We start from the raw sequence: 56,818 nt of genomic DNA on the forward strand, positions 1-56,818 counted from the left end.
TCGGACAGCGTCGACTGCGCTTGGCAATGACCCACATCGCCTGCGCATCCTCTCCTCGCCGACAAACCGATATAGCGATCCTGGCCATTCCAAATGAACGCGCACCACACTAAGCCTCTCGGCGGGCCCGGCGGAACGGCATCAGACTCCATAGAATCGCAGGCAGCAGATAGCCGATAAAGAATCCCAGAAAGGCATGCGCCCCGCCGCTGATCGACAGCGGTACGGCGGGTTGGAAATCCTGAAGCGTGTTGCGCGCGATCGCGGGATCCAAATGGAAGGCGTCTTCCACCAGGATCATGTACCAGGGCGCGCCCCGCAATCTGTCCAGGGCGTCGATCAACCAGGTTTGCCGGGCCAGGGTTTGGACCATCGCTTCCCCTTCGCCGGAGATGACCGGGTCCGGATTGTTCCGGAAATGCCGGACATAGTCGTAGCGTTCCATACCGGCCTTGGCGGCGCGGTCGTCCAGGGCGGCGATCTGTTCCCGTACCTCGTCCAACGCCCCGCCCAGCCGTTGCAGATATTGCTGATGATAGGCCGGGAACTGCGACATCAGGATGGCGCAGGTCAGTGCGAAAATAAGATGTAGGGACCGTACCATGTTGTTATTCGCCCGCATCGGTGTCCGATGCGGGCGATCATAAGGTGATTTGCGGCGACATTACATCACCCGCGCGGAAAAACTTGGATGACGCGCCGGGTCAGGTCTTCAAGCTCTGCGACAGGAAGCTGGTCGTCCTCTCCCAGGACAGGGCCGCGTCTTCCTGATCGTATCGGGCGCTGGTCGGGTTCGCGAAGGCGTGATCCGCGTCATAGCGATAAACCGTCAGGCTTTTCCCCGCTTCCGCCATCTGGGTCACGAATCCGTCGACCATCGCGGTATTGATGAACTTGTCCTGGGTTGCGAAATGGCCCAGGACGGGACCTTTCAGGCTAGCCAGTTCCGCGGCGCTTTTGTCCACCCGGCCGTAATAGATGACCGTCGCATCCACCGGTTCCGCCAGCGAGGCATTCAACGACCAACCGCCGCCGAAGCACCAGCCGCAGGTGCCGATCTTGCCTGTCGATCCGTCATGACCGCGCAGCCAGTCGATCCACAGGCTGCAGGTTTCCAGCGCTTTGCCGGGGTTTGCGCCCACCTTGCCGGTCAGGGCCTTCGCCCCGTCCGGCGTCGTCGCAACCTCACCCCCCATCAGATCGATGGCCAGGGCGATATGGCCCTGGGCTGCGAATTCCGCCGCCACGGCCTTGATTTGATCGTTCAGGCCCCACCATTCGTGGATCAGCATGACTGCCGGGGCGGGCGTTTGCGCCGGCATGGCCAGGGCGGCGCGGACCTTGCTGCCGTCGGACAGGGTGGATCCAACGGTCTGCAACCCATCCGCCGCCGCCTTGGCGCGTTTTGGATCGGCCAGAACCGCGGCCAGGGGCGAAACGCCCAGTCCCGCCCCGGCGCCGCCAATGCTTTTGATTACGGTGCGTCGTGCCAACATATCCCAATCTCCCAGCCTGTGAATGGTCGGTTGTGGTATTCGAGGGGTGAAGAATGGCCGCTAATCCGCATGGGCGTCTAGAGTGAATCCGCCCAAATCGACAATCCATCCCGCGCCCACCCAATGACCCAACAATTCGGCGGCGCGCGCCGCGACAAGGGAGGCGTCCAGATGGTCCGCGATCCGGTCGCAGAGATTGGAAAAATCGCCACCGTCCGTGAGGGCGGACAGACCGTCCGCCTCGTCGTCGGCGAGCGGCCGATGCTGAACGGTCAAACTTTCCGCATCCCGCCAAACCGCCCAGCCGCTGGTCTTTTCCAAGGCCGTCGGCGCGTTGTCGGGGTCTCTTTCCTCGGCCGCCGCTTTTCGGAAGTCGACCAGATCGTGGCCCAGCGTCAGCAGTCTCAAAGACGGATGAAAGGCGAAGGTCAGACCCGGCCAGGCATCCGGGGGGACGGTCGCGAAAACCTCCGGCGGTAGCGCGTCCGCATCCGCCGCGTCGAAGGCGAAACTCAAGGCCCATTCATAGGCCGCCATATCGACGAGAACCGGATGGCGTCGCCCGATATCGGTCGCCCCCAGCCAATCGGTGAAGTGCCGCCCCAGCCAACGTGCGTTCCGGTGCGTGGAAGGATGGTCGGCAAGATAGACATCGACCGTTGCCTCGAAGCGATCCGGCCCGAGCAGCGCCGCGACGCCGGGAAACTCCCCGGCCATGATCTCGCGCAGACGCGCGCCATAGGCATTGCGATAGACCGGCAGAAAGGCGCCGCCGCGCGCCAGATACGGTGCCAATGCCGCATCCCCTTCCAAAAGATGGCGTTGGAACAGGGTTTGTAGGTTGGCCAGCGTCGTCATGCGGCGCGTTCTTTCGGTGCGGCGTGTAATACCCCCCGTTGCAGGCGGCGTGCGGTTTGCAGCTCCGCGACCAGGATGTCGAAGGCCGGGATCTTGCCGTCGCGTTCGATCATCGTCGGCACCGTGCCGAATCGTTCGACGGCCTTGCCATATAGGGTCCAGACGACCCCGGTGACCGGCGCGTCATGGGTATCGACGATATGGTCGCCGTTGTTTTCGTGCCCGGCGAGGTGGATTTGCTTGATGCGGTCGGCGGGCAGACCGTCCAGATAGGCGACGGCGTCGAAATCATGGTTCACGGACGAGACATAGACATTGTTCACGTCCAGCAGCAGGTCGCAATCCGCCTGCCGGGTCAGTTCGGACAGGTAATCCCATTCCGACATCTCATCGCAGTCGAAGGCGACATAGCTGGATGGATTTTCCAGGGCGATCCGGCGACCCAGAATGTCCTGCACTTGGCGGACTCGTCCGGCGACGTGTTTCAGGCTTTCTTCCGTCAGGGGAACCGGCAGAAGATCGTGCATGTTCAAACCATGCGCCCCGGTCCAACACAGATGGTCGGACAGGACCGGCGGGTTTAAGAGATCGGCAAGTGTCTTAAGGCGATGCAGATAATCCATATCCAAAGGATCGGACGAGCCGATGGACAGGGAAACACCGTGCATGGCGACCGGATAGCGTTCGCGTACACGCATCAAGTTGCGGCGGGGCAGACCGCCCGCTTCGAAGAAATTCTCCGAGATGATCTCGAACCAATCGACATCCGGGTGCGGGCCAGTCCGGGCGTCCAGGATATCCGCATAATGCGGAACGCGCAGGCCCAGGCCGAATCCGGCGAAGGGCGTCTGCGCATTGCCGAAAGGGGAGGCCGGATCGCCGGCCTCCCGCTTTGCCGAAGCCGTCATCGGCTTACTCGACGACCGTGCCGCCCTGCGACATGCAATCGTCGGCGCTCGCCGCCGGCAGCCAGCCGTGGCCCTTGCACTCGTTCAGGCCCTTGCAGGAATTCGTGGCGGAGGCGCAGGCGCTGGTGCCTTTGCAGGTGTTGATGCCGGAGCATTTCACTTCGCTGGCCTTCGCGGCGGTCGGTGCGACGGAAACCGTCGAACCGGCGATGAACAGCGCGGCGGCGGCGGATGCGAGGGTAACGCCGATGGCTTTCTTTTGAACGGACATGGTAGGGCTTCTCCACTGTAATCTGTGTCTGTTGCGACGGGATCGAACCCGTTCGGCCGGTCACGAGCGACCGACGACGCAGAGTGTAGCGGCGCCTTTCAAAGCCGCGAGTCACAAGGCCGTCGCAGGCTTTCACAAACCAGTGAGATTGCCGCGAGCGGATTTGCTCGCTGTCGTCGTCCTTACCGTGTGCCGAAAATACGGTCGCCGGCATCGCCCAGACCGGGGACGATATAGGCCTTTTCGTTCAGCTTTTCGTCCAGGGCGGCGGTGTAGATGGCGATGCCCGGATAGGCGTCGGTCAGGACCTTCACCCCTTCCGGCGCGGCGACCAGCGCGAGGAAGCGGATATTCTGTTCCTCCACGCCGTTGTCGATCAGCACCTTCACCGCATGGGCCGCCGAATTGCCGGTCGCCAGCATCGGGTCGCACAGGATGAACAAGCGCCCGCCCGGTTCCGGCAGGTTCACGTAATATTCGCAGGGCTGTTTCGTTTCCGGATCGCGGTACAGGCCGATATGGCCGATCCGCGCGGACGGCATCAATTCGATCAATCCGTCCACCATGCCGATCCCGGCACGCAGGATCGGGACGATCGCCGGTTTGCGTCCGGCCAGCACCGGGGCGCGCATCTTTTGCAGGGGCGTTTCGATTTCCACTTCGGTCAGGGGCACGTTGCGGGTGATTTCGTAACCCATCAACAGCGCGATTTCCTTCAGCAACGCGCGGAAGGATACCGTCGGCGTGTCCTGCCGCCGCAGCCAAGTCAACTTATGCTGCACCAGCGGATGGTCGACGATATGCAGGCTGGGGAAATCTTTGTGGACCATCATGCGGCGGGGCTCCTATGGGCAGTCGCGCCCGGTCGCATATCCGAACCGTTGGCGCGGATGCGGCGGGCAGCGGGTGAACGGCGATCTCGCAGGGCCGCAGGATAGTGCGGGCAGGGGCCGTGAACAATGACCTAATCGCGCAAAGGGCGGCGATTCTGGCGGCAATGGGGCGGATCGGCTATACTTCCCGTCCCACGGGCGGTCCCGGATTTCCTGGCCTTCCGGGGCGAATCGGCAATGCTGCCATTATTAGGTCGACCCATAAGGGTGAAACACCCGCGATTGACGGCGAAACGAGAACCGGATGAGTGACGATACCGACCGCGGCGCGGCCAGCGCGCCCGCCAATACGAACGCGCCGAAGGTAGCCCGGTTTCCGGGTGGGGACCGGCGTGCCCGGGCCACGGTGCCGGAAGACGTCCAGGAGGTTCTCAAGAAAGCGCGGCGGCGGTCGCGTCTTGTCGGCTGGGGGGCGGCGGTACTGACCGCGCTATGGGTCGCCGGGGCGACCCGCTATTTCCAGGAAATCGGCGGCTTGGCGCTGCTCGATCTTCTGTTGCCTCAGGAACTGGCCTCTCTTGCCGCCGGGGCGACCTTCCCGCTGATCCTGCTCTGGGTCTTCGCGCTGTATGTAAGAGGGTCGGAGGAAGTCAGCCTGCATACCGAAACTCTGCGGCGGCAGCTCGAACTGCTGACCTATCCGGCGGAGGAAGGGGAAGCCCGCGTCCGGCGCGTGTCCGATCTGCTGCGCAAGCAGGCGGATCAATTGTCCCAGGTCGGCGATGTCGCGGTGGCGAATCTGACCGAACTGGCCGATGCGCTGCGGGACACGACGGGGGCGCTGGAATCGGCGGCGCACAGGGCGGAAGACCGCGCCGGGGATATGCGCAAGGGCCTGTCGGCGCAGGCGGAACGGCTGGAAACCCTGGCGGAACGTCTGGAACGCCATCGCCGGGATCTGGAAGGATCGGTGGAGATACAGACCGATACCCTGATGCGCGCGGCGACGAATGTGTTGGAGACAACGGATTCGGTCACGGCATCGCTGAAGATTCAGGCCTCGGACACGGTTGCGGCCTCTGAACGCGCGGCGGCGGAAATTCGCGATATGTCGGGCCTGTTTCAGGATTACACGGAACAATTGGACAGGGCGGCGCAATCCGCCGAACAGCGCAGCATCTCTGCCCGCGAAACTTTGGATCACAGCGTTCGTTCGCTGGACGACGCGGCGGACAATGCCCGCGACAGCGCCGCCGATATCGCGCGCAGCCTGAAGGACGAGGTCGACCGTATCGGCCAACGGCTGAAGGATGCCTTCGAACAGCAGACCAAGAGCTTCACCGATTTCACCGACCGCAGCGAATCCCGCATCGGCCGGTTGTCCGACGTCTTGACCCGGCAGGCGGGCCTGTTGGAGGAGGCTGTCGCGCAATCCATGTCGCGCCTGGACGAGGCGATGGCCGAAAGCCTGAACCGCGCGACCGACAGGGTCGACGCCATCGCAGACACGGCGGATGTCGCGGCGGACGGGTTCTCGCAGAAACTGGGCAGCGCTGTCGCGGAAGGACGCGATGCGTTGACCGCCGCGCTGGCCCGGTCGGGGGAGCAGGTCGAGGAAATCGCCCTGGCACTGCGTCAGCAATCGAACGATTTGGTCCGCGCCGCCGACGGCGTCACGACGCAATCGGATACGGTGCGCGCGACGGTCACGCGTCAGGTCGAAGATCTGGCGGCGTTGCACGCGACCCTGGTCGAACGGTCGGGGGAGGTGGATGCCGAGGCCGACCGTCATCGCAAGGGGATCGCTGCGACGGCGGAACAGGCGGTGGAACAGGTCCGGTCGATGGGAACCGCGCTGTCCGAGCAGGCGACGGAGATTTCCAAGGCAAGCGATCTTGCCGCGTCCCGTGCAGAGGCGATCCGCGCGTCGTTGCGCCAACAAGCGGCGGAGTTGAATGCCGCCTCCGACCATGCCAGCAATCAGGCCCGCGAGATCGAAACCCTACTGGCCGCGCGCCTGACCGCGATCAAGGAAGCCATGGCGGAAGGCGTGACGACCCTGGACGAAACCTTCGATCCGGCCATCGCCCAAACCCGTGGCATGGCGGAAATGCTGAAACGCCAGAGCCAGTCCTTGCGAGAAGCGGCGGATTGGTCCGCGGACCACGCCCGGACCCTGGGGGAGGTGCTGACCTCCAACAGCGCGGCGTTGCGTGAGGCGGCGGATCGCGCCACCGGCCAAATCCGCGAAATCCGCCACGGATTGCAGCACGAAACTGCCGAATTGAACAAAATCACGGACAAGGCATCGGCAGGCGCCCAGGCGATCCGCGAAGGCCTCGCCGCCGATGCGGAAGCCCTGCGTTATCTGGCGCTTCAACTCGCCGAGCAGCGCCAAGCCATCGAAACGAGTGCCGAAAGCCAGACCGAAACGCTTCTGGCGGCGAGCCAGGAAGCGACCGAACGCGGCGGTCAGATCGACGCGGCCCTGCGCGCACGGGTCGAGGAAATGCGGAGCCTGACGGACGAAGTGTCCCGGCGCCTGACGGAGGCCGGCGGCATCTTCCGGGGCGAAGCAGGCGAAATGCGTCAGGCGACCCAGACGGCGCTGGCTCTGCTGGAAGAGGTTGGTCGTCACTTCCATGAACAGTCCGAAAAGCTGACCAGCGCCTCCGTTCAGGCCGGGATGCAGATTTCCGACAACCGCGAAGGGTTGAAGCTGCAAGCCGAAAGCCTCGTCGCGGCGGCGGATGCCTCCGCCCGGTCGTTGCAGCTGATATCGGATGCCTTCGCGCAGCAGGCGGAAGGTGTGGACGAACGCACCGAACTGACGGCGGAACGGGTTCGGGCGCTGATCGAAATGCTGCGCACGCAGTCGGGCGATATCGCGGCGGCGGGCGATCTGGCCAACCAGCAATTGGCCTTGGTCGGCCGAACGTTGAGCGACCAGGTCTCTTCCCTGGAACGGGCGGCGGGCGCATCCAAGGGGCAATTGAAGGAATTGGTCGAAACCTTGTCGGACCGTACGCAGCAGATGCTGAAGGCGGTGGACGAGTCGGAAACCCGGTCGAACCGCGCGGCGGAAAAATTCCAGGGTCAGGTCGAACGCCTGACAGAGGCCTCGCAGCGGGCAGAAGAACAGGCGAAGGCCATCCATCAGCGCGAGGACGAACAGCGGCGCGACCTGTTCCTGCGCACCGCGCGTTATATCGTCGAGGAGCTGAATTCGATTTCCATCGACCTGACGCGGGTCCTGCAAGGCGAGGTGCCGGAGGCCGATTGGCGGCGCTATGTGAAGGGCGACCGCACGGTGTTCACCCGCAACCTGCTGCGCACCCGTCAGACATCCATCGTCAAGACGATCAGCGACAAGATCCGCCACGATACCGAGGCGCGGAAACACGTGCTGCGCTATATCGATCAGTTCGATCGGCTTCTGGGCGATTCCGAAGAGACCGATCCGGAACACTTGATCCATTCGACCTTCGTCACGTCGGATGTCGGGAAACTTTATATTCTTCTTTGCCGCGCGACCGGTAAGGAGGAATAAGGAACTCATCTCCGTATTGATAAATGCTCCTCCCTGGATGACTTGTCCCGGTTTTCGGCCGAGGGTGAGTTTTTCGCTGATTTCAAAGTTCTCGAAAATGAACTTTAGAATTTAATTGCGTTTTTCACTGTTTCTGGTTGAATATGTTTGATGCCTCAAATGGTTGAGGGCGTCACAATGCGATTTACAGCATAGGTAGTGGGCAGTGGGGGCTGTCCGAAGGTTTCGTGGGGGACCCCGAGTGACGACCAAACCGCCATCCCGTCCCGACGCCTCGACGTTGGTCAGCAATGCGCTGACGGCAGCGGGCGATCTTGCCTATTGCTGGAACCTGCAAGCCGACGATATCGCCTGGATAGGCGATTCCAAATCGATGCTGGGCGGCGGCAGTTTTGACGATGTCGATACCGGCGAGAGTTTCGGTGAGCGGATCAATCCGGAAGACCTCGCCCGCCGCTTGCAAGTTCTGAATCGGCACCTCGCCACCGGCAAACCCTATGACTGCGAATACCGTATCCGCCGCAAGGACGGGGCTTTCTGCTGGGTCCATGATCGGGGCGGCGCGGTCTATGACGAGATGGGGGCCCCGGCCTATTTCTACGGGACGCTGCGTGTCGTTACCGGCCGGAAGCAGCAGGAAAGCCTGCTGGAACATCGGGCGAATTACGACGATTTGACCGGGCATTTGAATAAGGTGCGCCTGCGGGAAGCGCTGCAGAACGCGCTGTCCTATAACGAACGCTACAAGGTTTCAGGCGGTTATCTGGCCATCGGGATCGACAAATTGTCGATGATCAACGACGGCTATGGGCATGAAACGGCGGATGCGGTGATCGTCGGCGTCGGCCAGCGGGTCGAACGCTGCCTGCGTGTGACCGACGTGATCGGACGCATCGGCGGCGACCGGTTCGGCTGCGTCCTGTCCCATTGCGATGAGCACGGGCTGCAGATCACGGCGGAAAAGATTTTGGACAGTTTCCGGTCTTCGCCGATCGAAACGCCTAGCGGGCCGGTCCATATCACGGTGTCGGTCGGCGGCACGCCCATTCCCGGCTTTACGCGGACAGCGCTGGACGCCATGACCGGGGCCGAAAGCGCCCTGGCCGAAGCGAAAGCCATGGGCCGCAATTGCTACGTTCTCTATCGTGTGACGGAAGAGCAGCGTCAGCGGCAGCGCACGAATATCTCCGTCGGTGAAAAAGTCCTGAAGGCGCTGGACGAAGGGCGCATCGTGCTGGCCTATCAGCCGGTCGTCGACGCCACGACGCAGAAGATCAGCTATTACGAAACGCTGATCCGGATGATCGACCCGGACGGCAAGATCGTGCCTGCCGGCCAGTTCATACCGATCGTTGAGAAGCTGGGCATGATCCGGCCGCTGGACTTGCGTGCCCTGGAACTCGCCGTGGGCGATCTGACGGTTCAATCCGCCGTCCATCTAGCGGTCAACGTATCCAGTCTGACGGTGACCGATCCCGCGTGGCTGCGCACCTTGATGAGCCTGATCAAGGGCCGTCCCGATGTCGCCAAGCGCCTGACGATCGAGATCACGGAAACCGCGGCGCTGGAAGATTTCGACGTGACGTCGCGTTTCGTCAGCACGGTGCGCGACCTGGGCTGCAAGGTGGCGCTGGACGATTTTGGGTCCGGCTATACGTCCTTCCGGCATATGAAGTCGCTGACCGTCGATGTCGTGAAGATCGACGGCGCCTTTGTGAAGGACGTGGCGACGAACCGCGAAAATCAGATGTTCATTCGGACCTTGCTGGGGTTGGCCGACGGTTTCGGGCTACAGACGGTCGCGGAATGCATCGAGACCGAAGAAGAGGCCGAAATCCTGACGCGCGAAGGCGCGGATTTCCTGCAAGGCTGGTATTTCGGGAAGCCGATCGTCGACCCGGTCTGGAAGGACGGCACGATCGTCCCGGATGGCGAGGCCGATCCCCCTAATACGGATGGAAAAGACGACAAAACCATGTCCGGCGCTGCCGGTGGAACGGTCGTGCATTTCCTGTCCCGCGGCCAGAAAAAGCCTTAGGGCTTTCAATCCAAGTTTTCGGGTAAGCGATTGGGGTGGGCTGCGTGTCAGCCCTTGCTGCCGCGCATGGCCTTGATCTGCTTCTGCATTTCTTCAAGTTGCCGTTCCAGCGCCTCGACCTTGTCTTCACCACCGCCGGAGGCTGTGCTTTCCGAGGTGTCCGACGCTTTACCGGGGACGGGTTTTTCGCCCTCGCCCGCGAAGGGGGAGAACATCTGCATGGCACGTTCGAACATGGCCATGTTCTGCTTGCCCAGCTCTTCCAACGGACCGAAGGGGAAGACTGTGCCGAACGTACCCTGCACGTATTCCCGCATCTTTTCCTGATTGTCGGTGAAGGACCGGATCGACATGTCCAGATACTTCGGCAGCATCATGCTGTGCATATTGTCGCCGTAGAAACCGATCAGGCTGCGCAGGAAGCTGACGGGCAGCAGATTCTGTCCGTTCTTCGCTTCTTCCTCGACGATGATCTGGGTCAGGACCGCGCGGGTGATATCCTCACCCGTCTTGGCGTCGAAGACAGCGAAATCGATGCCTTCGCGCACCATCTGCGACAGGTGGTCCAGGGTAACGTAGCTGCTCGTCGCCGTGTTGTAGAGGCGCCGATTCGCGTATTTTTTGATCGTGATCGGCTGGGCGGTGCTGGCCTCGCCGGTTTTCGCTTCCTCCGGAGCCACCGACTCCGTTTTCCCGTTCGCAGGTTTTTCCTGGCTCATTCTCTTTTACCTCTTCGATCCGCGTGATCGGGTCCGCAAGGATTGAAATCGTATCGACAAAGGGCGCGGATCGCACTGCGGAAAGGAAGTGTGCACCCGTCGGCGCTGCAGTGCAATAGACCTGTTCGCGATGCGGTGGTCGCGTTATAGTTCCGGACATCATGACCAAGAACAACGACAATACCGGGCCTACTGGCGGTGGTGACGGCTCCGGAAACGACCATGGCGACGATCCGGCGGAACTCGCCCGTCGCTTTGTCGATCTTTGGCAATCCCAAATTTCGGCAATGGGAAGCGATCCCGACCTGACGCGCAGCATGGAAGAATCCGTGCGCGCCTGGCAGAATTTTACTTCCAGCCTGATGGCGGGTCAGGGGCCGAACGCGTCCCCCATGGACGGCGTTATGCAGGCGATGGCAGCTTGGGGACAGCATGACGCAGGCGCACAGCACCAGAAATCGGATCGGCCCAAGACCGCTGCCGGTGCATCTGATGGCGGCGAGCGGATTTTACATGAGCTCGATCGCCGCCTCGCTCGCATTGAGGAGCGGCTCGCTCGTCTGGAATCCCGACCTTCGGGCGGAAGCGGAAAAACTGACGGCGGCGTTGGAAAATCTGCCTCCCGGAAAACCGCAGCAAAAAAAGCCGCAACAAAGAAAACAGCAGCCAAACGACCTCGCAAAAAGCCGGCAACCAAGTCCTGACGCCGCGTTTCCCCTAGCCGTCGAGCGGGAGGCGCGATCGCGGCTGTGCCGTATGCTGCGCGGGATAGAGAGATACCGGTCGCATCCGTATCGCCGCACCGACAGCACCCCGGATGCCTTGTGGCGGGAAGGGACGTCGACCCTTTTGGATTATCGCGTCTATTTGAAGGGACCGGCCCGACGCCCACCGGTCGTGCTGGTGCCGTCTTTGGTCAACCGGGCCTATATTCTGGACCTGCGACCGGAACAAAGCCTCGCCCGGTATCTGGCGGACCGGGGGCATCCGGTTTTCCTGATGGATTGGGATGCGCCGGGGGAAACGGAACGCTCCTTCGACGTGGGTGACTACATTGCCCGGCTGCGGCGGGCTCTGGCTGCGACCGCGCGGGAAATGGGGGAACCGGTTGGACTCGTCGGATATTGCATGGGCGGGCTGCTGGCGTTGGCGGCGGCCATCGGCATACCCGATACCGCCCGCTCTCTGACATTGATGGCGACGCCGTGGGATTTTCACGCGGAACGACCCGAGCAGGCACGTGCCCTTGCGGCGCAACTGCCGGGATGGGAGCCGATGCTGGCGCAACATTCGGAACTTCCGACGGATGTCTTGCAGGCCTTGTTCACGGCATTGGACCCGTTGCTGGCCTTCCGGAAATTCGCGTGGTTCGACAAACTGAACCCGGACAGCGATGCGGCGAAGGCGTTTGTCGCCCTTGAAGACTGGCTGAATGACGGCGTCCCGCTCAGCGCCCCGGTGGCGCGCGACTGTATTCGAGGCTGGTATGGCGAAAATCGTCCGGGGCGCGGGATTTGGATCGTGGATGGGTTGCCGGTCGATCCCGCCGCCTGGACGAAACCCACCCTGGCGCTGATCCCTGCCGGAGACCGGATCGTGCCGCCGGGATCGGCGCTTGCTCTCGCCGGTGCCGTGCCGGACTGTCGGATCGAAACCCCGTCGATCGGCCATATCGGCATGATCGTGGCCGGGAATGCCCGGCGGGCGGTTTGGGAACCGCTCACGGAATTCCTGGATTCTTGGTGACCCTGCGCTATCTTTGAACCAGCGGTTGATCCAAGTCATGGCTTGGCGGTATGTTGCGGCGCACAAAACTGTCGCGACGAAGGGCACGCCCTTCGATGGAGAACGCAGCCGAATTCGGAAGACCGGAAAACCGTCCGAAAAGCGGCCTTAATTGGGAGGAGAGATCCGATGTCCGATATCGTTATTGTTGGTGCCGCGCGCACCCCCGTCGGTGCATTCAATGGAACCATCAGCGGGGTCAGCGCCGCGTCCCTGGGGGCAACCGCGATCCGCGCAGCGATGGAACGCGCGAAAGTCGCGCCGGAAGATGTCGACGAGGTCGTGATGGGCCAGATTCTGACCGGGGGTGAAGGCCAGAACCCGGCGCGTCAGGCGGCGATCGAGGCCGGTATTCCCGACGACAAGACGGCCTATGTCATCAATCAGGTCTGTGGGTCCGGCTTGCGCACGGTCGCGCTGGGCATGCAGGCGATCCTGGCGGGCGATGCCGATATCGTCGTCGCCGGCGGTCAGGAGAATATGAGCCTCGCCCCGCATTGCGCGCATCTGCGCAACGGTCAGAAAATGGGCGATATGAAATTCGTCGATACGATGATCAAGGACGGTCTGTGGTGTGCCTTCAACGGCTATCACATGGGCAACACGGCGGAAAACGTCGCCCGCAAATGGCAACTGACGCGTGAAGAGCAGGACGAATTCGCCGTGGCGTCCCAGTCCAAGGCCGAAGCCGCCCAGAAGGCCGGTAAATTTGTGGACGAGATCACCCCGGTCACCGTGAAGACCCGTAAGGGCGAGATCGTGTTCGACGCGGATGAATATCCGAAGCACGGCACGACCATGGAAGGGCTGGCGAAACTGCGCCCGGCCTTCGACAAGGAAGGCACGGTGACGGCGGGCAACGCCTCCGGCATCAATGACGGCGCGTCGGCGGTGGTGCTGATGTCCGCCGCCGAAGCGGCGAAGCGCGGCCTGACCCCGTTGGCGCGGATCGCCTCCTGGGCAACGGCGGGCGTCGATCCGGCGATCATGGGCACGGGGCCGATCCCGTCGTCCCGTAAGGCGCTGGAAAAGGCAGGGTGGAGCGTCGACGACCTCGACCTCATCGAAGCGAACGAAGCCTTCGCCGCGCAGGCCCTGGCCGTGAATAAGGATATGGGCTGGGATCCGGCGAAGGTGAACGTCAATGGCGGCGCCATCGCGCTGGGCCATCCGATCGGCGCGTCCGGCAACCGCGTCTTCGTCACGCTGCTGCACGAAATGGCAAAGCGGGATGCGAAAAAAGGTCTGGCCACCTTGTGCATCGGCGGCGGCATGGGCGTCGCGATGTGTATCGAACGCGCCTAAGACGTCTACAGTATCGAAAATGGTGTATCGTCCCCGCTTCGGCGGGGACGATCGTTTTAGAGGGGACGTCATGGGGAACGGTGAAACCGATCTGGCGACACTGATCGCGGGAATGGACCCGGTTCTGGATCCGGAAACCTATATCTTCACGACAGTCCCGGCCGATGCCGATTTGCTGGTGAAGCCCTTGATGCGGTTTTCGGAATCCGAAGGCGACACGCTCATCTTAACGGTTCGGGATGCGGCAAAAGTTGGAATTTCCGGCGATGCGCGGTTTCGCCGCATCACCCTGACCGTGCATTCGGCGCTGGAGGCGGTGGGCCTGACCGCAGCCTTCGCCAGCGCCCTGGGCGCGGCGGAAATTCCGGCGAATGTCGTTGCCGGATACTATCACGATCATATCTTCATTCCGGAAAATATGGCGGAACGAGCCGTCGAAGCCTTGCGGGCCCTGGCCGATCAGGTTTGATCGAAAGGCGCCGCGGGCGTAGGCTTTTCGGATTGTCGGGATTGGGAGACGAAGAAATGACTGACAGCGTATCGATCACGCTCTGGGCGACGAATTTGGCCGTGCCGCTGGCCGGGCCTCAGGATTGGCTGGACCGATTGGAACGTGTTGTCGTGGAGGCGAAAGCGGAAGGCAGCGCCCTGGTGATCGCGCCGGAATATGTCTCCGAACAATGGTTGACCTATCACGGTCACGACGCGGCGCTGACCGACGAGCCGGCGCGCATGGCGGAATCCGGTGCGGCGCTGGTGCCGGGCATTCAGGCGCTGGCCGACACGCACGGTATGGACATCATGGCCGGGTCATGGCCGGTCCCGCGTCCCGACGGGCGCTACAGCAACGGCGCGCATCTGTTCCGCGCCGGCGGCGATGCGCCGCTGATTCAGCGCAAACTGTGCATGACGCCGTCGGAAAAGGACCCGGCGAGCTGGGGTATCGTTCCGCATGAGGAAATGCAGGTCTTCGAATGGAACGGCCTGAAATGCGCCATCGTGATCTGCCTGGACATCGAACTGCCCGCGTTGTCGATGAAATTCGCGCAAACCGCGCCGGACCTGGACATTATCTTCTGCCCGTCGATGACGGAAAAGCTGTCGGGTTATTCCCGCGTTTTCGGCTGCGCCAAGGCGCGGGCGGTGGAACTGATGACCACCGTCGCCGTCTGCGGCGTGATCGGGTCGACCCCGCTGGGCGAAGGGCGCCCGAACGTGTCGGGTGCGGCGGTCTATCTGCCCTGTGAGGCGGAGTTGGGTTTCGACGGACGGTTCGCGGAAATCGGCCCGTTCAACGAAGCCCCGGTCGGCGACGATCTGGGGCCGCGCCTGCATGCGAAGAATATACCCATCGGCGTTGTCCGCAAACTGCGCGCGTCCCAGCCCGAAGTCTGGCCCGGCGCCTGGACGGGCGAGGGCGTTTCCGTAACCCGCGTCGCGGATCGTGCCGCGTCGCTTAAGAAATCGGCTTAAAGCAATGACAGTTTTTGCAATCATTCTCATGGTCGTTGCCATGATCGTCACGGCGGGGATTTTGTTCCTCGGTATTTTCAGCATGACCCGGGGCGGTGCCTTCAACGATAAATGGGGCAACCGTCTGATGCGCTATCGCATCCTGGCGCAGTTCGTGGCGTTGCTGATGTTCGCCATCGCCGTCAGCATGTTGAGGTCGAACGGAGGCTGATCCGGCGGCATGGTCACCCTGTCCAAGATTTATACCCGCACCGGCGATAGCGGTCAGACATCGCTTGGCGACGGGTCGCGCCGCGCGAAACACGATCTGCGGGTCGAGGCCTATGGCACGGTGGACGAGACCAATGCCGTTCTGGGCATGGTCCGGCTGCATACGGATGGCGAAATCGACGCCCTGCTGGGTCGGGTTCAGAACGACCTGTTCGACTTGGGCGCGGATTTGTGCACACCGGAAGGAACGGAACGTCGGTCGTCTACCCTGCGTATCCAGGAAAGTCAGGTGACGGCGCTGGAAGAGGCGATTGACCGTTACAATGAAAACCTGTCGCCGTTGAACAGTTTTATCCTGCCCGGCGGGTCGCCGGCGGGCGCGGTGCTGCATCTGGCGCGCACCGTGTGCCGCAGGGCCGAACGGCTGGTTGTCGAATTGGCGGCGGTGGAAGACGTCAATGCCGATGCGGTTAAATACCTGAACCGGCTGTCGGACCTGCTGTTCGTCCTGTCCCGTGTCGCGAATAACGGCGGCAAGGACGACGTCCTGTGGGTGCCGGGCGCGAACCGGTAGCGCCCATGTCGATCCTCGTCATCCTGGTCCTGCTGGCCATCACCCTGTGCTGTATTGCGGGGATCGTGCTTCAATTCTATGCGTGGCGGCATTTGAAGCCCGGTATTCCGCGTTACGGCCATAAAGACAGCATGTTCCGCAAGCGCGCGGACTATTATACCGAAGACGGCATGCGCTATATCGAAATGCAGAAGAAGCTGACCTATGTGATGTTCGGCCTCTTCGTCGTCTTCATCGTTCTGATCGAAACCGGGGTCGCGGACGGAACCAATTAGGCGCCGTCATGATCCTGGAAGCCCTGGAATACCTGATGACCCCCTGCCCGAAATGGGCGCGGGACTTCGGGTATCTGTCCGAATCGATTGCGATCCGGCACAGGGCGAAGCGATGCGCCGATGCCTGGAAGCCGCATCAGGACCAGACGAAGGCCGCGATCCTGGAAAACTGTCCGGACGATGCGGAAACAATCGTCGTGCTGGGCGCGGGTCATTGTTTCGATATTCCGGTGCCGGAATTGGCCCGGCGGTGCCGAAACTTGGTGCTGGTCGATGCGGTCCGGCCGATGGGGCTGTGCTTGCCCAGGAATACGGAATTCCTGACTCGCGACATACACGGATTGTCCCTGTGCCTGTTCGAAGGCCGCAACCGCCATCAAAGAGGGGAGCCGTTGCAGGAATTTTCGGGCGCCGATTACGTCGTGTCCGCCAATCTGATTTCACAATTGCCGATCCTGCCGCTGCGGCATTTGGCGAGGCTGGGGCTGGCCGCCGATCTGCCGCCGCAAGACGGATTGGCCGCCCAGATACAGCGCGACCATATTGCGGACCTCAAGGCCCTGTCGGGGCGGGCGGTCCTGATCGGCGACGCGCGCCGGGTCGTGCGCGACCGATCGGACAAGGTCCTGTCGGATGAGGCGCTGACGAAACTGATGCTCCTGCCGACACCGATGCGGTCCTGGTCGTGGCATTTGGTCCCACCGGGCGAGAATAGCGACGGGCGGACCGTGGAAATCGACGTCGGGGTCTGGATGTTCCGACCGGATGTCGCGAACGGACGGAAACGCGACCTTTCAACGCTTGACCCCCTGCTTGGGGCCTCCTAAACACTTCAGTCGACAAGGGGGTCCTGTCGGCTTTTCAGCCGGAGGATCCGAGTTTCAATAGGGTTTCGGTTCGGTCGAACCATGCCCGTCGATCCTGTGAAGAGGGAGCGCGCCGCAATGAAGGTTTTGGTGCCGGTTAAGCGCGTCGTCGACTACAACGTCAAAATCCGCGTGAAGGCGGACCAGACGGGCGTCGAGACGGCGAACGTCAAAATGTCGATGAATCCGTTCGATGAAATCGCCGTCGAACAGGCTGTCCGTATGAAGGAAGCCGGTCAGGCGGAAGAAGTCATCGCCGTGTCCATCGGCCCGCAGCAGGCCCAGGAAACCATCCGCACCGCGCTTGCCATGGGTGCCGACCGCGGCATCCTGGTGCAGCATGATGGCGAGGTCGAGCCGCTTGCGGTTGCCAAGATCCTGAAGGCCGTCGCCGAAGCCGAAGGTCCGGGCGTCATCCTGTGCGGCAAGCAGGCGATCGACGACGACGCCAACCAGACCGCGCAGATGCTGTCCGCGCTGCTGGGCTGGCCGCAGGCGACCTTCGTGTCCAAGCTGGAAATCGGTTCGGACGAAGCGACCGCGACCCGCGAAGTCGACGGCGGTCTCGAGACCATTAAAGTGAAGCTGCCGGCGGTATGCTCCGTCGACCTGCGCCTCAATGAACCGCGCTACGCGTCGCTGCCGAACATCATGAAGGCGAAGAAAAAGCCGATCGACACGAAGAGCCCGGCCGACCTGGGTGTCGATCCGGCCCCGCGCCTGACCACGGTGAAGGTCGCCGAACCGCCGCCGCGTCAGGCCGGCGTGAAGGTCGCCGACGTTGCGGAGCTTGTTGCCAAGCTGCGCGACGAAGCCAAAGTCATTGGTTAATTCGCACCCGGAAGGAACGAAGATATGAGCATTCTCGTTATCGCGGAACACGACGGTGCGTCGATCCTGCCCCACACCCTGAACACGGTCACGGCGGCTCAGGCCGCGGGCGGCGACGTGCATGTCGCGGTCATCGGTTCCGGCTGCAAGGCGGCTGCGGAAGCGGCGGCGAAAATCGCCGGTGTGTCCAAGGTCCTGCTGGCGGACAGCGCCGAATATGCCAACGGTCTGGCCGAAGCGGTCGCGCCGGCGGTCGTCAAATTGGCCGACGGTTATGCAGCGGTCATGGCCCCGGCCAACACCTTCGGCAAGAACGTCATGCCGCGTGCGGCGGCTCTGATGGACGTGCAGCAGATTTCCGAAATCTCCGCCGTTCTGGGCGACAAGACCTATGAGCGTCCGATCTATGCCGGTAACGCCATCGCGACGGTGAAGTCCGGCGAAAAGGTCGACGTTCTGACCGTTCGCATGACGTCTTTCGACGCCGCCGCCGCTGAAGGCGGTTCGGCTGCGATCGAAGAAGTCGGCGGCACGGGTGCGCAGGATCAGTCGACCTATGTCGGCCAGTCGGTCACGACCAGCGACCGTCCGGAACTGACCTCCGCCAAGATCGTCATCTCCGGCGGCCGCGGCATGCAGTCCGGCGACAATTTCGTCATGCTGGAAAGGGTTGCGGACAAGCTGGGCGCTGCTGTCGGCGCGTCCCGCGCGGCGGTCGATGCGGGTTACGTCCCGAACGACTATCAGGTCGGTCAGACCGGTAAGGTCGTCGCCCCGGACCTGTATATCGCGGTCGGTATCTCCGGTGCCATTCAGCACCTGGCCGGGATGAAGGACTCCAAGGTCATCGTCGCCATCAACAAGGACGAGGAAGCCCCGATCTTCCAGGTCGCCGATTACGGCCTGGTCGCGGACCTCTTCCAGGCGGTGCCGGAACTGGAAAACGCCCTCGGCTGAGTTTAAGCTGAGACGGGTTGAGAGAAGGGCGGCTTTCAGCCGCCCTTCTTGTTTTTAACGGCGTTTTTCAAAGGATTGCGCAGTGCCGGTGTCCCATGCTTGAGGTCGTTACCCCTCGCGCCATTGTCGTCGGCGGCGGCCCGGCGGGGCTGATGGCCGCCGATGTCTTGCTCGACCGTGGGGTTGCCGTCGACCTGTATGACGCGATGCCGTCCTTGGGGCGAAAGTTTCTGATGGCGGGGAAGAGCGGGCTGAACCTGACCCATGCCGAACCGTTGGAAACCTTCCTGACCCGGTTCGGTGCGGGACGCGATTGGCTGGAATCGTCCCTGCGCAACTTTGATAATGCCGCCGTCCGCGACTGGGCGGCGGGATTGGGTGTCGAAACCTTTGTCGGATCGTCCGGCCGGGTCTTCCCGACGGAAATGAAGGCGGCGCCTTTGCTGCGCCGATGGCTCGCGCGGTTGCGGGATCGGGGATTGCGCATTCATGTCCGTCATCGCTGGACCGGTTGGGGCGCGGACGGCGGCTTGATTTTCGATACGCCGTCCGGACCGGTGACGGTGTCGGCCCCCGCGACGGTTTTGGCCCTGGGCGGCGCAAGCTGGCCGCAATTGGGCAGCGACGGGGCCTGGGCCGGATGGATGCGGAACCGTGTCGCCCTATCGCCGTTCCGGCCCGCCAATGCCGGTTTCGATGTTGCCTGGACGCCGCATTTCGTGGAGCGATTTGCGGGAGAACCGGTGAAGTCGGTTGTCCTGAAAGACGGTGCGACCGCCCGCCCCGGCGAATTCGTCGTCACCGAAACGGGAATTGAGGGGAGCGCCGTTTATGCCTTTTCCGCTTCTCTGCGCGATCAGGTGGACCGAACGGGCAGTGCGCAACTGACCCTCGACCTGACGCCGGACCGCGGCGAGGAACGGCTTGTCCAGGCCCTGTCGAAGGATCGCGGCAAACAATCTCTTTCCAGCCATCTGCGCAAGGCGACGGGATTGAAGGGGGTGAAGGCCGGGCTGCTGCGCGAATGTCTTTCCCCGGATGTCTTCCAGGACCCGGTCCGTCTGGGCGCGGCAATCAAGGCCGTGCCCCTACGGCTGATCCGGTCCCGCCCCCTGGAGGAAGCGATCAGCAGCGCCGGCGGGGTGCGATGGGACGCCGTCACCGGAACCACGCAGCTTGCCGCCATGCCCGGTACCTTTGCAGCCGGTGAAATGCTGGATTGGGAAGCCCCCACCGGCGGGTATTTGCTGACCGCCTGTTTTGCCCTGGGTCGACGGGCGGGCGAAGAGGCGGCGGATTTCCTGGGAACGGCGTCGCGTTAGGGCGCGGACGGACCGGACAATTCATCGAATGCCGCCAGGGCCTTCGCGCCGTACATCAAGGAGGGTCCACCACCCATATAGACGCACATGCCCACCGTTTCGGCGATTTCCTCCCGCGTCGCGCCATGCCGGATCGCGGCCTTCACATGGAACCCGATACAGCCGTCGCAATGCGTGTCGATCCCGATGGCGATCGCGATCAGCTCCTTCGTTTTCGGATCGAGGGCGCCCGGCGCGGTAGCGGCCTTCGCCAGTTGCGCGAACCCGGCGGCGGCCTCCGGCATTGCTTCGCGCAAGGAGGCCAGTTCCTTATTCGTCTCGCTTAAAAATCCAGCCCATTCCATAACACTCTCCTATCCTGACGCGTCGTTGTTACCGTCAGGATAGGGCATAGCATGCTTGGGGGGCATGAGATGGATCAACGGCGGCGTTTCCGGGTCGCGCGATTGTCGATCCCCGCCCGGTTTCGGATGTTGGACACAACACGCCGGGACACGGTGATGCCGTGACGGGATAGCCGTTCGGCGATTTGCGTGTCGCTGAACGGCTTTTCGGCGGATTCGCTTTCTACGATCCGGGCGATCATTTCCCCCACCGCCGGGGCGGCAAACCGGGGTTCGTCCGTGATCGGGTCCCGCCGCGCTGCGCGGCTGAAAAAGCGGGTCAGCGGGATTGTGCCATGCGGCGTCGCGGCGGACCCCGCATTGACCAGGCGTCCGACGGTGCTTTCATGCAGGCCTATTTCCAACGCGACCGCCCGCTTGGTGAGGGGGCGCAAGGACCCGACGCCGTCCGACAGGAAACCGGATTGTTCTCTCGCCAGGACGCGGCCCACATCCAGCATCGATTTGTTCCGCCGTTCGATCGCGGCGATCAGCATATTGGCTTCCCGCCGCTCCTGGGAAAGGCGCGACCCGCGCGGTACCGATCCGCCGAGGGTCGCCAGCGATAGGCGGGGTGTCGTTTCCGGGTTCAGGGCGACCTGCCAGCCATCCGTCGTCTCGGTGAAGGTCAGGTCCGCGACACGGGATGCGCTGGTCTGGCTGGAAAACCGGGCGGCGGGACGCGGGTCGAGTTCCCGCAGGCGGGCGACGAGGGACGCGACCCTGGACAATGGCAGCCTCGTTTCCGCCGCCAGGGCCTCCAATCCGCCCTGGGTCAGGAGGTCGAGACGGTCGAGCACGGATTGCATTTCCGCGTCCAACGCACCGACAGCGGCGAGTTGCAGGCCTAGGCAATCCGCCAGCGAGTGGGCGAAGACGCCGCGCGGTTCGATCCTGCGCAGCGCGTCCAGGACCGCATTGACGCGGTCCCGCGTCACGCCGGTTCGACGCGCGACGGCGTCGGTCGTGGCCGTCAGAATGCCGTTCGCATCCAACGCTTCCGCCAGGGCAATGGCGATGGCGTGATCGCGCGGCGCGGGGACCAGATGCGGCAATTGACTGAGGATATGCGAAATGAGCGAGGGGCCGTCGTCTTCGGCATCGGCACTGTTGAATTCCGCCGGACGGGCGGCCTGAACCATAAGCCAGGGATTGTCCGATGCGATTTCGTGAAGCGTCTGCGTCAGTTCGACATTCGAAAGCTCAAGGAAACCGATCGACCGGGTGAGGCCCAAGGTGAGCCTCAACGCGGTCTGCTGACGCATTGAGATTTCGTTGGATATCTTCATCGGACCGGCGCTTGAACCCTCCGAAGAAATTGCGGGCGGCCTTTCGAACCGCCCGCAGTATCAATCATCCGTTCAAATCGATCCAGACCGATTTGGTCTGGGTATATTGGGTCAGGGCCTCCAGGCATTTGTCGCGGCCGTTGCCGGACTGCTTGAACCCGCCCCAGGGCGTCGTCGCGTCGCCCGCCTCATAGGCGTTGACCCAGACGATCCCGGCTTCGATATCGCGGGCGAAACGATGGGCTTTCTTCAGGTCCGCCGTCCAGATCGACGCGGCCAGGCCGTAGATCGTATCGTTCGCGACCTCGATCGCGTTGTCGTAACCGTCGACCGGTATAATGGACGCAACCGGGCCGAAGATTTCTTCCTGGGCGATTTTCATCTTGTTGGACACGTCGGTGAACAGCGTCGGCTCGACATAGCATCCCGCATTGTATTCCGCCGGAACCACCCCGCCGAAGGCCAGTTTCGCGCCTTCGGATTTGCCCGCATCGATGTAGCCCAGGACACGGCTCTGCTGTTCCGTGGTCACCAGCGGGCCCATGGTCGTATCCGGGTTCAACGGATCGCCCAGGGCGACGGACTTCTTCGCGGCCGCGGTGAACAGGTCGACGTAATCGCCGTAGAGTTTGCGATCGACCAGGATACGCGACCCGGCGGAGCAGACCTCGCCCTGGTTGCCGTAAATCCCGGCGACGCCCGTCGCGGCGGCGGTTTCCAGGTCCTCGCAATCGGCCATGACGATCTGCGGGGACTTGCCGCCGCATTCCGTCGTCACGCGCTTCATGTTCGACTGCCCGGCATAGATCAGCATCAGCTTGCCGACCTCGCCGGAACCGGTGAAGCCGATCTTGTCGACGTCCATATGCAGCGCCATCGGTTTGCCGGTTTCCTCGCCGAAGCCGGTGACGACGTTGAAGACACCGTCCGGGCCACCGGCCTCGCTGAACAGCTTTGCAAGCAGCAGGGCCGATAGCGGCGACTGTTCGGCGGGTTTCAGGATGATGGAATTGCCGCAGGACAGGGCCGGGGCGATTTTCCAGGCGGCCATCATCAGCGGATAGTTCCACGGCACGACCAGGCCGCAAACGCCGATCGGCTGACGCAGGATGTAATGCAGGGCGTCCGAATTGGTGGCGGTGACGACCCCTTCCATCTTGTCGATGCTTTCCGCAAAAAAGCGGATGGTCGACAGCGATCCCGGAATGTCGACATTGATCATGTCGGAAATCGGCTTGCCCATATCCAGCGTATCGAGAACCGCGAAGTCTTCGGCGTGTTCTTCGATCAGATCCGCGAAGCGGGACATAACGTCCATCCGCGCGCGCGGCTCCATGCGCGACCAGACGCCGGACTTGAAGGCCTTTCGGCCGGAGGCGACGGCCCGGTCGACGTCTTCCGCGTTGCCCTGGGCGACGGCGGCCACAACCTCGCCCGTTGCCGGGTTGATCGATTCGAATTTCCGGCCCGTCACGCTGTCGACGAATTTACCGTCGATATACATGCGGGTTTCCGGTTTGATCGCCGCGGCTTTCTTTTTCCAATCCTGCACTGTCAGTGTCATTTCACTCTCCCCGTTACTGGTTCTTTCGACCGCGCGTGACGATCACGGCGGCAACGATCAGCACTAAAGATGCGGCCACGATCAGGGTGGCGACGGCGTTGATTTCCGGCGTAACGCCCCGGCGCATGGTCGAATAGATGTACATCGGCAGCGTATTGTCGCGGCCCGTCAGGAAGAACGTCACCGGGATTTCATCGAAGGACAGGACGAAGGACAGAAGTCCCGCCCCGATGATCGCCGTCTTGATATTGGGCAGCGTCACGTCGATGAAGCTGCGCCACGGTCCGGCCCCCAGATCGAAGGCCGCTTCCTCAAGCGATTTCGGCAGGCGTTGCAGCCGGGCGTAAACCTGCGTGACGACAACGCCCAGCAAGGCGGTGGCATGCCCCAGGATCACCGTTTCCAGGCTCAACTGGAAACCGACCAGCTTGAACATGTTCAGCATGGAAATACCGGTCACGATGCCGGGCAGGGTGATCGGCAACAGGATCAGCCGCCGGAAGATGGATTTCCCCGGAAAGGCGAAACGGTGCAGCGTCATGGCCGCCGGGACGCCGACGATCAGGGTCAGGGCCGTGGCGAAGCTTGCGACATAGAAGCTGTTCCAGATCGCCGCCTGAAGGTCGGTGTTTTCCGCCAGCTTGCGGTACCAATCCAGGGTGAAGCCGGACAATGGCCAGGTCAGCGAGCGGGAATCGTTGAAGGAAAAGGCGACCAAAACCCAGATCGGCACGTAGAGGAACGCCATCAACATACCGACGAAGGTCATGAAGGCCGTGTCGGCGCCGTATCGGGAAACGAGGTTCATCGGTGCGTTCTTCATCACAAACCTCCCGTCAGGCCCTTGCGTTCCATCCGGTCCGACAGGGACACGATGGACAGCACGATGACCAGCATGACGATGGACAGGGCGGAACCGAGCGGCCAGTTCAGCGCCGCGCCGAACTGTGTCGCGATGACATTCGCGATCAGGTTCCCGTCCGGCCCACCGACCAGGAAGGGGGCGATGAAGTCGCCGAAGGACAGGCAGAAGGTCAGGGTGAATCCGGCGGCGACGCCCGGCAGGGACAGGGGCAAGGTCACATGCCAGAAGCTGCGCCACGGTCCCATGCCCAGATCGGCGGAGGCCTCCACAAGGTTCGTCGGGATCTTTTCCAGCGCCGTGTAGATCGGCATGACCATGAAGGGGATGAAGATATAGGTCAGGGTCACGACCATGGAGAACTGGTTGTAGAGGAAGATCGACGAAGGTTCGTCGATGATACCGACATTGATCAGCAGGGAATTCAGCACCCCTTCCGTGCCCAGGATTGTTTTCCAGATATAGGCGCGCAGCAGATAGCTGACCCAAAGCGGCGCGATGACCGCCATATAAAGCCACGCCCGCAGCGCCGCCGATTTGCACCGAAAGACGAGGTAATAGGCGAAGGGATAGGCCAGCAGAAAGGACGCGATGGATACCAGAATCGCGATCTTCAGCGTCCGCAGGATGACCAATACATATTGGGGATCGGTGAACAGGGTTATGTAGTTCCCGAACTGGAAATCCGGGATGAAGGACGGATATTTCTTCAGCCAGAAGGACGTCACGACGATGATGCCGTAGGGCAGCAGCATGAAGAACGCGATCCACAGGATCGGAATTCCGACGACGAAGGCCCCGGCGAGATTGTGTTTCGCGAGGCCGCGTCCTGCGAGGGTGCGGGAAAGGGCGCTCACGGTTCGATCCTTCCTTCGAAAACGAAGACGTTTTGCGGATCGACGCCCAGGCGCACGGGCTGGCCGACTTCCGGCACCGAGGTCTGGGCCAGGCGGTCGGGCAGGATACGGTCGGTATAAACTTTCTCCCCGCCGGGCAGTTTTACGGAAAGGCGCAATCCCAACCCGTAATAGATGACTTCGGCGACCGTGCCGGACAGAACGTTGCCGGCGGATTCGCCGTCGGCCAGTACGCGGATTTTTTCCGGTCGGATACCGGCGGTGACGGCAGCGCCTTTCGAAAAGGCGGTTTCCAGATCGGCATTCAGGGAAGCACCGTTCATGCCGATGACGGCCCGCGACCCATCGACACTGTCGATGGTGCCGTTCAGGAAATTGGTCGTCCCGATAAAGTTCGCGACATAGGGCGATTTCGGATGATCGTAGAGGTCCTGCGGTTTGCCTTCCTGCGCGATCCGGCCCGCTTCCATGACGACCACACGGTCGGACATGACCAGGGCTTCGGTCTGATCGTGGGTCACCATGATGAAGGTGATCCCGACCTTTTCATGCAGGTGTTTCAATTCGATCTGCATCAACTCGCGCAGCTTCGCGTCCAGCGCGGAGAGCGGTTCGTCCAGCAGCAGGACCTTCGGGCGCCGGACGATGGCGCGGGCCAGCGCGATGCGCTGCCGCTGCCCGCCGGACAGTTGCTGGGGACGTTGATCGATCTTGTCCTGAAGTTCGACGAGCCGCAGCGCATCGATGACGCTCGTCTCGATCTCGCTCTTCCCCAGTTTCATCATTTTGAGGCCGTAGCCGACATTCTCGCCGATCGTCATATGCGGAAACAGCGCATAGTCTTGGAAGACCATATTGACCGCCCGGCGATAGGGCGGGTCCCAGGTGACATCCTTGTCCGCCAGCCGGATCGTGCCCGCGGTCGGTTTTTCGAATCCGCCGATCATGCGCAGCAGCGTGGACTTTCCACATCCCGACGGTCCCAAAAGGGTTACGAACTCCCCATCCTCGACAGACAGCGATACGTCGTCGACGCCAATGATCGTCGGACTGAAATGCTTGGAGAGATTCTCCAACTGGATAATTGCGGCCATCTACCCTGTCCCCTGTTCCCGTCCGGGTTTCGGGTGCCGTTCCGATCTCGCGGAGACGGCACCCGGTACCGATTTTAACGCCCGACCCTTCGAAAATAGAAGGTTCGGATAACCAAACGATTATTGAGCTTTCACCGCATTCCAGGCGTTGGTGTAGACCTCGAACCGGTCACCCAGCGGCGCCCACATCAGCAGGCTGTCCAGATAATCCGGATCGTCCTGATGCAGGGCCGCGAATTGTTCCGGCGTCATGCAGGATTTCGCCGCCGCCGCGTTGGACGCGGAATAGCCGTTCACATTCGCCACGCCGCACTGACCCAGTTCGGACAATTGCATGTTCAGGAACTTGTAGGCGCAATCCTTGTTCGGCGTGCCTTTGACCACCATCCAGCTGTCCATCCAGCCTTCGGCGCCTTCGGTCGGGATGAATTCCGTGACCTTGATGCCTTCATCGGCCAGCAGGCTGGACTGATACCCGGCCCAGGTGTTGGAAATGACGACTTCGCCCGCCTTATACAGGTCGACCAATTCGCCTGCCGTCGCCCAGTATTTACGGACCAGCGGCTTCTGTTCCGCCAGAGCTTCCTGCGCCTTGGCGATCTGTTCGTCGGTCAGTTCGTAGATATTCATATCGCCGTTCTTGCGCGCGGCGACATAGATCGCGCTTTTGTCGTCCCAAAGCGAGATTTTACCCTTCAGATCCTCACGCCACAGATCGGCGATGGAGGTCGGCGGAGTGGCGAACGCATCGTCCCGATACATGAAGGCGATCGCGCCCCAGGCATAGGGCATGCCGTAATATTCGCCGTCCTTTTGGATACCGTCCAAGGCGCGGAACTTCGGATAGATATCGTCCCAACCGGCGATCTTGCTGGTGTCCAACGGTTCCACGAAGTCCAGATCGATCATCAGTTTCGTCGTGTCGATCGACGGGATAATCAGGTCATAGACCCCGCCGCCGGCCGTCAGCTTCGGTGCGAAATCGTCGTTCGAACCGACATAGGTGGCGTTCACCTTGCAGCCGGATTCCTCTTCGAACTGGGTAATGAAGGACGGGTCGGTATAGCCTTCCCAGGTCAGGACGTTCAGGGTTTCTTCGGCCATCGCGGTGCTGGCGGACGCCGCCAGCAGGAAGGCGCTGCATGCTAAAAACTTGGATCTCATTTTAACTCGCTCCTCTGTTCTTCGTGGTGCCGTTTACTGGTTTTTTCTGGTTTTACGGGAAATGGTGCCGATATCGACACCAAGCGCGGCAGCCGCTTTCCGCTTACTGCCGTGAATACGGATCGCGTCTTCGATGATCCGTAATTCGTAGTCCGCGACTGCGTCGCGGAGGGATGTTCTTTCCGCCAGCGGGGGCGTTTCCGGTAGGGTTTCCTGAAGGGGTGCATTCGGCGCATTCAGGTCCAGTTCCATTAACCGCCTGGGCAGTTCGTCGATATCCTCGCCCAAGACGGAAATCTGAAGCATCAGATTCCACAATTCCCGGATATTGCCGGGATATTGGTACAGGCGCAGGCGGTCGCGCAGGTCGTCGGACAGGTCCAACGGGACCGAGCGGCGCTGATTGATCGCCGTCAGGAATTTCTCGATCAGGTGTTCCAGAAGTTCCGGCACCTCGCGCAGCGGGCGCATCGGCATGTTCACGACGGCCAGCCGGTAATACAGGTCCAGCCGGAATCGCCGTTCGTCGGCCAGCGCCAGTAGGTCGCGGTTGGTCGCGGAAATCACTCGAACATTGACCCGGCGCGACCGTGTGCCGCCGATGCGCATGATCACCCCGTCCTCCAGGAAGGACAGCAGCTTTGCCTGCAACGGCAAGGGGATTTCACCGATTTCGTCCAGGAACAGCGTGCCGCCTTCGGCGGATTCGATCAGTCCCTTCTTGCCTTCCACCGACGCGCCGGTGAAAGCGCCCTTCTCGTATCCGAACAGTTCGGATTCGAACAGGCTTTCCGGGATCGCCGCGCAATTGACGGCGACGAAGGGGTCGGTGCCGTTGGCGACGAAATTGTGCAGGTAGCGGGCCATTTCCGTCTTACCCACGCCGGACTCGCCGGTGATGATGATCCGCGCCCCTTGCAGCAAGGCGCGCTCGCCGCGTGCCATCATGCGGTCCAGCCAGGGGGAGATGCTGCGCTGGCGGGCGAAGTCCGGGCGCAGGCGGCGTTCGTTGACGGCGTGAAAGCCCGCTTCCGATCGTTGGCCGGATGCTTGACGCCGGGCATGGTCGAAGACGGCGAGATCGCGCAGGGTCAAAACATAACCGGCATCCGCTTCCGGCGGTCCCGCCCGGCGCAATGTCACGAAAATCGCACCGACGGTTTCCCCGCGGAGGATCAGGTTGCCGCTGCGCCCGGCCTCCAGCATCTCCAGGATCAGCGTCCAGTTCAGATCGGATTCCCGACAGACCGCGACGAAATCCTGGCCGACGATTCCTGTCGGATCGAAACCGGCAATGGTCCCCGCCTCGCGGTTGCAGAAGGCGACGATGCCCGCGTCGTTCAGGACAATCAGACCGTCGGGCAGCGCGTCCAGGGATGCGGTGACGTCGAACGGGGTCGATGGGGTTTGGTTCCGTGTCATCGGTTTCTCTCCCATCGCCTATCGCTCCGCCCGGAGTTTGACGAGAGAGTCCCGCGTCTCGCCGGCGCCCGCCGATCCCATCCGGGGCCGCAGACTGAGGACGAGATAGTCGTTGCCGCGCAGCGTAAGCGGCCGCGCGGTCAATTCGGCACGCAGGTTCGAACCGGCCCCCGGAATGCCGACCGGGAATATCCGGTTCGGATGCCGAGGAATTGTCGACGCGGTCGAGGAAAACAGCGCCGACAGGCCGGATGGCAGATCAATCAGATCCTTCAAATTGCGTTCCGGCAGAATATCCGGGGTCACGTGCAGCAATTCTTCGGCGGCAAGATTGATGCGCAGGATGGCTCCGTCTCGGTCGACGACCAAAACGGCATCCGGCACGGCCTCGATAATGCTGCGCAGCGTGTCGATTTCTTCGCGCAGCCCCGCCGCGCGGCGGGCATGTTTGGACACGTCGCGAACGGTTCCCCACATGCGGTAGAGGCGATTGCCCCGGATATGGCCGCGGACGTCGTTTTCGACCTCGATATACATGCCGTCATAACGCAGGTCGCGGGACGGGGCGCCGTTCACATCGAAATTCGCGCGGATCAGGCTGCGCACGAAGGTTTCGTTTTCCGGGCTGCGCTGGAAGGTTTCGTGAACCGGGCGCAGGTTGAAGTCCTCGCCTTCCGGGGTGCGGTACAGGCGTGCCATCGCATCGTTGCAGAACCGCCAGCGCGGGCCGTTCTCGAAAACTTGCCGGACGATTTCTTGCTCCGGCGCGGACAGGTCCAGCGGTTCGCGCCATTCCATGCACCAGCCCGCATCGTCCGACGCGGCCAGGATCGACGACAGGATCTCGTTTTCTTCCGCCAGACGGGCGACATCGTCCAGGGAGCCGCCTTGCCGCCATTTCACCAGCCGCAGGCAGGCGCCGTGGTTGGCGTCGTCATACAGTGTCGCCACGGCGGTGGTGGAAATCGTCGGGCCGCCCGTGGCCCGGCGCAGGTCCAGACGCACGACATGCGGACCGGGCCGGGTCTGGGCGAACAGCCCTTCCAATCGTTCGCGGGACGGCAGCGGGTAGATGTCGGACCAGGGGGCGCCCGTCATCTCTCCCGCTGCAAGGCCCATCGCGGCCTCCTGGGTCGGGCAGACATGGAGAATCGACCCGTCGCGGCACAGAATGTCCGTCATTTCCGTCACGGTCGTCGCGTCTTTTCCCATGTCCAGTCCCTTCAAGTCAGCTTTGGGTTACGGCAGGCAGTGCAGATACCTTTCCACATCCCAATTGGTGACCTCTCTTAAGAACCGCGTCCACTCATCTTGTTTGTATTCGTCGTAAACTTCGTAAAGTCGGCCCGGCATGGCGGAGCGGACGACCTCATCCTGTTTCAACGCATCGAGCGCGTCGCGCAGGTTCAGCGGGATCAGTTTGACGTCGCCGCCGGACTGCCAGACCTCCGTCACGTTGCGGTCTTCCGGCTTGCCCGGATCGATCTTGTTGCGGATGCCGTCGTCCATCGCCTTCAACAGTGCGCCGCAGAACAGATGCGGGTTGACCATGCTGTCCACCGCCCGGAATTCCATGCGGTCGGGGGAGGAAATGCGGATGGTGCAGGACCGGTTCTGCAGGCCCCAATTGGCGCCGATCGGCGCCCATAGGCCGAAATCGTTGAATCGGCGGTAACTGTTGACCGTCGATGCGCCGATGGCGGTCAGGGCGTCGATATGCTTGATCGCGCCGCCCAGAACCCAATGGCCGAGTTCCGACGGCAACCAGCCGCCATCCGTGCCTTCGAATTCGTTCGTGCCGCCGACGGAATACATCCAGTTTTCTTCCATCCCCGGCAATTCGCCCGGTACGATCTGCTGAACCTCGCGTTCGCCCCCCAACCAGATGGAGCAGTTGTGGTGACAGCCGTTGGCCGCGTAGCCCATGTAAGGCTTGGACATGAAGCAGGCGATCAGCCCGTGCTGGCGCGCCACTTCCGCGCAAATCTGGCGGTAGGTCGTCATGCGGTCGCAGGTCGCTAGCATGTCGTCGAACTGATAGTTCAGTTCGATCTGACCCGGCGCGTCCTCGCAGTCGCCCTGGATCATGTCCAGGCCCATGGCGCGGGCGTAATCGGATACCTGCATCCAGATCGTCCGGGCGCTTTCGAACTGCCCGATGTGATAGGCCAGGGGTTCCGTGATTCCTTCGAACGGGCGGACCTCGCCGTCTTTCGGCTTCAGCCACAGCATTTCCGGTTCCATGCCAACCCTGACATGCAGGCCGTTATGCGCTTCCCGGAAGTCGCGATCGAACCGCTTCAGGTTGCCGCGCGTGTCGTATTCGTAATATTCACCCGGATGATTGGGATCTTCCAAGCCGTAGAACAGGGTGCAGAAAACGCGGGCGACGCGCTTGTCCCAGGGCAATTGGACGAAGGTGTCGGGATCGGGCAGCGCGATGCATTCCATGGCATTGGCGTCGAACCCGATCAAGTTGCCCTGAAAATCCGGCAACACGTTGGTGACGCCGCCCATCCAGGTCTGTACCCCTTTACGGGACTGCGTTTCCCAATGGCGGGACGGCGCGGCCTTGCCCATCACGCGACCGGTGATGGAGATATATTGATAGTAGATATAGTCGACACCCAGCGCGTCGATCTTCGCGCGCACACGGGCGACTTGTTCGGCGCGGCCGGGGGTATCAAGTTCGCGGTGGTAATCGGTATTCGTGTTCATCGTTCATCCCTGCTTCTGGTGGTTCTTCTTTGAGTCGTTTGGGCGTTATCCTTCGAGGTAACGGGCGCGTTCCTCGTCGCTGACCGCGCGGGCCAGGCTGGTATATTCGGACCGGCAGGCCGCGACGTAATTGTCCGTGAAGGCCGTCCCGAAAATGCGCTTCGCATGGTCGGATGCCGCCAGATTGTCCGCTGCCTCCACAAGATCGCGGGGGAAGCGCCGCGCGCCTTCCGGCACGAAATCGGGATGGGCGGCGGCCGTCGCGGGCGGTGTGGCAAGGCCGCGTTCGATCCCGTCCAGCCCGGCGCCCAGCATCAGGGCCATGGTCAGATAGGGGTTGCAGTCGGCGGGCGGCACGCGGAATTCCAGGCGGGCGCGGTCGTCCTTATGCGGCACGGACCGGACGGCGACCGTGAACGGATATTCCGCCCAGGTCAGAGATTTGGGGGCCCAACTGCCGGGGGCGAGACGGCGATAGGCATTCACCGTCGATGTGCACATGGCAAACGCTTCCGGCACGATTTCCATCATGCCCGCAATGAACGTGCCCGCCAGATCGTTGGTCTTGCCGTCCGGATCGGAAAACAGGTTCGCCCCCGTCTTCGCGTCGCGCAGGCTCATCACGCAATGGCCGCCGATAGCGGGGTAGTCGTTCCCCATATGCGGCATGAAGGTGATCGTCTTGCCGTGCTTACGGGCGTAGCTGCGCGCAGCGAGGCGCAGGAAGGACGCGTCGTCCGCCGCCCGCAGGCCTTCCGTCGCGGCCAGCGTCGCTTCCAGGCAGCCGGGCCCCAATTCAACGCCCAAACCATAAAGGGATACGCCGTGACCGAGGATTTCCGCCTCCAGTCCTGCGATGAAGTCGGCATAGGTATTGGCCGTCGCCCCGGACCAGCATTTGTTGTCCGGTGCGTATTTGCCCAGCGCGCCGAAACCCTTTTCACGGATCGTGGTTTCCGTTTCGTCGAGGATCAGCAATTCGAACTCGAACCCGGCATCGACCGTGTAGCCCATGGCGGCGGCGCGTTCGATCTGCTTGCGCAGAACCTGTCGCGGCATCACCTCCTTCGCCTCGCCCGATAGTTCCGCGATGACGGTGACCGCTTTCGGCTCGGACGGGTTGGCACGCATGGAAGACGGGTCGATGTCGACCGTTTCGGTGAAATAGGACGTGCCGCCGAACAGCGTGTCGCCGCTGTCCCAATAGGCGATGACATTGGCAAATCGGGGGTCGCCCGCCCAATGCAGGAACTGTTCGCGGCGCAAGCGGCGTTCCCGGAAGACGGACGCGTAATCGAACTGGCCGACATGGATGATGTCTGCGTCGAATTTGTCCAAGGCGGCTTTCAAATCGTCGGTCATGGTTTCCTCAAACGGCTGCGAAAGGGGTCGATGCATCGGCGATGCGGGACCGGTGTTTTGCGAGACTGGCGGGGTTGGCACCCAGGCCGACGATACCGACGATGCGGTCGTCGCGGGCATATTCGACAATGACCGGCTCGGTGCCGACCCGGCTCAAATCGCCTTCGATGACTGTTTGCGTTTCCGCCAAGGTCGGCGCGCCGAAGGCCTGCAGCCGCATGCCGTATTGGTCGCTCCAGAAGCTCGGCATCGGCGCGAAGGCGGCGTCCGGCTCCTTGCCGTCGGTCAGGGCGGCGATGCTTTCGGCGGCACGTTTCGCGGTGACGCCGGGGATGCTCCAATGTTCGACACGACGGGGAACGGTGTCGAATATCGGATTGGGGAAGCGGGCGACATCGCCGACGGCCAACAGGTTTTCCGTCCCCGCCGCGACCATGCGTCCGTCGACCAGAACCCCATCTTCCAGATCGGCGCCTGTACCGGACAGCCATTCCGTGTTGGGGCGTGACCCCATGGCCTCGACCACCAGATCGGTTTCGATGCGTTGCCCGTCATCCAGGATGGCGCTGCCGTCCGTGAAACTTTCGACGAAACGCCCCAGGATCAGATGAACCCCGTTTGCGCGATGCAATTGCGCCATCGCGGCGGCGACCCGCGCGCCCAGGGCCTTCAACATCGGTTGCGGCGTCGGGTCGACCAGCGTCACCGACAGACCAAGCTTGCGGGCGGTCGCGGCGATTTCACAGCCGATGAATCCCGCGCCGACGATCAGCAGACGTTTGCCCGGTTGCAGTTCCGCGGCGAGCCCTTGGGCATCGTCGAAACTGCGCAGCACATGGCGGACGCTTTCCATTCCCGGTATCGGTAGGCGGCGCGGCCGCAGCCCCGTCGCGGCAATGATCCATTCGCCCCGCACCAAGGATCCGTCCGACAGCCGGACACCGTCACTTTCCACGCCGGTGACCGCCCGGCCGAGGCGCAGGTTGACGTCTTCCGGGTTCAGGCGGCTGCGCAGTAGCAGTTTTTCGAACACCGCGTCCGGCGGCGCGCTGCCGTCTGCGAGGGCCTGGATGGCTTCCTTCGACAGGGGCGGGCGGTTGTAAGGCGGATGGGATTCCGCGCCGACAAGCGTGACGCGGGCATCGGGGCGCAATGCGACAATCGCTTCCGCCGTGCGCAGACCGGCGAGGGATGCCCCCACGATGATGATGGAAGGTCCGCTCATCCCCGCCCCGTCAGCTTATGATGATCGCTTGTTCGGGACAGGCGTCGGCGGCGGCTTCCGCATCGGCGCGCAGCCCTTCGTCGGGATCGGTTACCCAGACAAGGCTGCCGTCATCCGCGAAGGAAAAAACCTCGGGCGCGGCGATGACACATTGGCCGTGCAGCAAACAGATCGTCAGATCGACATCGATTTTCATGGCGGTTTCCTCTTCCCTGTTCCCGTTCGTTATGCCGGATCGAAGGCGATCGGCATCTTGATCGCCCCGGTATTGCCGCTGTCGGGAAGCCAGCTGACGTCCCCGTTGAAGCGCGGATTTTTCAGGCGCTGGGCCAAGAGCTTCAGGGCTTCCGTCATGTCGCCGCGGGCGATGAAATGGCCCAGGCAGTGATGCGCCCCGCCGCCGAAGCCGAAATGCGGGTTCCGTTCCGCCGTGATGTCGAATTCCGGATTGGGGAAGACCGTCGGGTCGGAACACGCAGCCTGGGAAAACAGGTGCAGGGTCGTTCCCTTGGGGATTTCCAGGTCGTTATAGGTGAAGGTTTCCGTCGCCTCGCGCGTGACCCAGGTGATGGTCGGGCGGACGCGCATAACCTCTTCGACCGCCGCGCGGGCCAGTTCCGGCTTTTCGGCCAGTAAGGCCCATTGATCCGGATGGCGGATGAACATGTCCATCGCCAATCCCAACTGGTTCCGGGTCGTGTCGATACCGCCGAAAATTGCCAGGACGATCATGTCGAGGAGTTCCTGATCGTTCAGCTTGGACTTGTCCTCGTTCGCCTTGACCAGGGTGCCGATGAAATCGTCCGACGGCTCCGCCCGGCGCAGGGCCACCAGTTCTTCGGCATAGTCGAAAATCTTCTGTGTCGCGGCGTCGACGGTGGCGAGGTCCTGCTTGTAGGTGACGCCAAGGGCGAGGCCCATATCCCCGGCGATATCGGCCAGTTCCCGCCATTTTTCGAACGGCAGGCCCAACAGGTCGCAGATCACGCCGGTCGCATAGGGCTCGGTGAATTCCGCGATGAAGTCGCATTCCCCCTTTGCCGCGAAACCGTCGATCAGGCGGTTCGCCAAGATTTCGAATTTGGGCCGCAAATCCTTAATCAGTTTGGGGGAGAAGGCCGGATTCGCCATGCGGCGCAGGCGCGCATGGTTTTCGCCTTCCTGACTCAACAACATGTTTTCCCACCACCGGGCGAACAGGCCCGTCACGCCGACATGGGTCGGCCAGCGGTAAGACCCCTGCCGCAGGGTAGGGTGACGCAGCAGCTTCAAGACGTCGTCGTAACGCAGGACGGCCAGACCGTAGGGGGTCTTTGCACACCAGGATTCGTCCCGCGCATTCAGCACCGCCTGGGAACGGATCGAGAAGTTCGGATCGGCGACGTCCAGAAACGGCAACGTCTCGAAACTGTCTGCAACCTGCATCATTTTATTCACTCCCTGAAGGGTTCCCGCGTTTTCCCTATTTGCATGCAAGTTGACTTCCTAAATTGAGAGGGACTCGATTAAGGTATTGAAAAAAATAGAAATAAAAATTTTAAGGTACCGGAGGACATGGTTCTTAGTCGGGAAGTTCTCGGAATCGCCCCGTCGAATGATGAGAAAACGCATCGATGATGCGAAAACGCCACCCTGAAACAGAGTGGCGTTGCCGATGGTGTTTATGCTGAAAGGAAGAAAAATTAACGGTCAGGCGGCCACGGATTTTCCGATGCTGCCCAGGTCCCGGCATGCCTGAACAACCCGGTCGCGCATCGACATCTCGCCTTCGCGCAGCCAGACGCGCGGGTCGTATTGCTTCTTCAGCGGCTGTCCGGTCGCGGGGTCCAATTGGCTGCGGAAGGCGGCGGCATGACCCTGGACATAATCCCCGATACCCTGGGCGAAGGCGAATTGGGTATCCGTGTCGATATTCATCTTGAACACGCCATAGGAAATCGCCGCGCGGATATCCTCCAGGTCGGACCCGGACCCGCCGTGAAAGACGAGATCCAGCGGGTTCCGACCCAGGTCATGGGTTTCCGCGACGAGGTCTTGCGAGGCTTTCAATATCTCCGGCCGCAGACGGACATTGCCGGGCGAGTAGACGCCGTGCACATTGCCGAAGGATGCCGCGATGGAAAACGGACCAATCGCATTCAGCCGGTCATAGGCCAACAGCACGTCTTCCGGCTGGGTATACAGTTTCGGATTATCGGCGATGTCGTCATCCGATCCGACGCCGTCTTCCTCTCCACCCGTGACGCCCAGTTCGATTTCGATGCTCATATCCAGCGGTGCCAGCCGTTCCAGCACGCGGGCGCATTCGGAAAGATTGCTGTCCAACGGTTCTTCGGACAGATCGATCATGTGGGATGAAAACAGCGGGCCGCCGAACTGACTGTAATGGTCCTGTCCGATATCGATCATCGCATCGACCCAGGGCACCAGTTTTCGGTTGGCGTGGTCTGTATGCAGAATGACGCAGACCCCCATATCGGCGGCCAGCATATGAACGTGCCGTGCCGCCGACGCCGCGCCCAGGACCATGGCGCGGCTTTTGTCCGGATGGCCCTGTCCGGCGAAGAAGGCGGCCCCGCCGTTCGACATCTGCACGATCACGTCGGATTGTGCCGTCCGTGCGGCCTCCAGCACCGCGTTTAGCGTGTTGGTGCCGGTGATGTTGACGGCGGGCAGGGCGTATCCCGTTTCCTTGCAATGATCGACGAGGTCGCGATAGGCGGCGCCGTGGACCACGCCGGGTTTCAGTTTCAAGCTCATGCAAATCCCTCCCATTCCCTGATTCTTGTAGATCGGATTGTTACAAATCTGCGGCGCGCGGCAGATCGGCCCCGCGCCTGCCGCAGGTCACCCGCGCGGCGGAAATCGCATAGCCGAGAAGACCGCTGAGCGATGCGGCGTCCATCGATGCGACCGCCGCTTTCGGATTGCCGTCGCCGTCGGCGGCCAGTTTGGCCAGCAACGCGGCCTGGAAACTGTCCCCGGCGCCGACCGTATCGACGACGGGGAAGCTGTCCGGCGTCACCCGTGCCGACGCGCCGCTGGCCGTCCAGGCCAGGACGTCGTCGCCGCCATCCGTGACGATCACCAGCCGGCAACCGCCGGAAATCCAATCGGCCGCCAGCGTCTCGAAGCTTTGGCCCGGAAACAGGATGCCGCTGTCTTCCGCGCTGATCTTGATCAGGTCGGCGCGGCTTGCGTAATGGGACAGGCGTTCGCGCCACAGGTCGACGTTCGGTTCGACATTGGTTCGGACATTCGGGTCGACGGAAACGAAGCGGCCCCCCGGCTGGTCGACCAGTTGCGCGAAGGCATCGGCGACGGGTTTCACGACCAGAGAGAAGGATCCGAAATGCAGGCCGGTAATGCCTGGCCCCGGTGGTTGGATATCCTCCGGCGTGATGCTGCAATCGGCGGAGCCCAGCCCGTAGAAGGTATAGGCGGGATGCCCCTGCGCATCGACGCCGACAAGGCTGACCGTCGTGCGCCGCCCCAGGCGGACCAGGTGATCCGTCGCGACCCCTTCGCGAGACAGGATGTCGAACAGCCGCTGCCCCAGCATGTCGTGGGACATGCCGGTCAGCAGCGCCGCCTTGCCCCCCAACCGCGCGATACCGATCGCGACATTGTAGGGGGAGCCGCCGGGATGCGCTTCAAGCCGCAAAACCCCGGACCCGTTTTCCGAATCCAGAAACACGTCGTACAGCGCCTCGCCGCAGACTAGATACATGGGGACTTCCTCCTGACTGACATCCTGCACATGGGCATTTGCCCAAATTGCTGGCAATTGGAAAGATATGGGGGTGATATTGTCGGTGCGGGGCACAGTCCGCCCCGCCGGTAGGGAGAGTTCTTATGGCCGGTAACGGTAACCGACTGGACGACGCGGCGCGCGCCGCGTGGCTGTATTACATCGCCGGCAATACGCAGGAAGAAATCGCCGCCAAGCTGGGCGTGTCGCGGCAGTCGGCGCAGCGGTTGGTCTCGCAAGCCATGGCCGCCGGTTTGGTGAAGGTACGGATCGATCACCCGATTGCCGAATGCCTGCGATTGGCGACGGACCTGAAGGCCCGGTACGATCTGCAATTCTGTGACATTGTGCCGTCGGGGCTGGATTCCGATTCGACCACAATCGGCATTGCGGAGGCCGCAGCGACCGAAATCGAACGATGGCTGACGCGCGAGGACCCGATCGTTTTGACCATCGGCACGGGGCGAACCTTGAAGGCGGCGGTCGAATGCCTGCCGCGCATCGATTGTCCCCACCATACGGTCGTCTCCCTGACCGGCAATATTTCGCCGGATGGGGCGGCGGCCTATTACAACGTGGTCTTCACCCTGGCCAGCGTGGTCACGGCAAAGACATTCCCGATGCCCCTGCCGGTGATCGCGTCGTCCGCGAGCGAACGCAAGATGCTGCACGATCAGAAGATCGTGCGGTCCACCCTCGCCATGGCGGAGCGGGCGGATGTCAGTTTTCTGGGGATCGGGGAGCTGGGCGAGTCGGCGCCTCTCTATGTCGACGGGTATATCACCCATGACGAATTGCTGGCGCTTCAGAAAACGGGCGCGGTGGGGGAGATCGTCGGCTGGGCCTTCGATGCCGACGGCGAGATTATTCAAGGTTTGACCAATGAACGGGTGGCGAGCGCCGCGATTCCGTCCCGCGACACGTCCCTGGTCATCGGCATCGCGAAAGGCAGCGTGAAGCGCGCCGCGATTCGCGCCGCCGTGGCGGCGGGGCTGGTAAACGGCCTGATCACGGACGAAGCGACCGCCCGGGCCTTGCTGGCCTGACATTCCCGGTTCCTCCCTGAAATCCGGACCTTTTTTCACCGGTTTAGGCGAAGTTCTTCTGACTGGATCGTCTTTTCCGAGTTAGCGGCGCGCGATCCTTGTTGACAGTCTTGTAACATTGAATGAATAATTGCTCAAAACATTGGCAATTGCCCACCATAAAATGAGGGAGGAAAACATGGGTATCAAGAAGCTCTTCGGGGCGGCCTGCTCGCTTTTGGCATTTGGTATGGTGTCGTCGGCTTCGGCCGAAACGTTGACGATCGCGACCGTCAACAATGGCGACATGATCCGGATGCAAAAGCTTTCGGAAGATTTCACCGCACAGAATCCGGGGATCGACCTTGACTGGGTGACCCTGGAAGAAAACGTGCTGCGTCAGCGCGTCACGACCGATATCGCGACGAAGGGCGGTCAGTACGACGTGATGACCATCGGCACCTATGAAGTGCCAATTTGGGCCAACAAGGGCTGGCTGGTCGAACTGGCCGACCTGCCGTCGGATTACGATGTGGACGATTTGCTGCCCGCGATCCGCGGCGGCCTGTCCGTCGACGGCAAGCTTTATGCCGCGCCGTTCTACGGCGAAAGCTCCATGGTCATGTATCGCAAGGACCTGATGGAAAAGGCCGGTCTGACCATGCCGGAAGCGCCGACCTGGGACTTCATTGCGAAGGCCGCGAAGGCGATGACCGACAAGGACAACGAAATTTACGGCATCTGCCTGCGCGGTAAGGCGGGCTGGGGCGAGAATATGGCCTTCCTGTCGGCCACGGCGAATTCTTTCGGCGCCCGCTGGTTCGACATGGACTGGAAGGCCCAGTTCGATACACCGCAATGGAAGGAAACGCTGACCTTCTACGTCAATCTGATGAACGAGGCGGGCCCTCCCGGTGCGTCTTCCAACGGGTTCAACGAAAACCTGGCCCTGTTCCAGACCGGCAAATGCGGCATGTGGATCGATGCCACCGTGGCCGCGTCCTTTGTGACCAACCCGAAGGACTCGACGGTCGCCGATCAGGTCGGCTTCGCGCTGGCGCCGGATAACGGTCTGGGCAAGCGCGGTAACTGGCTGTGGGCATGGTCGCTGGGCATTCCGGCTGGCACGCAGAAGGCGGAAGCCGCGCAGAAGTTCGTCGCCTGGGCCACGTCCAAATCCTATCTGGAAATGGTCGCGGAAAAGGAAGGTTGGGCGAATGTGCCTCCCGGGACGCGTAAGTCGCTTTACGCCAATCCGAAATATCAGGCCGCCGCGCCCTTCGCGCAGATGACGCTGGAATCCATCAATGCCGCCGACCCGAACAACCCGACGGTCGATCCGGTTCCCTATGTCGGCGTTCAGTTCGTCGCCATCCCGGAATTCCAGGGTATCGGTACCGCGGTCGGGCAGCAATTCTCTGCCGCGCTGGCCGGGACGGTCACTGTCGATCAGGCCCTCCAAAGCGCCCAACAACTGACCGAGCGTGAAATGCGCAAGGCCGGTTACGTCGATTAAAGACGTCGCGCCGAAATCCGGGCGGGTGGGAAATCTCTCACCCGCCCCGGTTCGGTTCCGGTTGGTCGGTTTCAAAAAAGGAGGCGGCTGATATGGCGACCGCAAAATCCAATGTGGCGGCACGCATCATGATCTCGCCGGCGGTTCTGCTGCTGCTGGCGTGGATGCTGATCCCGCTGTCGATGACGCTTTATTTCTCGTTTCTCAGTTACAACCTTCTGTCCCCGGGGATGGAACGGTGGATCGGCTTTCTGAACTACGAATATTTCCTGACCGATCCTGCTTTCTTTTCCGCACTGACCAATACGTTGATCCTGGTCCTGGGGGTGCTGATCGTGACCACGATCGGCGGCACCCTGCTGGCGCTGTTGCTGGACCAGCCGATTTGGGGGCAGGGCATCGTCCGTATTCTGGTGATCGCGCCATTCTTCGTCATGCCGACCGTGTCGGCCCTGGTCTGGAAGAACATGTTCATGAACCCGGTGAACGGGTTGTTCGCCTATGTCGCGAAATCGGTCGGCCTGCCGCCCTTCGATTTCCTGGCGCAGGCCCCGATGCTGTCGATCACCGGCATGGTGGCGTGGCAATGGCTGCCCTTCGCGACGCTGATCCTGCTGACCGCGCTTCAATCCCTGGACCGGGAACAGTTGGAAGCCGCGGAAATGGACGGCGCCGGACCGTTCAGCCGATTTTTCCATATCATCCTGCCGCATATGGCGCGGGCGATCACCGTGGTGATCCTGATTCAGACGATCTTCCTCTTGTCCACCTTCGCCGCGATCCTGGTCACGACGAATGGCGGGCCGGGCTATGCGTCGACCAACATCACCTACCTCGTCTATTCGCAATCGCTGCTTCAGTTCGACGTCGGTGGCGGGTCCGCGGGCGGTGTGGTCGCGGTCATCATTGCCAATATCGTCGCGATCTTCCTGATGCGGATGATCGGCAAGAACTTGGAGGCGTGACCCATGGCAAGAGCGGTAAACAATAAGCGCCGGGCGGTGGTCACGCTGATTGCGTGGGCCGTCGGCATCGCGATCTTCTTCCCGATCCTTTACACCGTGTTGACCAGCTTCAAGACGGAAGCCGAAGCGGTGGCCTCGCCGCCGTCCTTCCTGTTCTTCGACTGGACGCTGGAGAACTATGCCGAGGTTCAGGAACGGTCGAACTACTTCCTGCACTTCCTGAATTCGGTGGTGATTTCCCTGGGCTCCACGGTCCTGGGATTGATCATCGCGGTTCCGGCGGCCTGGTCGATGGCCTTTTTCCCGAAGAAGCGGACCAAGGACATTTTGATGTGGATGCTATCCACCAAGATGCTGCCGCCCGTCGGGGTGTTGGTGCCGATCTACCTTCTGTTCCGGGATGCGAGCCTATTGGATACGCGCACCGGACTGGTGATCGTGCTGACCATGATCAATCTGCCGATCATCGTCTGGATGATTTTCACCTATTTCAAGGAAATCCCGGGAGAGATTCTGGAGGCCGCGCGCATGGACGGGGCCAATCTGTGGGATGAGGTCGTCTACGTCCTGACCCCGATGGCCATTCCGGGCATCGCATCGACATTGTTGCTGAACATCATCCTGGCCTGGAACGAGGCGTTCTGGACGTTGAATCTGACGGCGGCCAAGGCAGCCCCGCTGACGGCGTTCATCGCCAGTTATTCCAGCCCAGAAGGATTGTTCTACGCGAAGCTCAGCGCCGCATCGACCATGGCGATTGCGCCGATCCTCATCCTGGGCTGGTTCAGCCAGAAACAACTCGTGCGCGGACTGACGTTCGGCGCCGTGAAATAGGACATAGAACAATGGGAAGCATCACACTCAGCAATGTGAAGAAGGCGTTCGGCGACACCGTCGTCATTCCGTCCATCGATCTTGAGGTCAATAACGGCGAATTCGTCGTCTTCGTCGGCCCGTCAGGCTGCGGCAAGTCGACCTTGCTGCGCATGATCGCGGGGCTGGAGGATACGAGCGGCGGCACGATCGCCATCGACGGACAGGACGTGACCGATCTGTCGGCGGCGAAACGCGGTCTGGCGATGGTGTTCCAGTCCTATGCGCTGTATCCGCATATGACGGTCCGCAAGAATATCGCCTTTCCGCTCAAGATGGCGGGACTCCCCGCGGTGGAAGTCGACAAGCGCGTCGCGGCGGCGGCGAATGTGTTGAACCTGAACGACTATCTCGACCGGCGGCCTGGGCAGTTGTCCGGCGGGCAGCGTCAGCGCGTCGCCATCGGGCGCGCCATCGTGCGCGAGCCGACGGCCTTTCTGTTCGACGAACCCTTGTCGAACCTGGACGCCGCGCTGCGCGTCAATATGCGGTTGGAGATTTCCGAACTGCACCAGACGCTGGGCACGACCATGATCTACGTGACCCACGATCAGGTCGAGGCCATGACCATGGCCGACAAGATTGTGGTGTTGCAGGCGGGTCGAGTGGAACAGGTCGGATCGCCGTTGGACCTGTACCGAAACCCGCGCAACAAATTCGTCGCCGGTTTCATCGGGTCGCCGAAGATGAACTTCATCGACGGGGAGGAGGCGGCGAAGGAAAACGCCGCGACCATCGGCATCCGCCCCGAACATATCGAACTGTCGACGGAGTCCGGCCGGTGGAAGGGGACGGTTGCCGTTTCCGAACATCTCGGCTCCGATACCTTCGTCTATGTTAATGTCGACGGCGTCGGGCATCTAACGGCGCGGGTAGAGGGTGAACGTCCGGTGTCCCACGGCGATACGGTGTGGCTGTCCCCGGTGGCGGGGCGCATCCATCGTTTCGATGCGCAGGACATGACTCTCTAATGGCGGATTTTACGGGAAAGGTCGTTCTGATCACCGGGGCGGCCCGGGGTATCGGACGCGCCTTTGCCCGGTGTTTTGCGGAAGCCGGTGCCACGGTCGCGGTTGCGGATATCGACCGGGACGCGGCGCAGGCGACGGCGGAGGATATCGGTCGAAAGGCCTTCGCGGTTCGGATCGACGTATCGGACCAGTCTTCCATCGACGCCGCGGTGCAGGCGGTCGAGGAGCGGGCGGGCGGCATCGATGTGCTGATCAACAATGCCGCCTTATTCGATCTGGCACCCATTGTGGAGATCGATCGGGCCGGTTTCGACCGTTTGTTTTCGGTGAACGTGGCCGGGACCCTGTTCACCTTGCAAGCCGTCGCCCGGTCCATGATCCGGCGCGGCGCGGGCGGCAAGATCATCAACATGGCCAGTCAGGCCGGACGTCGGGGGGAAGCCCTGGTCGCCGTCTACTGCGCGACCAAGGCGGCGGTGATCAGCCTGACGCAGTCGGCGGGGCTGGACCTGATCAAGCACAAGATCAACGTGAACGCCATCGCGCCCGGTGTGGTGGATGGCGAACATTGGGACCATGTCGATTCGCTATTCGCGAAATATGAAGGCCGTCCGCCCGGCGAAAAGAAACGATTGGTGGGGGACGCTGTCCCCTATGGCCGGATGGGAACGGCGGAAGACCTGACCGGCATGGCCTTGTTCCTGGCCTCCCCCGAGGCCGATTACATCGTCGCCCAGACCTACAATGTCGACGGCGGCAATTACTTGAATTGATAGCGTAAGGCGAGACGGTTGGTGGCACATTCGACGGACGGCCCGGTAACGGGATTGAGCTTGGACACGATTGGCGGCCTGCGCGGCGATATCGGCGTGCCGACCTATCGGCGTGGAGCGTTGAAGGCCGGGATCGTTCATTTCGGCGTCGGGAATTTCCATCGGGCGCATCAGGCGGCCTATCTGGATCGGTTGTTCAATACGGGGCGGGATCTGGACTGGGCCATTCTCGGTGCGGGGGTCACCGATTATGACGCGCGCATGCGCGGCATGTTGGCCCGGCAGGACTATTTCAGCACCCTGGTCGAACAGGGGGCGGACCGATCGACGGCGCGGGTGACCGGCGCGATGATCGACTATCTGGATCCGGCGGATCGCGCGGCCATCGTCGCGAAACTGGCCGATCCCGCCATCCGCATCGTGTCGCTGACGATCACCGAAGGCGGCTATTACATCGACGCGGCCACGGGACAATTCGACGTGAATCATCCGGCGATACAGGCCGACGGCGAGTCCCCGGACAATCCGAAAACCGTGTTCGGGATCATCGCCGCCGGGTTGAAGGCGCGGCGCGAGGCGGGCGTTCCGCCCTTCACCGTCATGTCCTGCGACAACATTCCCCATAATGGAACCGTGGCGCGGTCCGCCGTGGTCGGCGTCGCGCGCCTGTCCGATCCCGCATTCGCCGATTGGATCGCCGCGGAAACCGCTTTCCCGAACGGGATGGTCGACCGGATCACCCCGGCGACCGGCCCGCGGGAAATCGATCATTTGATACAGGATTTTGGGATTTCCGACCTGTCGCCCGTCTTTTGCGAGGATTTCACGCAATGGGTATTGGAAGATAACTTCCCCCAGGGGCGACCGGCGCTGGAAACGGTCGGGGTTCAATTCGTCCCCGACGTTTCTCCTTACGAGACGATGAAAATCCGCATCCTGAATGGCGGACATGCGGTCATCGCCTATCCGGCGGGCCTGATGGGGATCGAATTCGCGCATGACGCCATGGGCAACGATCTGATCCGGGGCTTCCTGGATAAGGTTGAGCGGGATGAGATCATCCCCGTCGTACCGCCGGTTCCGGATACCGATCTGAACGCTTATTTCGATCTGATCAAACAACGCTTCGCCAATCCGAAGATCGGCGACACGATCCGGCGTCTGTGCCTCGACGGGTCCAATCGGCAGCCGAAATTCATCATCCCGTCCATCGCGGATCGGCTGAAGACCGGCGCGGATGTATCCGGTCTGGCCTTGGAGTCGGCACTATGGTGCCGCTATTGCTTCGGCGAGACGGATGCGGGCGTCCGAATCGCGCCGAACGATCCGAATTGGGATCGGTTGACCGGCGTGGCGCAGGCCGCGCGGCAGGATCCGGCGGCCTGGTTGGCGATGGAGGATATCTATGGCGGCCTCGGCGCCGACCGGCGGTTGGCCGACGCCTTCGCCGGATGGCTGTCGGCACTGTGGGCCGACGGAACGGAAGCGGTGTTGAAGCGCTATCTGGCCGGTGCCGCGGGGTCATGACGCCGGCGGCCGTCATCTTCGATTGCGACGGGGTTCTCGTGGACAGCGAGATGATCTCCATTTCCGTGCTGGTCGATACGATCCGGGCGGCGGGGCTGGATATGGATGAACGCGCGGCCTTTTCCCTGTTTCTCGGTCAATCCATTGCGCAGACAGTAAAAATCCTGGAGTCTGATTTCGGCATCCCGGTGAGCGAGTCGCAGCTTGCGGCCATGCGAGCGACGATCAATGCCCGGTTCACGCGCGACCTGAAACCGATCCCCGGGGCAGGGGAAGCGGCGGCCGCGATCGCGCTGCCGAAATGCGTGGCGTCGTCCAGCAATCCGGATCGTGTGCGGCTGTCGCTGGACGTCACGGGCTTGTTGCCCTTGTTCGATCCTCACATATTCAGCTCCAGTCAGGTCGCCCGTGGAAAGCCGGATCCGGACTTGTTCCTTTTCGCCGCCGATCAGTTGTCGGTTTCTCCTGAACGCTGTGTCGTGGTAGAGGACAGCATCGCCGGGTTGAAGGCCGCAAAGCGGGCCGGGATGACGGCAATCGGATTTATCGGCGGATCTCATGCGGAAGCCTGCGGTCTGGCCGAGGCGGTCGCCGCCGAAAATCCGGTCGCGATTCTTACCGATTTGACCCGGCTTCCGGCGCTGATTCATGCGATGGGCGCCTGAGGGGACATCCGGGATGCCGTCGATCTTTTGTGCCATCGATGTTGGAACGCGCGCCGCCCGTGCCGGGTTCTTCACGGGAAACGGCGAAATGCTGTCGCGTGCGGCGGAACCGATTGCCCTGCATATGCCGGAATCCGGCCGCGCGGAACATGATTCACAGGAAATCTGGACGGCGGTTTGTCGTGCCGTGGCGGCGGCCCGCAAGGCCGCGGGGGTCGCGCCGGAAGATGTCGGCGCGATAGCCTTCGACGCCACTTGTTCCCTGGTCCTGATTTCGGACACAGGCAAACGCCCGGCCTTGTCGCCGTCGGACGGCGGCGCGGTCTGGGACACGATTTCCTGGATGGATCACCGGGCGGAGCGGGAGGCCCGTGTCTGCACGGCGACCGGCCATCGTGTGCTGGATTATGCCGGGGGCGTCATGTCGCCGGAAATGCAGGTGCCGAAACTGATGTGGGTGAAGCGGAATCGGCCTGAAATCTGGGCGTCGATGAGCGCCGCGATGGACCTGACCGACTATCTGGCCTGGCGCGCCTGCGGATCGGGGGAGCGGTCGCGGTGTACCCTGACCGGGAAGTGGACCTTCCTGGATCACGACAATGGCTGGCAGCACGATTTCTTCGACCGCGTCGGTCTGGAAGATATCGTTGAACACGGTGCCCTGCCCGCGGCGGCCGTGGCGCCGGGGACCTGTCTGGGCACGCTCTCGGCGCGGGCGGCGGCGGATTTGGGGCTGACGCGGGGCTGCAAGGTCGCGGCGGGATTGATCGACGCTTTCGCCGGCAGCTTGGGCGTCATTGGACCGAATGCGGAAAGCGAGGGCGAGCGTCATCTGGCCCTGATCGCCGGGACGTCGACCTGCGTCATGGGGATCAGCCTGAGCGAATGCCGGGTACCCGGTGCCTGGGGGCCGTATCGCGGGGCCATCTTGCCCGGTCGTTGGGCGATAGAGGCCGGTCAATCGGCGACGGGGGCATTGCTGGATTATCTGATCCGCAGCTTTTCAGAGGGATTGGAGCCGACCGACACGACGCATGACAGGATCGTTGCGCGCATCGAGCGGCTGCAATTGGAAGACGGGGAGGATTTGGCGCGGGACCTGCACATCCTGCCGGACCTGCACGGAAAGCGATCGCCCCATGCCGACCCGACGGCGCGTGGCGTGTTCAGCGGTATGACCCTAGACCGGAGTTTCGACGGGCTGTGCCGGGTCTATTGGCGGGCGGCGGTGTCCCTTGGGCTGGGCCTGCGGCAGGTGGTGGATCATTTCAACGATCATGGATTTCGGATCGACACCTTGCATCTGACGGGCGGTCACGCGCGCAATTCGCTGCTGCGCCGGATTTATGCCGATGCAACTGGGTGCACCATCCGGGTCAACGAATCCGGGGATGCGGTGCTGCTTGGTTCCGCCATGGTCGCGCGGGCCGCCTTTACCGGCGGGGCCGACAATCTCGCCGACACGGCACGCGACATGGCGCAGCCTTATCGCGAAATTACCCCGCGCGCGGAACGGCGTGCGGCGATGGACCGGGACTATCGGATTTTTCAGCGTCTCGCGGAACATCGCCGCGAACTGACGGCGCTGTCCGAACAGACGCAACCGTAACCCACAGGCGGCGTATCATGTATTTGGGTATCGATCTCGGCACGTCCGGGGCCAAGATTTTGCTGATGGATGAGGATCAATCCGTTGTGGCGACACGCACGGCGGACCTGACGGTCAGCCGCCCCGCGCCGGGTTATGCGGAACAAAACCCCGACGATTGGGTCCAGGCCATCGGGACCGCCATCGACGGTTTGGCGGCATCCCACCCACGAGAAATGGCGGCGTTACGCGGGATCGGGCTATCGGGACAAATGCATGGCGCGGTCCTGTTGGATGCGGGTGACCGCGTATTGCGTCCCTGCATCCTGTGGAACGACACCCGCAGCCATGCGGAAGCGGCGGGACTGGACGGCGATCCGGCCTTCCGGCGGATCACGGGCAACATCGTCTTCCCCGGGTTTACAGCGCCGAAACTGGTGTGGTTGCGCGAGAACGAGCCGGACATATTCGATCGGGTCGCGAAAGTCCTGTTGCCGAAAGATTATCTGCGGCTCTGGCTGACCGGACGGCATGTGTCGGAAATGTCGGATGCGTCGGGCACCAGCTGGTTGGATGTCGGCGGTCGCCGCTGGTCTGGAGAGTTGTTGGGGGCCTGCAATCTGGATAGCAACGCCATGCCGGACTTGGTGGAAGGGACCGACGCGTCCGGCGATCTGCGTGCGTCCTTGGCGGCCCGTTGGGGTGTCGCCGGGCCGGTCACGGTTGCGGGCGGGGCGGGGGACAATGCGGCTTCCGCCATCGGGGCGGGAACGGTTACGCCGGGATCGGCCTTCGTTTCATTGGGGACGTCCGGCGTTCTCTTTGCCGCAACGGACCGGTTCCTTCCGGCACCGGACAGTGCCGTACATGCCTTCTGTCACGCCATTCCGGATACCTGGCACCAGATGGGGGTGATCCTGTCCGCAACGGCGGGGCTGTCCTGGTTCGCAGGGCTTTTAGGCACCACGCCGCAGGCATTGACGGCATCCCTGGGCGATAGGGTGCAATCGCCGGGCGATGTGATCTTCCTGCCCTATTTGTCGGGGGAACGGACGCCGCATAACGATGCATTCATTCGGGGCGGGTTCACCGGCATCGGGCATACCAGCGACCGGGACGCGATGACCCGCGCGATCCTGGAAGGCGTCGCCTTCGCCTTGCGCGACAACCTGGAGGCCTTGCGGCAGGCAGGCATGAACCTTCACTCGGTGACGGCGGTCGGCGGCGGCGTGCGGGCGGGATATTGGCTGCGTGTCATGGCCAATGCCCTGGGGATTCCGGTGCTGCTGCCGGCGGATGGCGACGGCGGCGCGGCCTATGGCGCGGCGCGTCTGGGCATGATCGCGGTGAGCGGCGGTGATCCGACCACGCTGTGCACGCCGCCGCGCATTGTTGCGGAATTCGAACCCGACCCTGCCCTGTCCCCGGACTTCGAGGCCGCCTATCAGCGGTTCAAAGATCACTATCCGGCGTTGTCGCGCCTTGCGCGTCGGGAAGGATCATCGTCATGAAGTCGGTCACGGTCGGGTCCGCGACGCTGGATATCATCGCATCGGTCGCCAGTGACGATATTGAGCGAATGACCCTGCATAACAGCACGAATTCCTTTCTGTTGCTGGAGCCGGGCCGAAAGGTCGACGCGGATTCGGTCACGACCCATGTCGGGGGCGGCGCGATCAATGCGGCTGTGTCCATGGCGCGGCTGGGATTCGACGTGGCAACCCTGGTGAAACTGGGGCGTGACCATAACGCGGAAAAAATCCTGGCGCGCCTGTGGGAAGAAGGCATTTCGACCGACCTGATCCGGGTATCGGACGATCACGCCACGGCGATTTCCGTCATGATCGCGTCCCATGACAAGAACGCCGCGATCTTCACCCATCGCGGCGCGAACGGGTTTCTGTCGGAAGGGGATTGCGACGCGACGGCGTTTGACCAGACCGATCTCGTCTATATCACCAATCTCAGCAACGACTCCGCAAACCGCTTTCCCGGAATTGTGCAAAAGGCGAAAGCCGCCGGTGCCTTTGTTGCGACCAATCCGGGCATACGACAATTGTCGCGCAAGACATCGCCGTTCCTGGAGAATCTAGGTCATGTTGATCTGTTTACCTGCAATCTGGAGGAAGCGCGGGCGCTTATTCCCGCCTTGGTCGACAAGACCGGCTGGGAACGGCAGACCGCAGATCGGGAGGGCGATACGGGGCCGGTTATCGAAATGGAAGGGTTTCGTCTGTCGGTTTCGGACCTGTGCCGCCGTTTGCATGAACTAGGGCCCGGCCATATCGCGCTGACCGACGGCGGGCATGGCGCCTATCTATCCGTCCGGGGAATTCTTCATTTTCAAGAGGCGATGAAAGTGGAGGTCGTCGGAACCGCCGGGGCGGGGGATGCCTTTGCCTCCACATTGGCGGCGTGTCTGGTACGGGGGGATGCGCCCGACGCCGCCATGAAACACGCCGCGCGCAATGCGGCATCCGTCATCGGCCATGTCGATGCGCAAACCGGCTTGTTGCGGGCACGGGACCTTTCCTGACCGACAAACGGGAGCCTTCCGCCGTTCTGGCGGTTTGTTTGCGATTTCGGAAAACATTTATGCGATTTTTCCAACGCGTGCGGCATGGATTGCCCGATTTCGAAATAGTATTGAGAAGCATTCGCAATTAATGGCGGGTAGGCTCCTGCAGCCTTGCGCTGTGACAAAGGCCCAACCGTACCAGTCCAGCCCGCCGATAAAGGTGTCGCTATGACCGATTTTTCGATGTCGGCCCTGGAATCCCGCTTCGCGTTTCTGACCGCGGGCGGGCCGATCGTTTACATCCTGTGCATCCTATCCGTGATCGCCCTTGCGGTCGCGTTGGTGAAGGTGTGGCAGTTTCTGCAGGACGGTGTTTTCCGCGGGTCCTATGCGGCGCGGGCGGCCAGCCTGTTCCGGCACGGGGATTTCGATCGCGCCCTGGACGTTTCCAATCGGTCGAGCATCCGCTGCCGCGTGGTGCGGATGGCGATCCAGGGGAAACTGTCCGGCACATCGGATCCGGCCCGCGTCCGGGACGAGGTCACGCGCGTCGCCGACAGCGCGGTTGAAGAACTGGGCGGTTACCTGCGCGTCTTGGAACTGATCGGGACCTTGGCGCCGCTGTTGGGCCTTCTCGGCACCGTTCTAGGGATGATCGAGGCCTTCCAATCGATGGAAAGCGCGGGCGAGCAGGTCGATCCTTCCGTCCTATCCGGCGGCATCTGGTTGGCGCTGCTGACCACGGCGGTCGGTCTGGCTGTCGCCATCCCGACGGTCGCGGTCCTGAACTTCTTCGAACGGCGCTTGGAAGTCCTGTCCCATGACCTGGACGATCTGATCGCGAAGGTCTTCCTGACGGAAACCGCGAAACCCGCCGGTACGGCGCAGCATGTGGCAAGGCACGCGGCGGAATGACGGCGCTGGCATCCACGACCGGCGTTAGACGCGCGGCCCGCCCGAAGCGGCGGTCCGCTAGGATCAGTCTGACGCCGCTTGTCGATGTCGTCTTCATCCTGGTGATCTTCTTCATGCTGGCGTCGACCTTCACTCGGACGAATTCGGTGGAGCTGATAACGCCGAAATCCGGCGGGGCGGGGGCTGTGTCTGCCGATAGCCTGTTGCTGGTCACCCTTTTGGGGGATGAACGCTTCGATATTCAGGGCAGCGCGCTGGACGCTGACGGATTGAAAGCCCGCCTCGCGGACGCGGGCGACAGGCGTGTCGTGGTGAAAACGGCGGATGGGACGGATTTGCAGGATGTCGTCTTCTTCCTGGATCTGTCGGCGCGCCTGGGGTTGAAGAACATCGCCTTCGCCGCCGATCCGTCGCACGGCACAGGCCAGGGAGACTGAGCCATGCAAAGGATGAGCTACGGCTATCGTAAGCATCGGCGCAAACAGGACGGCGAGGATCACATCCTGCCGCTGATCAATATCGTGTTCCTGCTGCTGTCCTTCTTCCTGATCGCCGGGCAGATCGAAATGCGCAGCCCCGTGCCGGTCTCCGAGCCGACATCGGTCAGCGAGAGCGACGACAACACACGCCTTCCGACGGTGCAGATCGACAAGGACGGTCAGTTTCTGATCGATGGAGAGGTGATCGATCCGGCGGCGCCAGACCGGTTGCATGCCGCCCTATCCACGGAAGAGGCCCTGCGCGTCCATGCCGATGCGGCGGCGTCCGCAGCAGCGGTGCTGGGCGTTCTTCAGCATCTGCGTGCCGCCGGATGGGAATCGGTAACCCTTGTGACCGTGAGGCCTTCTACATGAGAGTAGGACCGATGCAGTGGGGTGTCGCGATGGTCGCGGCCCTGGGCCTTCACGGCGGGTTGCTGTCCTTGCACAAGCCGGTCGCTGAGACGGGTGCAAAAGGTCTTGGTAGCGGTGGGCTGGAAATTTCCGTAACCATGACGGCGGCGGCGCTGGGCGCCGACGAAGACCGGCAGGCGCAGGAAGAAATCGTGTCCGAGATCGACGAGGTGATCGATACGCCGGCCCCGCAGGATGTCGGGGAACCCGCGCCGACTCCGCCGGAAGAGGTCGCCGAGGTCGAACCGACCCCCGATCCTGTTCTTGAGCCCATCCCGGAACCGTTGCCGGAACCCGTCGCCGAACCGGAAGTGGAGCCCGTGCCAGAGCCGCTCCCGCAACCGGAAGCCTTGGCCATGCTGGAAACGGTGCCGGAACCGATTGCCGATCCGGAACCGATCGTGCCGGAGGTCCAGCCCGAACCGGAGCCGGTCCCGGAAGAGGACGCGCCGGTCGTCGAACTGCCGAAGCCGGAAATGCCAAACGTGCCGCCCCGGCCCGAACCCGTGGTTGAAAAGCCGGTGGTGCAGGAAGCGGCGGCCCCACAAGAAACCGCGGAACCACAGGAAACCGCGGAAACCACCGAACCCGCCGGCGCGCCTGCCCAGGCGCAGGTGGCCTCCGTCGCGAGTATCGCCAGTGCGGGGGCTTCCGCCACCGCTCCGGTGGGCCAATCGACCGACGCCGCGACGTCGCAAGGCGGTGACGCCGTGGTCGCGCCGTCACCGGATTACCTGACGCATCTGCGCTACTGGATCGAACGGCATAAGGAATATCCGCGTCTCGCCCGCCGTCGCGGGATGGAAGGCGTGGTCGTCGTCGCGCTTCGTGTGGCGCGGGACGGGGCTTTGATGAACCAGGGGATCCGGGAAGGGTCCGGTTTCGATGTTCTCGACAAGGAAACGATGGAACTGCTGGCCCGTGCGAACCCGATGCCGGCCTTCCCGACGGAGATGAAGGGCAAATATCTCGATGTCGTCGTGCCGATCGAATATTCGCTGCGCGGTGGCTGACGGGCGCCGGAATTTTCAGCGTTTGCAGTTCGACGGCGGGAAACCGAATTGCCGTCTGAATGCCGTGGAAAAGCTGCCGGGATTGTCGTACCCCGCCAGATAAGCCGCCTCACTGACCCGCTTTCCGTCCTGCTCGATCGCTTCCCGTGCCGCAAACAACCGTTGTTCGCGAATGAAGGCACCGATGGTGATTCGATAGGTCGCCTTGAAAGCCGCCTGCATCGATCCGATGCTCATCCCCAAGCGTTCGGCAATGACGCCGAGCGGCAAGCCCTCGACTTGATGGGCCAGAATAAATTCCCGTACGGTCTTTGCGCGTGATGCCTCCAGGGTCATTGGGGCCGTGTCGCTGTCGTATCCGGTGTTCAGGATCGACCGCAGGGCCTCCCGCGTGATTTCCGTGGCCTTACTTTCCGCCGCCAGGATTTTAAGCATGGGCAGGTCGGATGCCGGGTTGATCAATTGCTCCGCCAGTGCGAGGGCATGCCGGGACGGTTGCCAAGCGCCATGGAAGCGGTGCTGTACGAAGGCCTCGGGCGCAGGCACACCGGCCGCGGAACAGTCCAGAAGAACGGATTCGATCCAGGCGCGGGGAACGGTAATCAGGACCTTCCGGCGGGGCAGACTGTTCGTCGCTTGCAGACGGATGCGCGTCGGGCGCTTCACATTCCAATAATCGCCCCTGTTTTCCGGATTGGATTCTCGGTTGGCGTCCTGACCGCGGGTGCCGGGGGTGATGCAAATCACGAAAGACGGGTCGACAGCGCGTTCTTCTACGCTGTTATAGATACAGATATTCAGTCCGGACGGGGTCCTGACTTCCGTGGGAAATGGGTCGCTGGAGCGGTGATACGGGGGGCGCGAAGATGGCACGGTCGTTTGCGGCTGGTTAAGGAACGGCGCAACGGGACCCTAAGGCAAATGCGAGTCATTCGCAAAATAAAACATGACCTTCCCAGTTGGACGAGACCATCAATGATCGATTAGAAAATCACTCAATAGAGAAGCCGGGGGTTTTTCACCGGTGGTTTCCGGTTCGATCAGATAGAACCCCAGACCAGGATCCAAGGGCGGCGCATCCAGGGGCACCAGCAACCCGTTCCGGACATGGTCATGGGTGATGGACCGCCAACCCAGCATGACGCCCTGGCCTTGCAAGGCAGCCTGGACCGCCTGGACGTAGTTTGTGAATTGCCGACCCTTCGCGGTGTTGCGGGGGAGGTTCGTCCGGCGCAGATAACCGTCCCAATCCAACCATGTTCTGTCGTCCGATTTCACATGCAGTAACGGGGCGCTGGCGAGGGTCAACGATCCCTTATCGAACCGAACCTTCACCGACGGATGGCAAACTGGAATGACTTCCTCCCGGAACAGCTCGCGCACCGTGCCGTCGGCCCATTGACCGTTGCCGTAACGGATCGCCAGATCGATCCCCGATCCGATCGACGGTGCGCCTTGCGACGTCGCCTGCACATTGACGGAGATATCCGGGAAGCATTCGTAAAAAGCGGCCAATTTTGGCATCAACCAATAGGTCGCAACCCCGACGGAACAGGCGACGGTGACGGAAACGCCTTCCTGGTCTTGCAGTTTCGCTATTTCCGCCACGCCGTCGCGCAGGATCGAAAAGGCCTCGCCCGTCGTGCGTTTCAGGACACGGCCCGCCTCCGTCAATCCGGCGGGTCGGCTGCTGCGGTCGAACAGTTGCGCGCCGATATGATCCTCCAACTGGCGGATGGCCTGACTGATGGCGGGTTGAGTCACATTCAGCTCCCGCGCTGCATTCTGTACGCCATTACCGCGCAGGACCGCCTCGAACACGCTTAACAGCCGCAGCGGCGGAAGAGTCGGCTCCATAATATAAATCCATCTTATGTAATGTTAAGCCGTTTCCGGCTTTCGCACCCGCACACAATTCAGCTATTTCAAGCGTGTTCGGTCAGTGTGGTCGACAAAGCAGAGAGTTTAACATAACCCCTGTCGGAGTATTCGGAAAGATGGACCCAGTCGATCTGTCGCAAGTAACGCTCAAGGAAACCGGCCTGGATGTGACCCTGGCCGACGGCAGCGTCGCCTATTTCAACTACTATTGGCTTCGCGACAATTGCGCGACCTCCTTCGACATGGAAACGCGGGAACGTGTCTTTGATATCTTCCATGAGGAACAAGGCCCGAAACCGGAAAGCGCCATGGTGCGCGACGGGGCGCTGGAAGTTCTGTGGCACGGCGACTGTCATCGGTCCGTCTATTCCCTAGACTGGCTGGCGATGTACAGCCGGGGCGAAAAGCGTCATGACCCCGCCGCCCTGCCGCGCAAGGCGTGGTTCTCCGACCACTATCCGAAGATGGCGCGGTTCAGTCAGCCGGCGCTGAAGGCCGACCCGCAACTGGTCGCGCGCTGGGCGGAAGCGTTGTTGGTCGATGGCGTGGCGATCGTGGAGGACATGCCGGACACAAATGAAGGGCTGACGGAAACGGTGCGCCTGTTGGGCCATGTCCGCCCGACCTATTGGGGCGAATATTTCGACGTCTACACCCATATCAAACCGACCAACTTGGCTTATACCGCCAAGGCGCTGGAAATGCATACCGACGTTCCGGCGGAAGACCTGGCACCGGGCGTTCAGTTCCTGCATTGCCGCGCCAACAGCGTGCAGGGCGGCGACAATCTGTTCCTGGACGGCGTCGCCGTCGCGAACGAATTCAAGCGCCTGTATCCGGAAGATTTCAAACTTCTCGCAGAAACGGAAATCCCGTTTTACAGCGAACATGACGACCGCGACGTGCGGTCCCGTCAACGGGTGATCGAACTGGACGAATTCGGCGAAGTGTCCGGCCTGACGATCAGCCAGCACATGGCCGATGTCTTCGACCTGCCGCAGACGGTTCTGGACCGCTACTACCCGGCCTTTTGCCGCTTCGGCCGGATGTTGAAGGACCCGAAATTCGTCATGCGCTTCAACATCCGCGCGGGCGAATGCATCGTATTCGACAATCACCGGATCGTGCACGGCCGCGATGCCTATGTCGCGACCAGTGGCGAACGCTTCCTGCGCGGCACCTATTGCGATCGCGGGGAACTGCGCAGCACCTACCGCACGCTGGTATCCCAGCGCCGGTTCAAGAGCGCGGCGTAAGCCTGCCTGTGGTTTTCAGGAGAGATCCTCGGCCTGGCCGTCGTCGAACATGGCCAGATCGAGGGTTTCGACATTGCGCAGCATCATGGAGACCTGACGGCGCAAGACGGATCGTTCCTGCGCCGTTAGTCCATGAACGATCCGCGCGGTATGGGCCAGCGTGACCGCGCGAACTTCGTCGTATTTCCGCTTGCCCGCCTCGGTCAGGGAAATCGACCGCACGCGACCGTCATTGGCCCCGACATGGCTTTGCAGCAGCCCGTCCAGTTCCATACGGCGCAGCATGCGGCTCAAGGTCGACTGTTCGATCATGGCATAGGCCGCCAATTCGTTTACCGTGGCTTCCGAATTGTGGTCCAGCACCGCCAGGACGCGCCAGTTCGATATGGACAGGCCATGGGCACGCAGATCCTTGTTGAGCAACTGGTTCATCCGGAAGGTGAGCCGGTTGATCTGATAGGGAATGATGGATTCAAG

The 56,818-nt window shown here is 62.2% G+C and carries 56 protein-coding genes (1 of these 56 cut by a window edge); 30 read left to right on the top strand and 26 right to left on the bottom strand.

Translation table 11 applies throughout. The features are described 5' to 3' along the window. Positions 1 to 109 precede the first annotated feature (109 nt). From HH303_RS13095 to upp, 6 genes are all read right to left on the bottom strand, one after another. On the bottom strand, positions 110 to 604 hold the full coding sequence (locus HH303_RS13095) for a DUF2937 family protein (protein ID WP_169625825.1): 495 nt from the start codon (positions 602 to 604) through the stop codon (positions 110 to 112). Between the two features lie 100 nt (positions 605 to 704). Further along, a complete protein-coding gene (locus HH303_RS13100) occupies positions 705 to 1,496 on the bottom strand; it encodes a dienelactone hydrolase family protein (RefSeq protein ID WP_169625826.1) in 792 nt (263 codons plus the stop codon). Positions 1,497 to 1,556: 60 nt separating this feature from the next. After that, positions 1,557 to 2,354: an HvfC/BufC N-terminal domain-containing protein gene (locus HH303_RS13105; RefSeq protein WP_169625827.1), complete on the bottom strand. Its 798-nt coding sequence runs from the start codon at positions 2,352 to 2,354 to the stop codon at positions 1,557 to 1,559. Then, a complete protein-coding gene (bufB, locus tag HH303_RS13110; protein ID WP_169625828.1) occupies positions 2,351 to 3,262 on the bottom strand; it encodes an MNIO family bufferin maturase in 912 nt (303 codons plus the stop codon). The genes HH303_RS13105 and bufB overlap by 4 nt, the downstream gene beginning before the upstream one ends. Before the next feature lie 4 nt (positions 3,263 to 3,266). After that, positions 3,267 to 3,533: a BufA2 family periplasmic bufferin-type metallophore gene (bufA2, locus tag HH303_RS13115; protein WP_169625829.1), complete on the bottom strand. Its 267-nt coding sequence runs from the start codon at positions 3,531 to 3,533 to the stop codon at positions 3,267 to 3,269. Positions 3,534 to 3,715: 182 nt separating this feature from the next. After that, positions 3,716 to 4,366, bottom strand: coding sequence for a uracil phosphoribosyltransferase (upp, locus tag HH303_RS13120; RefSeq protein ID WP_169625830.1), 651 nt, complete (start codon positions 4,364 to 4,366; stop codon positions 3,716 to 3,718). A 304-nt stretch (positions 4,367 to 4,670) separates the two neighbouring features. On the opposite strand from upp, the gene HH303_RS13125 reads away from it, so the two are divergent. Further along, on the top strand, positions 4,671 to 7,916 hold the full coding sequence (locus HH303_RS13125; RefSeq protein WP_169625831.1) for a coiled-coil domain-containing protein: 3,246 nt from the start codon (positions 4,671 to 4,673) through the stop codon (positions 7,914 to 7,916). Positions 7,917 to 8,157: 241 nt separating this feature from the next. Next, on the top strand, positions 8,158 to 9,954 hold the full coding sequence (locus HH303_RS13130; protein WP_169625832.1) for a putative bifunctional diguanylate cyclase/phosphodiesterase: 1,797 nt from the start codon (positions 8,158 to 8,160) through the stop codon (positions 9,952 to 9,954). Positions 9,955 to 10,001: 47 nt separating this feature from the next. Here the strand turns inward: HH303_RS13130 and phaR are convergent, their stop codons facing one another. Beyond that, entirely contained in the window at positions 10,002 to 10,673 is a 672-nt protein-coding gene (phaR, locus tag HH303_RS13135; RefSeq protein ID WP_169625833.1) for a polyhydroxyalkanoate synthesis repressor PhaR, read from the bottom strand. Positions 10,674 to 10,834: 161 nt separating this feature from the next. Here phaR and HH303_RS20115 point away from each other — a divergent pair, with 161 nt between their 5' ends. The 12 genes from HH303_RS20115 (at position 10,835) to HH303_RS13190 (ending at position 20,271) form a co-directional block, all read left to right on the top strand. Continuing rightward, positions 10,835 to 11,377 (top strand): hypothetical protein, encoded by a 543-nt coding sequence (locus HH303_RS20115; protein WP_227421815.1) that lies wholly within the window; start codon positions 10,835 to 10,837, stop codon positions 11,375 to 11,377. 52 nt (positions 11,378 to 11,429) lie between these two features. After that, entirely contained in the window at positions 11,430 to 12,419 is a 990-nt protein-coding gene (locus HH303_RS13140) for an alpha/beta fold hydrolase (RefSeq protein ID WP_227421816.1), read from the top strand. A 168-nt stretch (positions 12,420 to 12,587) separates the two neighbouring features. Then, on the top strand, positions 12,588 to 13,763 hold the full coding sequence (locus tag HH303_RS13145; protein WP_169625835.1) for an acetyl-CoA C-acetyltransferase: 1,176 nt from the start codon (positions 12,588 to 12,590) through the stop codon (positions 13,761 to 13,763). Between the two features lie 70 nt (positions 13,764 to 13,833). After that, a complete protein-coding gene (locus HH303_RS13150; protein ID WP_169625836.1) occupies positions 13,834 to 14,232 on the top strand; it encodes an ACT domain-containing protein in 399 nt (132 codons plus the stop codon). 56 nt (positions 14,233 to 14,288) lie between these two features. Continuing rightward, positions 14,289 to 15,236: a nitrilase-related carbon-nitrogen hydrolase gene (locus tag HH303_RS13155; protein WP_169625837.1), complete on the top strand. Its 948-nt coding sequence runs from the start codon at positions 14,289 to 14,291 to the stop codon at positions 15,234 to 15,236. A 4-nt stretch (positions 15,237 to 15,240) separates the two neighbouring features. Then, positions 15,241 to 15,447 (top strand): twin transmembrane helix small protein, encoded by a 207-nt coding sequence (locus HH303_RS13160; RefSeq protein WP_169625838.1) that lies wholly within the window; start codon positions 15,241 to 15,243, stop codon positions 15,445 to 15,447. 9 nt (positions 15,448 to 15,456) lie between these two features. Continuing rightward, positions 15,457 to 16,020, top strand: coding sequence for a cob(I)yrinic acid a,c-diamide adenosyltransferase (locus HH303_RS13165; RefSeq protein WP_169625839.1), 564 nt, complete (start codon positions 15,457 to 15,459; stop codon positions 16,018 to 16,020). 5 nt (positions 16,021 to 16,025) lie between these two features. Continuing rightward, entirely contained in the window at positions 16,026 to 16,295 is a 270-nt protein-coding gene (locus HH303_RS13170; protein ID WP_169625840.1) for a hypothetical protein, read from the top strand. 8 nt (positions 16,296 to 16,303) lie between these two features. After that, complete coding sequence (locus HH303_RS13175; protein ID WP_169625841.1) at positions 16,304 to 17,122, top strand: hypothetical protein; 819 nt, start codon at positions 16,304 to 16,306, stop codon at positions 17,120 to 17,122. A 117-nt stretch (positions 17,123 to 17,239) separates the two neighbouring features. Next, positions 17,240 to 17,992, top strand: a complete 753-nt coding sequence (locus HH303_RS13180) for an electron transfer flavoprotein subunit beta/FixA family protein (RefSeq protein ID WP_169625842.1) — start codon at positions 17,240 to 17,242, stop codon at positions 17,990 to 17,992. Positions 17,993 to 18,016: 24 nt separating this feature from the next. Then, positions 18,017 to 18,949, top strand: coding sequence for an FAD-binding protein (locus tag HH303_RS13185; protein WP_169625843.1), 933 nt, complete (start codon positions 18,017 to 18,019; stop codon positions 18,947 to 18,949). Between the two features lie 95 nt (positions 18,950 to 19,044). After that, complete coding sequence (locus tag HH303_RS13190; protein WP_169625844.1) at positions 19,045 to 20,271, top strand: TIGR03862 family flavoprotein; 1,227 nt, start codon at positions 19,045 to 19,047, stop codon at positions 20,269 to 20,271. On the opposite strand, the gene HH303_RS13195 is transcribed toward HH303_RS13190, so the two are convergent. From HH303_RS13195 to HH303_RS13270, 16 genes are all read right to left on the bottom strand, one after another. Next, positions 20,268 to 20,615 carry a carboxymuconolactone decarboxylase family protein gene (locus HH303_RS13195; protein ID WP_169625845.1) on the bottom strand — a complete coding sequence of 116 codons (348 nt, stop codon included), beginning with the start codon at positions 20,613 to 20,615 and terminating at the stop codon, positions 20,268 to 20,270. The genes HH303_RS13190 and HH303_RS13195 overlap by 4 nt on opposite strands. 74 nt (positions 20,616 to 20,689) lie before the next feature. Continuing rightward, positions 20,690 to 21,919, bottom strand: a complete 1,230-nt coding sequence (locus HH303_RS13200; protein WP_169625846.1) for an RNA polymerase factor sigma-54 — start codon at positions 21,917 to 21,919, stop codon at positions 20,690 to 20,692. Positions 21,920 to 22,007: 88 nt separating this feature from the next. After that, positions 22,008 to 23,507 (bottom strand): aldehyde dehydrogenase, encoded by a 1,500-nt coding sequence (locus HH303_RS13205; RefSeq protein ID WP_169625847.1) that lies wholly within the window; start codon positions 23,505 to 23,507, stop codon positions 22,008 to 22,010. A 13-nt stretch (positions 23,508 to 23,520) separates the two neighbouring features. Then, a complete protein-coding gene (locus HH303_RS13210) occupies positions 23,521 to 24,330 on the bottom strand; it encodes an ABC transporter permease (RefSeq protein WP_227421818.1) in 810 nt (269 codons plus the stop codon). Next, positions 24,330 to 25,226, bottom strand: coding sequence for an ABC transporter permease (locus HH303_RS13215; protein ID WP_319637411.1), 897 nt, complete (start codon positions 25,224 to 25,226; stop codon positions 24,330 to 24,332). The genes HH303_RS13210 and HH303_RS13215 overlap by 1 nt, the downstream gene beginning before the upstream one ends. Beyond that, positions 25,223 to 26,320: an ABC transporter ATP-binding protein gene (locus HH303_RS13220; RefSeq protein WP_169625848.1), complete on the bottom strand. Its 1,098-nt coding sequence runs from the start codon at positions 26,318 to 26,320 to the stop codon at positions 25,223 to 25,225. The genes HH303_RS13215 and HH303_RS13220 overlap by 4 nt, the downstream gene beginning before the upstream one ends. A 120-nt stretch (positions 26,321 to 26,440) precedes the next feature. Next, positions 26,441 to 27,484: an ABC transporter substrate-binding protein gene (locus tag HH303_RS13225; RefSeq protein WP_169625849.1), complete on the bottom strand. Its 1,044-nt coding sequence runs from the start codon at positions 27,482 to 27,484 to the stop codon at positions 26,441 to 26,443. A 33-nt stretch (positions 27,485 to 27,517) separates the two neighbouring features. Continuing rightward, positions 27,518 to 28,906 carry a sigma-54 interaction domain-containing protein gene (locus HH303_RS13230; RefSeq protein WP_169625850.1) on the bottom strand — a complete coding sequence of 463 codons (1,389 nt, stop codon included), beginning with the start codon at positions 28,904 to 28,906 and terminating at the stop codon, positions 27,518 to 27,520. 18 nt (positions 28,907 to 28,924) lie between these two features. After that, positions 28,925 to 30,118: a PAS domain-containing protein gene (locus tag HH303_RS13235; RefSeq protein WP_169625851.1), complete on the bottom strand. Its 1,194-nt coding sequence runs from the start codon at positions 30,116 to 30,118 to the stop codon at positions 28,925 to 28,927. Positions 30,119 to 30,145: 27 nt separating this feature from the next. Further along, positions 30,146 to 31,624 carry a glutamine synthetase family protein gene (locus HH303_RS13240; RefSeq protein WP_169625852.1) on the bottom strand — a complete coding sequence of 493 codons (1,479 nt, stop codon included), beginning with the start codon at positions 31,622 to 31,624 and terminating at the stop codon, positions 30,146 to 30,148. A gap of 45 nt (positions 31,625 to 31,669) precedes the next feature. Beyond that, on the bottom strand, positions 31,670 to 32,986 hold the full coding sequence (locus HH303_RS13245) for a type I glutamate--ammonia ligase (protein WP_169625853.1): 1,317 nt from the start codon (positions 32,984 to 32,986) through the stop codon (positions 31,670 to 31,672). A gap of 7 nt (positions 32,987 to 32,993) precedes the next feature. Beyond that, a complete protein-coding gene (locus HH303_RS13250) occupies positions 32,994 to 34,211 on the bottom strand; it encodes an NAD(P)/FAD-dependent oxidoreductase (RefSeq protein WP_169625854.1) in 1,218 nt (405 codons plus the stop codon). 10 nt (positions 34,212 to 34,221) lie between these two features. Next, positions 34,222 to 34,407: a ferredoxin gene (locus HH303_RS13255; protein ID WP_169625855.1), complete on the bottom strand. Its 186-nt coding sequence runs from the start codon at positions 34,405 to 34,407 to the stop codon at positions 34,222 to 34,224. 29 nt (positions 34,408 to 34,436) lie between these two features. Then, on the bottom strand, positions 34,437 to 35,639 hold the full coding sequence (locus tag HH303_RS13260; RefSeq protein WP_227421819.1) for a cytochrome P450: 1,203 nt from the start codon (positions 35,637 to 35,639) through the stop codon (positions 34,437 to 34,439). A gap of 261 nt (positions 35,640 to 35,900) precedes the next feature. Then, positions 35,901 to 36,971 (bottom strand): class II fructose-bisphosphate aldolase, encoded by a 1,071-nt coding sequence (gene fbaA / locus HH303_RS13265; protein WP_227421820.1) that lies wholly within the window; start codon positions 36,969 to 36,971, stop codon positions 35,901 to 35,903. 40 nt (positions 36,972 to 37,011) lie between these two features. Further along, positions 37,012 to 37,941: a carbohydrate kinase family protein gene (locus HH303_RS13270; RefSeq protein ID WP_169625857.1), complete on the bottom strand. Its 930-nt coding sequence runs from the start codon at positions 37,939 to 37,941 to the stop codon at positions 37,012 to 37,014. Between the two features lie 125 nt (positions 37,942 to 38,066). On the opposite strand from HH303_RS13270, the gene HH303_RS13275 reads away from it, so the two are divergent. The 15 genes from HH303_RS13275 to HH303_RS13345 all read left to right on the top strand — a co-directional run bounded on the left by HH303_RS13275 (position 38,067) and on the right by HH303_RS13345 (position 53,204). Then, entirely contained in the window at positions 38,067 to 39,008 is a 942-nt protein-coding gene (locus HH303_RS13275) for a sugar-binding transcriptional regulator (protein ID WP_169625858.1), read from the top strand. 178 nt (positions 39,009 to 39,186) lie between these two features. Continuing rightward, entirely contained in the window at positions 39,187 to 40,503 is a 1,317-nt protein-coding gene (locus tag HH303_RS13280; protein ID WP_227421821.1) for an ABC transporter substrate-binding protein, read from the top strand. Between the two features lie 92 nt (positions 40,504 to 40,595). Further along, positions 40,596 to 41,468, top strand: a complete 873-nt coding sequence (locus HH303_RS13285) for a carbohydrate ABC transporter permease (RefSeq protein WP_169625860.1) — start codon at positions 40,596 to 40,598, stop codon at positions 41,466 to 41,468. Between the two features lie 3 nt (positions 41,469 to 41,471). Further along, entirely contained in the window at positions 41,472 to 42,302 is an 831-nt protein-coding gene (locus HH303_RS13290) for a carbohydrate ABC transporter permease (protein WP_169625861.1), read from the top strand. Positions 42,303 to 42,313: 11 nt separating this feature from the next. Then, positions 42,314 to 43,312, top strand: coding sequence for an ABC transporter ATP-binding protein (locus tag HH303_RS13295; RefSeq protein ID WP_169625862.1), 999 nt, complete (start codon positions 42,314 to 42,316; stop codon positions 43,310 to 43,312). After that, positions 43,312 to 44,085 carry an L-iditol 2-dehydrogenase gene (locus HH303_RS13300; protein WP_169625863.1) on the top strand — a complete coding sequence of 258 codons (774 nt, stop codon included), beginning with the start codon at positions 43,312 to 43,314 and terminating at the stop codon, positions 44,083 to 44,085. The genes HH303_RS13295 and HH303_RS13300 overlap by 1 nt, the downstream gene beginning before the upstream one ends. 21 nt (positions 44,086 to 44,106) lie before the next feature. Beyond that, positions 44,107 to 45,612 (top strand): mannitol dehydrogenase family protein, encoded by a 1,506-nt coding sequence (locus HH303_RS13305; RefSeq protein WP_319637412.1) that lies wholly within the window; start codon positions 44,107 to 44,109, stop codon positions 45,610 to 45,612. Beyond that, on the top strand, positions 45,609 to 46,277 hold the full coding sequence (locus HH303_RS13310) for an HAD family hydrolase (RefSeq protein WP_169625864.1): 669 nt from the start codon (positions 45,609 to 45,611) through the stop codon (positions 46,275 to 46,277). The genes HH303_RS13305 and HH303_RS13310 overlap by 4 nt, the downstream gene beginning before the upstream one ends. 13 nt (positions 46,278 to 46,290) lie before the next feature. Then, entirely contained in the window at positions 46,291 to 47,886 is a 1,596-nt protein-coding gene (locus tag HH303_RS13315; protein WP_169625865.1) for an FGGY-family carbohydrate kinase, read from the top strand. A gap of 17 nt (positions 47,887 to 47,903) precedes the next feature. Further along, on the top strand, positions 47,904 to 49,376 hold the full coding sequence (gene xylB, locus HH303_RS13320) for a xylulokinase (protein WP_169625866.1): 1,473 nt from the start codon (positions 47,904 to 47,906) through the stop codon (positions 49,374 to 49,376). After that, on the top strand, positions 49,373 to 50,401 hold the full coding sequence (locus HH303_RS13325) for a carbohydrate kinase family protein (RefSeq protein ID WP_169625867.1): 1,029 nt from the start codon (positions 49,373 to 49,375) through the stop codon (positions 50,399 to 50,401). The genes xylB and HH303_RS13325 overlap by 4 nt, the downstream gene beginning before the upstream one ends. 210 nt (positions 50,402 to 50,611) lie before the next feature. Beyond that, on the top strand, positions 50,612 to 51,298 hold the full coding sequence (locus tag HH303_RS13330; protein WP_169625868.1) for a MotA/TolQ/ExbB proton channel family protein: 687 nt from the start codon (positions 50,612 to 50,614) through the stop codon (positions 51,296 to 51,298). Further along, positions 51,295 to 51,735 (top strand): ExbD/TolR family protein, encoded by a 441-nt coding sequence (locus HH303_RS13335; protein WP_169625869.1) that lies wholly within the window; start codon positions 51,295 to 51,297, stop codon positions 51,733 to 51,735. Before HH303_RS13330 ends, HH303_RS13335 begins: the two co-directional genes overlap by 4 nt. A 3-nt stretch (positions 51,736 to 51,738) precedes the next feature. Next, positions 51,739 to 52,152 (top strand): ExbD/TolR family protein, encoded by a 414-nt coding sequence (locus HH303_RS13340; protein ID WP_169625870.1) that lies wholly within the window; start codon positions 51,739 to 51,741, stop codon positions 52,150 to 52,152. Continuing rightward, the gene (locus tag HH303_RS13345) at positions 52,149 to 53,204 is read left to right on the top strand and encodes a TonB family protein (RefSeq protein ID WP_169625871.1); all 1,056 of its coding nucleotides are present in this window, start codon (positions 52,149 to 52,151) and stop codon (positions 53,202 to 53,204) included. The genes HH303_RS13340 and HH303_RS13345 overlap by 4 nt, the downstream gene beginning before the upstream one ends. A 15-nt stretch (positions 53,205 to 53,219) precedes the next feature. Here HH303_RS13345 and HH303_RS20310 read toward each other — a convergent pair whose 3' ends face one another. Together HH303_RS20310 and HH303_RS13355 are read right to left on the bottom strand one after the other, a co-directional pair. Further along, positions 53,220 to 53,870, bottom strand: a complete 651-nt coding sequence (locus HH303_RS20310; protein ID WP_169625872.1) for an AraC family transcriptional regulator — start codon at positions 53,868 to 53,870, stop codon at positions 53,220 to 53,222. Positions 53,871 to 54,176: 306 nt separating this feature from the next. After that, the gene (locus HH303_RS13355; protein ID WP_169625873.1) at positions 54,177 to 55,061 is read right to left on the bottom strand and encodes a LysR substrate-binding domain-containing protein; all 885 of its coding nucleotides are present in this window, start codon (positions 55,059 to 55,061) and stop codon (positions 54,177 to 54,179) included. A 140-nt stretch (positions 55,062 to 55,201) separates the two neighbouring features. Here HH303_RS13355 and HH303_RS13360 point away from each other — a divergent pair, with 140 nt between their 5' ends. Then, the gene (locus tag HH303_RS13360; protein WP_169625874.1) at positions 55,202 to 56,341 is read left to right on the top strand and encodes a TauD/TfdA family dioxygenase; all 1,140 of its coding nucleotides are present in this window, start codon (positions 55,202 to 55,204) and stop codon (positions 56,339 to 56,341) included. A gap of 15 nt (positions 56,342 to 56,356) precedes the next feature. Here HH303_RS13360 and HH303_RS13365 read toward each other — a convergent pair whose 3' ends face one another. Continuing rightward, positions 56,357 to 56,818, bottom strand: partial view of a MarR family winged helix-turn-helix transcriptional regulator gene (locus tag HH303_RS13365; RefSeq protein ID WP_169625875.1) — the 3' portion only. 69 nt of this gene lie beyond the right edge of the window; only the last 462 of its 531 coding nucleotides appear in the window; the start codon falls outside the window, past its right edge — the gene reads right to left on this strand; it ends in the stop codon at positions 56,357 to 56,359.

The organism is Pacificispira spongiicola (assembly GCF_012926505.1).
Lineage (GTDB): Bacteria > Pseudomonadota > Alphaproteobacteria > UBA8366 > Aestuariispiraceae > Pacificispira > Pacificispira spongiicola.

Coding starts and splice junctions, on each gene's coding strand:
- HH303_RS13095 (WP_169625825.1), bottom strand. CDS start 604: ATGGTACGGTCCCTACATCTTATTTTCGCACTGACCTGCGCCATCCTG.
- HH303_RS13100 (WP_169625826.1), bottom strand. CDS start 1,496: ATGTTGGCACGACGCACCGTAATCAAAAGCATTGGCGGCGCCGGGGCG.
- HH303_RS13105 (WP_169625827.1), bottom strand. CDS start 2,354: ATGACGACGCTGGCCAACCTACAAACCCTGTTCCAACGCCATCTTTTG.
- bufB (WP_169625828.1), bottom strand. CDS start 3,262: ATGACGGCTTCGGCAAAGCGGGAGGCCGGCGATCCGGCCTCCCCTTTC.
- bufA2 (WP_169625829.1), bottom strand. CDS start 3,533: ATGTCCGTTCAAAAGAAAGCCATCGGCGTTACCCTCGCATCCGCCGCC.
- upp (WP_169625830.1), bottom strand. CDS start 4,366: ATGATGGTCCACAAAGATTTCCCCAGCCTGCATATCGTCGACCATCCG.
- HH303_RS13125 (WP_169625831.1), top strand. CDS start 4,671: ATGAGTGACGATACCGACCGCGGCGCGGCCAGCGCGCCCGCCAATACG.
- phaR (WP_169625833.1), bottom strand. CDS start 10,673: ATGAGCCAGGAAAAACCTGCGAACGGGAAAACGGAGTCGGTGGCTCCG.
- HH303_RS20115 (WP_227421815.1), top strand. CDS start 10,835: ATGACCAAGAACAACGACAATACCGGGCCTACTGGCGGTGGTGACGGC.
- HH303_RS13140 (WP_227421816.1), top strand. CDS start 11,430: ATGCTGCGCGGGATAGAGAGATACCGGTCGCATCCGTATCGCCGCACC.
- HH303_RS13145 (WP_169625835.1), top strand. CDS start 12,588: ATGTCCGATATCGTTATTGTTGGTGCCGCGCGCACCCCCGTCGGTGCA.
- HH303_RS13150 (WP_169625836.1), top strand. CDS start 13,834: ATGGGGAACGGTGAAACCGATCTGGCGACACTGATCGCGGGAATGGAC.
- HH303_RS13155 (WP_169625837.1), top strand. CDS start 14,289: ATGACTGACAGCGTATCGATCACGCTCTGGGCGACGAATTTGGCCGTG.
- HH303_RS13160 (WP_169625838.1), top strand. CDS start 15,241: ATGACAGTTTTTGCAATCATTCTCATGGTCGTTGCCATGATCGTCACG.
- HH303_RS13165 (WP_169625839.1), top strand. CDS start 15,457: ATGGTCACCCTGTCCAAGATTTATACCCGCACCGGCGATAGCGGTCAG.
- HH303_RS13170 (WP_169625840.1), top strand. CDS start 16,026: ATGTCGATCCTCGTCATCCTGGTCCTGCTGGCCATCACCCTGTGCTGT.
- HH303_RS13175 (WP_169625841.1), top strand. CDS start 16,304: ATGATCCTGGAAGCCCTGGAATACCTGATGACCCCCTGCCCGAAATGG.
- HH303_RS13180 (WP_169625842.1), top strand. CDS start 17,240: ATGAAGGTTTTGGTGCCGGTTAAGCGCGTCGTCGACTACAACGTCAAA.
- HH303_RS13185 (WP_169625843.1), top strand. CDS start 18,017: ATGAGCATTCTCGTTATCGCGGAACACGACGGTGCGTCGATCCTGCCC.
- HH303_RS13190 (WP_169625844.1), top strand. CDS start 19,045: ATGCTTGAGGTCGTTACCCCTCGCGCCATTGTCGTCGGCGGCGGCCCG.
- HH303_RS13195 (WP_169625845.1), bottom strand. CDS start 20,615: ATGGAATGGGCTGGATTTTTAAGCGAGACGAATAAGGAACTGGCCTCC.
- HH303_RS13200 (WP_169625846.1), bottom strand. CDS start 21,919: ATGCGTCAGCAGACCGCGTTGAGGCTCACCTTGGGCCTCACCCGGTCG.
- HH303_RS13205 (WP_169625847.1), bottom strand. CDS start 23,507: ATGACACTGACAGTGCAGGATTGGAAAAAGAAAGCCGCGGCGATCAAA.
- HH303_RS13210 (WP_227421818.1), bottom strand. CDS start 24,330: ATGAAGAACGCACCGATGAACCTCGTTTCCCGATACGGCGCCGACACG.
- HH303_RS13220 (WP_169625848.1), bottom strand. CDS start 26,320: ATGGCCGCAATTATCCAGTTGGAGAATCTCTCCAAGCATTTCAGTCCG.
- HH303_RS13225 (WP_169625849.1), bottom strand. CDS start 27,484: ATGAGATCCAAGTTTTTAGCATGCAGCGCCTTCCTGCTGGCGGCGTCC.
- HH303_RS13230 (WP_169625850.1), bottom strand. CDS start 28,906: ATGACACGGAACCAAACCCCATCGACCCCGTTCGACGTCACCGCATCC.
- HH303_RS13235 (WP_169625851.1), bottom strand. CDS start 30,118: ATGGGAAAAGACGCGACGACCGTGACGGAAATGACGGACATTCTGTGC.
- HH303_RS13240 (WP_169625852.1), bottom strand. CDS start 31,624: ATGAACACGAATACCGATTACCACCGCGAACTTGATACCCCCGGCCGC.
- HH303_RS13245 (WP_169625853.1), bottom strand. CDS start 32,986: ATGACCGACGATTTGAAAGCCGCCTTGGACAAATTCGACGCAGACATC.
- HH303_RS13250 (WP_169625854.1), bottom strand. CDS start 34,211: ATGAGCGGACCTTCCATCATCATCGTGGGGGCATCCCTCGCCGGTCTG.
- HH303_RS13255 (WP_169625855.1), bottom strand. CDS start 34,407: ATGAAAATCGATGTCGATCTGACGATCTGTTTGCTGCACGGCCAATGT.
- HH303_RS13260 (WP_227421819.1), bottom strand. CDS start 35,639: ATGATGCAGGTTGCAGACAGTTTCGAGACGTTGCCGTTTCTGGACGTC.
- fbaA (WP_227421820.1), bottom strand. CDS start 36,971: ATGAGCTTGAAACTGAAACCCGGCGTGGTCCACGGCGCCGCCTATCGC.
- HH303_RS13270 (WP_169625857.1), bottom strand. CDS start 37,941: ATGTATCTAGTCTGCGGCGAGGCGCTGTACGACGTGTTTCTGGATTCG.
- HH303_RS13275 (WP_169625858.1), top strand. CDS start 38,067: ATGGCCGGTAACGGTAACCGACTGGACGACGCGGCGCGCGCCGCGTGG.
- HH303_RS13280 (WP_227421821.1), top strand. CDS start 39,187: ATGGGTATCAAGAAGCTCTTCGGGGCGGCCTGCTCGCTTTTGGCATTT.
- HH303_RS13285 (WP_169625860.1), top strand. CDS start 40,596: ATGGCGACCGCAAAATCCAATGTGGCGGCACGCATCATGATCTCGCCG.
- HH303_RS13290 (WP_169625861.1), top strand. CDS start 41,472: ATGGCAAGAGCGGTAAACAATAAGCGCCGGGCGGTGGTCACGCTGATT.
- HH303_RS13295 (WP_169625862.1), top strand. CDS start 42,314: ATGGGAAGCATCACACTCAGCAATGTGAAGAAGGCGTTCGGCGACACC.
- HH303_RS13300 (WP_169625863.1), top strand. CDS start 43,312: ATGGCGGATTTTACGGGAAAGGTCGTTCTGATCACCGGGGCGGCCCGG.
- HH303_RS13310 (WP_169625864.1), top strand. CDS start 45,609: ATGACGCCGGCGGCCGTCATCTTCGATTGCGACGGGGTTCTCGTGGAC.
- HH303_RS13315 (WP_169625865.1), top strand. CDS start 46,291: ATGCCGTCGATCTTTTGTGCCATCGATGTTGGAACGCGCGCCGCCCGT.
- xylB (WP_169625866.1), top strand. CDS start 47,904: ATGTATTTGGGTATCGATCTCGGCACGTCCGGGGCCAAGATTTTGCTG.
- HH303_RS13325 (WP_169625867.1), top strand. CDS start 49,373: ATGAAGTCGGTCACGGTCGGGTCCGCGACGCTGGATATCATCGCATCG.
- HH303_RS13330 (WP_169625868.1), top strand. CDS start 50,612: ATGACCGATTTTTCGATGTCGGCCCTGGAATCCCGCTTCGCGTTTCTG.
- HH303_RS13335 (WP_169625869.1), top strand. CDS start 51,295: ATGACGGCGCTGGCATCCACGACCGGCGTTAGACGCGCGGCCCGCCCG.
- HH303_RS13340 (WP_169625870.1), top strand. CDS start 51,739: ATGCAAAGGATGAGCTACGGCTATCGTAAGCATCGGCGCAAACAGGAC.
- HH303_RS13345 (WP_169625871.1), top strand. CDS start 52,149: ATGAGAGTAGGACCGATGCAGTGGGGTGTCGCGATGGTCGCGGCCCTG.
- HH303_RS13355 (WP_169625873.1), bottom strand. CDS start 55,061: ATGGAGCCGACTCTTCCGCCGCTGCGGCTGTTAAGCGTGTTCGAGGCG.
- HH303_RS13360 (WP_169625874.1), top strand. CDS start 55,202: ATGGACCCAGTCGATCTGTCGCAAGTAACGCTCAAGGAAACCGGCCTG.